The sequence below is a fragment of the Rhodococcus huquni genome (genome assembly GCF_055231055.1).
Genome location: NZ_JBUYWE010000008.1, coordinates 56,021 through 112,317, shown reverse-complemented (window position 1 = coordinate 112,317; position 56,297 = coordinate 56,021). Strand labels below are relative to the sequence as shown.

Genomic DNA, 56,297 nt, shown 5'->3' with positions numbered 1-56,297 from the left:
TGCGTTGCTACCGCTCGTGGAGCGGCTGAGCGAAACGCTCCGCCGTGAGGGCGCACTCGACTTCGGCAGCCAGATGTCGCTCGCGGCGCGACTGGCCGCCGAGCACGCCGAGGTCGGCCGAACCGAGCGCGATCGTTTCCGGGTCGTGCTGCTCGACGAGTATCAGGACACCGGACACTCGCAGCGAGTGTTGTTGTCCTCCCTGTTCGGCGGTGGCCGCGACGGCTCTCTTGCACTCACCGCGGTGGGCGACCCGATGCAGTCCATCTACGGGTGGCGGGGCGCCTCTGCCGCCAACCTTCCGCGGTTCGCCACCGACTTCCGGCTACCGAGCGGCTCGCCGGCGCCGATCCTCGAGTTGCTCACCAGCTGGCGAAACCCACCGGAGGCACTCGCACTCGCGAATGCTGCATCGACATCCCTACGGGGAAGAGGCGTTCCGGTCAGCACACTGCGAGCGCGACCGGATGCTGTGCCCGGTGACGTGCGGATCGCGTTGACGACCGATGTGGTGTCGGAACGTGAATGGGTGGCAGACAAGATCGCCGAGCAGTTCGAGGCGGCGCGAACAGCAGGGGTGGAACCGCCCACGGCCGCAGTGCTCATTCGCCGAAATGCCGACGCCGCACCGATTGCCGAGGTGCTGCGCAGCCGAGGATTGCCGGTGGAGGTGGTGGGCCTGGGCGGTCTGCTTCACACGCCGGAGGTCGCCGACGTCATCGCCATGTTGCGGGTGGTCGCGGACCCGATGGCCGGCAGCGCTGCCGTTCGGGTGTTGACGGGAGCGCGATGGCAGGTCGGTGCCCGCGATCTCACTGCGCTCGCGGCACGGGCCTCGGAGCTCGCTATCCGCAAGGGATACGGCACGACCGGCGCTGTCACGGACGCGAACGCACTCGAGGCTGCGGTCGAGGAATCGCTTCCAGGTGAACTGGCAGAGCAAGCGGGCCTGGTGGATGCACTGGCCGATCCTGGCTCCGCCGAACGCTATTCGGCGGACGGCTTCGCCCGGATCACGACGGTGGCGCGTGAGCTCGCGTCGCTGCGTGAACGGATCGGTCAGCCGCTCACCGAATTGGTGGCCGACGTCGAACGGGTGCTCGGGATCGGTATCGAAGCGCAGGCACGCTTGCGTGAGGGAGTGTCCGGTGAGGCGGGCAGAGAGCATCTGGATGCGTTCGCCGATGTGGTGGCGGGGTACGCCGGACGGACTTCGGCGTCGGTGTCGGGTCTGCTGTCGTTTCTCGCGGCGGCCGAGACCGTCGAGAAGGGGCTTGCGCCGGGGGAAGTCGACGTCGATCCGCACCGAGTGCAGGTTCTGACCGTCCACTCCGCGAAGGGGCTCGAATGGGAAGTGGTCGCGGTGCCGCACCTCACCGGTGGGGTGTTCCCGTCCAGCACGGCGACCGGCTCGTGGCTCGGCGCGTTGGGCGAGTTGCCCCCGTCTCTGCGTGGTGACCGCGCGCTGCCCGATGACGGTATGGACGGGGTGCCGGTTCTCGATCTCGAGAACGTCTACAACCGAAAGGATCTCGAGAACGCCATCGCTGCCCACAAGGCGGCACTGGCCGATCGGAAACTCGACGAGGATCGCCGATTGTTCTACGTGGCGCTGACTCGGACCGAACGAGTCCTCTTCGCCTCGGGTCATCACTGGGCGGAGTCGGGGAGTGAGCCGAAGGGCCCGTCAGTGTTTCTCACCGAACTTCGTGACGAGGCGGAGCGAGCGGAGCAGCACGTCGTCGCGGTCGTCGAGGAGTGGGCCGACGCGCCCGACGACAGTGAAAATCCGCTGACTGCGGAGCCGAAAGTTGCGTCTTGGCCGCGTGATCCCCTGGGGCACAGGCGTGCATGGGTAGAAGAAGGAGCGTCCCTGGTACGAGAGGCTGTCGCGAAGCCCGAGGTGCCGACAGATCCGGAGGACGATCCCGACAACTGGGCCGCCGACGTGGATGCCTTGTTGGCCGAACGTGAGGCCAGGGCCCACACTCGCGCCGAAGTGGTGTTGCCGGCGCAGTTGTCGGTCAGTCAGTTGGTAGAGCTGAAGGCGGACCCGGGTGAACTCGCCGCGCGGCTACGTCGTCCGCTGCCGTATCCCCCCAATCCGCTCGCACGCCGGGGCACGGCCTTTCATGCTTGGGTGGAACGCCGCTTCGGCGCGACCAGGCTCCTCGATCTGGACGAGCTCCCCGGTGCGGCCGACACCGTCGACGGCGCGGAATCCGACCTCGACAAGCTGCAAGCAGCCTTCCTGCGATCCGAGTGGGCCGACCGAAGTCCGGCCGAGGTCGAGGTCCCATTCGAGACTTCCGTTGCGGGCACGGTCGTCCGGGGCCGGATCGACGCGGTCTTCGGTGACGCCGATGGTGGCTGGACGGTGGTCGACTGGAAGACGGGAGCGGAGCCGGCAGCGGACCGAGAGGATGCGGTGGTCATGCAGTTGGCCGCGTACCGCTTGGCGTGGGCAGAACTCGTCGACGTCCCGATCGGCAGAGTGCGGGCCGCGTTCCACTACGTGCGCTCGGGGCGCACCATTGCCCCAGACGACCTGCCCGACGAGGCCGCTTTGGCGGAGTTGATCAGGACTGCTGGGCAGACTTCTTCTATCGGCGAGGAGCCCGACGACGCGCCGCCAGAGACTGCGTGACGAGCGGAATCTGCAGGGGCAGACGAACGAGAGCACCGATTTTCTGCGCCTGAGTGGTCTTGCTGCTGCGCCACCAGTCGACGGCCATCTGGATATTCGCCGGGAACACCGCGACGAACAGGACTGCGGCGAGGCCCGCGCCCAGTCGACGTGTGCGCGGAATCGCGAGGGCGGTGCCGATGGTGGCCTCGGCGACACCGGAGGCATACGTATACGTACGAGCCTCACCCGGGAGTTGCCGTGGAACCGTGCTGTCGAAGAACTTCGGTGACGCGAAATGAATCACCGCAGCACCGAGGAGGAGAGCGGACAACCGGTAGGCGGCAGCTTGGCTGGGTCGGGCGTTGGCGTCGCGTGGCATTGGTTCAGTGTGGCACGAGGTGTCCGGAGCGTTTTCGCCGTCACGGCGAGCGAATGTCGCCCTCCGGAGACGATCGGGGTTAGGCTTGCCAGCCGATGTGAGTCCTGTGGTGATGAAGAACCTGTGACCGACGTGGAGACGATTGTATGGCCGGCAGGCTGCGGGCGAGATTGAACAGGTCGGAGGCGCTCACCGACCAGCCGGACTTCGCGCTGGTGGGCGTTCTCAAGATTCCGGAGCTACGGAAGAGTCCGGCACGCGCAATCTACAAACGAGTCGGTATTGCTCTCGGGGCGCTGATGCTGGCAGTCCTGATCGTCTACGTCGATCGGGACGGCTACCGCGATGTTCAGGACAACCAACTGTCGTTCCTCGATTGCGTCTATTACGCCACCGTCTCACTGTCCACCACCGGATACGGCGACATCACCCCGGTCGAGCCGTCCGCCCGCCTGATCAACGTCCTGTTGATCACGCCGCTGCGGATCTTCTTCCTCATCATCCTGGTCGGTACCACCCTTGCCGCATTGACGGAGAGTTCACGTCAGGCATTCAAAATTCAGCGTTGGAGGCATCAGGTGCGCAATCACACCGTCGTCGTCGGGTATGGAACCAAGGGACGGACCGCGATCGAGGCAATGCTCGGCGACGACGTTCCGGCGTCGGAGATCGTGGTGGTGGACACCGACAGTGTGGCCCTCGACGCGGCAGCTGCCAAAGGTCTCGTGACAGTGCAGGGTTCGGCGACGAAGTCCGATGTGTTGCGCCTGGCCGGAGCGCAGAACGCGGCTTCGATCATCGTTGCGGCGAATCGTGACGACACAGCGGTTCTGGTGACCCTCACCGCTCGTGAGCTGGCACCGAAAGCGAAGATCGCCGCTGCCATCCGCGAGGCGGACAACGCGCACTTGCTACGTCAGTCGGGTGCCGACTCCGTCGTCGTCTCCTCTGAGACGGCAGGGCGTCTGCTCGGCATCGCCACCACCACGCCGACGGTCGTGGAGATGATCGAAGACCTGTTGACTCCGGAAGCCGGCTTCGCGATTGCGGAACGTGCGGTGGAGCGTGACGAGGTCGGCGGATCTCCCCGGCACCTCGCCGACATCGTGCTCGGTGTCGTGCGTGACGGGCGGCTCGTGCGCGTGGGATCGCCGGAAGTCGACGCGGTGGAGGCGGAGGATCGACTCCTCTACATCCGGCGGGTCACCGTCTGATTCCCGTTTCACACACGCAGTAGTGTCGGGGTCGTGCCTGAATTTCAGCTGACCGAAATGCCTTTGTTGTCACGATCTTCGGTAGGTCGTGCAGAAGAGCTGCGTTCGGATACCGCGGCGCTGCACTCGGGTTGGACCGACGCTCGCGTGCTGGAAGTGGATCCACGCGGGCGCGTCCGGGTCGAGGGAACGCGGCTGTTGTTGCGAGACGCAACCGAATTCGGCGCGGAGCCGGTGCGTGATGCCGTTTTTCTGGGCATTCGTGAAGGCCGACACGTCTGGGCGATTCGCGCCCGCGAACTCGACGGTGATCTCGCAGATCTCCGGTTGCTCGGCAGTGAACTGGGCGACGCGGATGCGGGACTGGTCACCGGCGCCGTCGCGATCCTGAACTGGCACGATTCTGCGCGCTTCAGCTCACTCGACGGTGCGCCGAGTGAGCCGACGGTGTCCGGATGGTCTCGAATCTCCACTTCCACCGGCCACCAGGAGTTTCCGCGAACCGATCCCGCAGTGATCTGTCTCGTCCACGACGGTGATGATCGGGTTCTCCTCGCACGTCAGCCGAGTTGGCCGCCCAGGCGCTTCTCCATTCTCGCCGGCTTCGTCGAAGCGGGAGAGAGCCTCGAGACCTGTGTGGTCCGCGAGATCCAGGAGGAGGTCGGTATCGAGGTGCGCGATGTGCGGTACCTCGGCAGTCAACCGTGGCCGTTCCCTCGTTCGGTGATGATCGGGTTCGCCGCTGTCGGCGATCCCGATGCGCCATTGGTGTTTGCGGACGGCGAGATCGCCGAGGCGCACTGGTTCACGAGAGACGAGGTCCGAAAGGCCCTCGAACTCGGCGATTGGACATCCAACGAGGACGCTCCGCTCCTGCTGCCCGGCTCCATTTCGATCGCCCGCGGCATCCTCGAATCGTGGGCGGACGCGAGTTAGACCTCAGGCCTGCTCAGACCCCGAGCGCCTTCTTGACGTCGGCGAGGCTCGGATTGGTGGCGGTGCTGCCGTCGGCGAACTTCACGGTGGGAACCACGTGATTGCCGTTGTTGACACTGCCCACGAAATCGGCAGAAGCCGGGTCCCGTTCGATGTCGATTTCCGTGTAGCCGATGCCGGCCTCGTCGAGCTGGGTCTTCAGACGTCGGCAGTACCCACACCAGGTGGTGGAGTAGATCGTCATGGTCGCGGTATCCGAATTTGCAGTCACGGATGGTAGAACGCGCCACGGTGTCGTCCTGTTCCCGGTCGCCCCTTCCTGTTTTCCGGGTCGGTGCTGTCGGTCTTGTCGGGGCCTACTGCCATGATGGAGCTCATGTCAGGCCTCGACCCGGAACAGACTGCAGCCGTTCTCGCGCCGAGAGGGCCGGTATGTGTGCTGGCCGGAGCGGGTACCGGTAAGACACGCACCATCACTCGGCGCATCGCCCACCTCGTCGAGACCGGGCACGTGGCGGCCGGTCAGGTGTTGGCCGTCACGTTCACTGCCCGCGCGGCCGGTGAAATGCGCGGTCGACTGCGCAGTCTGGGAATCGGAGATGCGGGCCCACAGATACAGGCCCGCACGTTTCACGCTGCAGCCCTGCGCCAACTGCGGTACTTCTGGCCGCAGGTGGTCGGGGACACCCCGTGGCAGTTGTTGGACCGCAAGTTCGCGGTCGTGAGTGCTGCCGCCGGTCGGGTCGGACTGCCGACGGGAACCGACAGCGTCCGAGACCTCGCGAGTGAGATCGAATGGTCCAAGGCGTCGCTGATCGCTCCCGAGGACTATCCGCAGACCGTTGCCCGTCTGCACCGCGAAGCGCCGTTCGACGCAGAGAAGGTGGCCCGTGTCTATGCTGCCTACGAAGAACTGAAGGTGCGCAGCGCAGACGGGATGCTGCTCGATTTCGACGATCTGTTGCTGCACACCGCAGCGGCGCTCGAAGAGCATTCTGCCGTGGCGGAGGAGTTTCGGGATCGCTACCGATGCTTCGTGGTGGACGAGTATCAGGACGTCACTCCACTTCAGCAGCGGGTCCTCGATGCCTGGCTGGGGGAGCGGGACGACTTGACCGTCGTGGGTGATGCGAATCAGACCATCTACTCGTTCACGGGCGCCACACCCGGCTATCTGCTCGACTTTTCGAGGCGGTTTCCCGAGGCCACCGTCGTCCGGCTCGAGCGTGACTATCGATCGACACCGGAGGTCGTGTCGTTGGCCAACCGGGTGATCGGAGCGGCGCGGGGTCGCATCGCGGGCACCCGTCTCCAATTGGTGGGCCAACGGGATCCGGGCCCCGAACCGAGCTTCGCGGAATTCGACGACGAGGCGACGGAAGCGGCCGCAGTGGCGCGGGGAATTCAGCGGCTCATCGCCGCAGGTACTCCGGCCGCGGAGATCGCGATTCTCTACCGCATCAATGCTCAATCCGAGGCGCACGAGCAAGCGTTGACTCGTCTCGACATTCCGTATCAGATTCGGGGAGGTGAAGGCTTCTTCACCAGGCATGAGGTACGCCAGGCCGTTTCCGCACTTCGGCAGACGGCCGGCCGAGACGACATGCCCGCCGACGCCGATCTGCTCACCGTCGTCCGGGCGGTACTCGTGCCGTTGGGTCTGTCCGAAGCAGAACCCGCAGGTGCGCAGGCACGGGAGAGGTGGGCATCGCTCACCGCGCTGGTCGCGCTCACGGAGGAGCAGCTTGCCCAAGACCCGGAGACGACGCTCGACGGTCTGCTGCGAGAGTTGGCCGCCCGGGCGGAGGCCCGCCACCCACCCGTCGTGCAGGGCGTGACGTTGGCCTCCCTGCACGCCGCCAAGGGGCTCGAGTGGGACGCGGTCTTCCTGGTCGGTCTGGTGGACGGCACGCTGCCGATTCAGCATGTGCTCGGTGATTCGAGTTCCGCACCGGACGAGCGGGGCATCGAGGAGGAAAGACGCCTCCTCTATGTCGGTGTCACTCGTGCTCGCGAGCATCTCCAGCTGTCGTGGGCCCTCGCGCGTAACGAGGGCGGACGGAAGTCGCGGCGCCGATCCCGGTTCCTGCACGGCCTGATTCCGGACGATTCGCCGGCTTCCAGGATTGCGACTCCGCCTGCCACCACCAAGAAGCGACCGCGTTGCCGGGTCTGTGGCAAACAGCTGATCGGCACGACAGCCACCATGCTCGCCCGATGTGAAAGCTGTCCGTCCGACGTGGACGTGGAGCTTCTCGAGTCCTTGCGGGCGTGGCGTCTGGACACCTCACGTGCCATGAAAGTGCCTGCGTACGTGGTGTTCAGCGACAACACACTCACTGCGATCGCCGAGCAGCGGCCGAGCGACGACCGTGGACTGGTGGCGATTCCTGGTATCGGTGCGAAAAAGCTCGAACAGTACGGCGCCGACGTCCTCGCCGTCGTCCGCGGAGAAAATCCGAACTGAATCGAAAAAGCCCAGGTAGAAAATAGGTTGTGCGGACTGCGCACAGTGCCTAGTGTTGTTCTCATCGCCGCGGGGAAACTCGTGTGCAGTCACTGTCGGAATCGACCGGAAGGAGGTAGTTCGAAATGACCAAGTTCATCGCGCAGACGATGTCGATCGCTGCTGCCGCCCCTTCGGCCCTCGCCGCTGCAGATCGTGCAGCCGCCGGGGCGTGGCTGGTCGCCCGCCGACGTCCCGCTGCAGCAGACGAGTCCGTGGTCCGGAGACACCGAGGTTGCCCTCGGTAGAACTGTTCTCACCGTCACTTTTGGCCACGGACACCGCACATCGCGGACCGTGGCCATTGTTGTTTTCGAGGTCTTGATTCCTCGCTCTCGACTCCGGCCCTGGTTCGCACCATCGATCGAAACCAGACAGACGAACAGTCGAACGAAGCCGAGGAGGACGACGTGTCTACCGCGACATGCCGAGGGGCCATCGAAAACTCAACCGCTACAAGCGGAGTGGCGACGGTGGCGGTGGTACGGGATGATCTCCCGTGCCGCGGAAACGACCCCGACCTGTGGTTCGCAGAGTCACCCGCACAACTGGAGCAAGCCAAGGCACTGTGTGCGGGTTGCCCGATCCGATCCCGATGTCTCGACGCCGCACTCGACAGGGCAGAGCCCTGGGGTGTGTGGGGCGGAGAGATTCTGGATCAGGGCGCTGTGATCGCACGTAAGCGCCCGCGTGGCCGCCCACGCAAGACCGCCGCCCTGGCCTGCGCTTGAGCGCAGGCTCAGGGGGCGGTGCGGTCGGTGTCGGAATCTGCGAAGCCGGGCAGCCAACGGGTCAGGATGCCCATGTACGGCGCGTACGCGTCCAACTGCGCGCAGATTCCGACCGATCCGAGCAGGACCCGGAAGATCATCAGGTATTCGGCCGGCAGATTCAGAGCCCGTGCGGTTCTGAACTGCTGGCTGTTCATATCTGTTGCTACTCCGGCCGCGCGTTGCAGCCAGGCGCGCGTGAAGTGGAACGACTCCGTATGGATGGGGTCCGTGAAAGGACGCAGGTAGTCGGCGATCTCGCTGTCCGTTACGGTGCGCCCCTGGAGAACGAATCCGTGGTCGTGGAGTAGTTCGGTGAGTTCGTCGAACTCCTCTCGGACCGCCAGCCGCACCATGGTGCCCAGAACGAGTGGTAGGCCGTCCGGGAAGGGTGCGCATGCGCCGAAGTCGATGACGCCGAGACGTCCGTCGTCGAGCAACATGAAGTTGCCCGGATGGGGATCGCAGTGCAGCAACCCGACCCGGGCGGGTGAAGCGAAATGGAACTCCGCCAGCAGCGCGCCGGCGGTGTTTCTCTGCTCCGGCGTACCGGACGCGATGATCGACTTGAGGGGCGTGGCCGTCATCCACTCGCTGACCACCACCTTCGGTGCGCTCGCCACGATCCGAGGAATCGCGAATTGTGGATCGGACTCGAATACCTTGGCGAACTTGCGCTGGTTGTTCGCTTCGATCCGGTAGTCGAGTTCCTCCTCCGTGCGTGCGGTGAACTCGTCGATGACTGGCCGAACGTCCACGCCGGGCATGACGGAGGCGAACAATCCTGCGAAACGACCCAAAGTCTTGAGGTCTGCACGCAACGCCTCGTCGGCACCCGGGTACTGGACCTTCACGGCCACCGGGCGTCCGTCGGCCCAGACGGCGCGATGAACCTGACCGATGCTTGCCGATGCCGCGGGCTCGTCGTCGAAGGAGATGAACCGCTCGCGCCACTTCGTTCCGAGTTGCTGATCGAGCATCCTGTGCACGGCTTTGGCGGGCAGTGGTGGCGCTTCTGCCTGCAATTTGTTGAGCGATTCGCGGTAGGGCTCCGCGAATTCCTCGGGAATGGCGGCCTCCATGACGCTGAGTGCCTGCCCGAGCTTCATGGCTCCGCCCTTGAGCTCGCCGAGGACCGCGAACAGCTGTTCGGCAGCCTTCGCGTTCAGTTGGGCGTCGATCTCTTCTCGGTCGCCGCCCGCAAGTCGTCGACCGAAACCGACGGCGGCCCGGCCGGCCATCCCCAACGGAAGGCTTGCGAGCTTGGCAGTGCGGGCAGAACTCCTGCGTGGGATCTCGGACACCCCACCATCATGAACGAATATCGTCGATGACGCCCGTGCCGGGTGCGAGATATCGGCAACTACACCGCGTTTGACGTGGCCAGTGGCGGACCAGGACGCGGGGAACGCCCAGATCGATCTCGAGTGTCGCGCCCAGGCTGGCGGGTGGTTCCTCGGGATCTCGTGCAGCGATGGCCTCGATCTGAGCCGATGTGAGTGCGGCAGTAGCCAGGATCATGGCCGGACTCGCGTCGCCGACGCTGCCGACGAGTTGTGCGGCCAGATGTGGCCAGTGCTCGTCCTGGTCGGAGCGAGACAAGTCGGCGCAACGTAGGCAACTGGTTCGGCCGGGGACAACCAGTGGTCCGACGACGCCGCGGCCGTCCCGCAGCCGAACGTGAAGGTGTGGAATGCCGATTCGGACGAGGTCGCGCACGAGCCGCGGTTCGATCGCCAGATCGTCTGTGAGTACGACGCACGTATCAGCCCATTTGTGCGGATCGGCGTCCGAGTTGCCGCTCGCCGAACGGGTCACCCGAGCACCGCTTCGAGGGAGGGTCTCGGACACGGCGTCCGACAGCGGACCGCGCCCGTGCACGCGGATCGAGAGACGAGGGGCTGCGCCGTGAGTGCTCAACTGGCCGGCGCGTTCGAGTTCGGCCAGCAGGGCGTTCATGTCGTCGGGGCGGATGCCGTGCGCCAGCGCGGACCAGAGGATCGAGGGGCGGGTGGTCCGACCGTTGATCGTGCGCAGCACGCTGATCAGACCGTCGGTGGCCACCCCTTCGGGCGGTGACAGGACGACGGCGCGGTCGGGATCCCACCCGAGTTGGACGCGCCCGTCCGGACGCCGGAGCAGTTCGGTGTACCGCACCAACTGGGGACCGACCTGCGTCTGCGAACTCATCCGCACAGCATGTCAGTGGGCGTAGTACGTGACACCAACTATTCCGCGGTTGTCCACAGGGCTGTAGCCAGTCTGAGCTGCGCGTTCTCCCGCTACCGGTGATCGGTCAGGATTCGGAGCCCTCGTCGGGCTTCTCCTTCTTGTCCTGCTCGGCCTTCTCGGCTCGTTCGCGCGCCTCAGTCTCCTCGAGAAGCGCCATCGGATCGTCGAAGTTGCCCACTTCGCCGCCGCCGAGGACACGGTCGACGAACCCGGCGGGGTTGTCGAGGTCGGACGAGTCGGGGAGCAGGTCCGGGTGCGCCCAGACACCGTCGCGTTCGTCGACCCCGGCATCGGAGGTGAGCTTCGACCACAGTGCTGCCGCTTCACGTAGCTTCCGCGGACGTAGTTCGAGACCCACCAGCGTGGCGAAGGTCTGTTCGGCCGGTCCACCGACCGCGCGGCGACGGCGAATGGTCTCGCTGAGAGCGTTCACGCCAGGTAGCCGGTCCTGCAGCGCTTCGGCGACCACGACTTCCACCCAGCCCTCGACGAGGGCGAGCAGCGTCTCGAGTCGTTCGAGCGCTGCCTTCTGTTCCGGCGTCGTCTGTGGCTCGAACGCGCCTTGCTGCAAAATGCTCTCGAGCTGCGCGGGATCGCTCAACGACGCGGGGTCGAACCCCTGCGCAAGATCCTCGATCGCGGAGAAATCCATGGTGATCCCGCGCGCGTATTCCTCGACCGTGGAGAGGAGGCGCTGACGCAACCACGGCACGTGGTTGTAGAGACGCTGGTGTGCGGCCTCCCGTGCCGCGAGGAATACCAAGATTTCGCGATCTGCCTGTTCGAGGCCCTTGCTGAACTGCTCGACGGCGGCCGGAAGGAGGGCGCCCGTACCGGTGGGACCGAGTGGCAGTCCGACCTCGGTGGAGGTGAGCACTTCCTTGGAAAGCTGTCCGAGGGCCTGGCCGAGCTGGGAGCCGAAAGCCAGTCCGCCCATCTGGTTCATCATGCCCATCATCGGACCGGCCATCTCGCGGGCTTCCTCGGGCAACCCCTGAACCCACATCCCGGACACCTTCTCGGCCACCGGATCGCACAGGCGCTTCCAGGTGTCCATGGTGTTGTCGAGCCAGTCGTTCGGTGTCCACGCCACGTTGCGGGTCGCGCCGGCGGGCAGGGTGGTTGCTGCGTCGAGCCACAGCTCGGCGAGGTGCGACGCGTCCGCGATCGCCTCGGAGTTGCCCTTGGTGATCGGCGCCACCTCACCCATGCTCTGACGGGCGATCTTCTTGGCGACGTCGTAATTGACCGGGCCTTCCTGCGTGCCCGAGCCCATCGAGCTGCCCATGCCACTGAGCATCTCGCCGAATTGAGACAGCATCTTCCCGAGAGACGCGGGGTCGAACCCGCCCTGGCCGAAGCCTTCCGCCCCGAGATCGCCGAATGGCGAGGTGCCGCCTGCACCGCTGTTCTTGTCGCGATCTTCGTTCTTGTCGCGATCGTCGTCGGAGTTCGAGAAGCCGAACGGGGGATTGCTCATGCCTTCAACGGTACAAGGCATAGCCACCGCGATGTCTCGTCTGCGTCACGCTGACGGCGAACATGCGCGCGGCCCGAACACACGTGGCTCGAGGCGCGCTCTACGCTGGTCCAGGTGAATCGACGGATCGTGACGCTCGTTGCCGCCCTGGCGCCGATCGTGGTGCTCGGCATCGTGGGCACCGTGATCAAGGTGCCGTTCGTGGCACTCGGACCGGGCCCCACCTTCAACACCCTCGGGGTGGTGAACGGTGAAGACGTGGTGAAGATCGAAGGAACGGAAGTCGATCCGACCACGGGCAACCTCAATATGACGACGGTCTCGGTGCGGGACAACCTCAACGTCTTCGAGGCCTTCGGTCTCTGGGCGAGTGGCGAGCAGGGGCTGGTACCTCGGGCGGAGGTGTATCCACCCGACAAGTCGACCGACGAGGTGAAGGAAGAGAACGCAGCCGACTTCCAGATGTCGGAGAACAGCGCCGAACTGGCAGCCCTCCACTTCCTGGACAAGCCGGTCGAACTGAAGGTGGCGACGGTCGGACCGGAAGGTCCGTCCAAGGATGTCTTGCGCGACGGTGATCGGCTGGTCAGCGTGGCCGGACAACCGGTGACGACCACGGGCGACGTACAGAAGATCGTCGCGGACCTCGGACCCGGTGCGGCAGCCGACATCGTGGTTGTTCGGGACGGGGCGGAGACACCCGTGACCGTGACTCTCGCACCCCGACCCGACGATCCGACCAAGGGATATCTGGGCGTCACTCCGGAGGAGACTCCGAACGTTCCGTTCACCGTCGATTTCAACCTGGCCGACATCGGTGGCCCCTCGGCCGGCCTGATGTTCGCACTCGCCCTGATCGACAAGCTGTCACCGGGTGAGCTGAACGACGGCAAGTTCGTGGCCGGCACCGGCACGATCGATTCCGGCGGTGAGGTGGGTCCGATCGGCGGGATCCGCTACAAGCTCATCGCCGCGCGCGACGCCGGTGCGGAGACGTTCCTGGTCCCGGCGAAGAACTGCGACGAAGCGAGCCAGGGTGCCCCTGACGGTCTACGGCTGGTCAAGGTCGACGACGTCGACGGCGCCGTGAACGCGCTCGGGGCGATCGCTCGCGGCGAGGACGCGCCGCACTGCTGACGAGCAATGCCGGATCAGTCGTCCTCGGTGGCGTCGAACGTTGCGTAGAGGGCAGACACGAGGTTCGGCGCCAGGTCCTCGTAGGTGAGTAGTTCGAGATCCGCGTACGGGTCGTCGTCTTCTTCGGGCTGCAGCTGAAGAAGGCACAACGAGGGGCCGTCTCGCAGCACCGCAGCGATAAGCCGACCGTTTCGGCGTTCCGGATGCGAGCGGGCTGCATTTCGGGCTGCCTCGTCTGCCGCGTCGCGGTCTGCGAGCAGCGGCACGAGCGCCTCGTCGAGATCTGCTTCTGCGTCGGGCGGTAGGACCACGATCTCCTGCGTGAGTACGCACCCGGCAACCGATTCGGGCCACGAGGTGGTCGCGAGGAACTCGTCGAGTGCCGGTGAACCGCCGCCGATGTCGTCCGGCAACGACTCCTGCTCGATCGGAGTCAGTTCGGAGCCGTCCTCCAGTTGGTCGAGGAGGCTGGGCTCGGCCGCCGCCAGCGCCGCAGTGGGTACCAGGGCGAACATCTGGGGCGGTTGATCCCAGCCGCGGGCGTCGACGAACTCGACGACCTCACGAACGCAGCGGGCAAGGGTGTCGGTCGGATTGTCGAAATTCTCGGTGCTGTCGAAATTCTCGGGGCTCACCATGCCATCCTCCCACCGCTACCGATCCGCGCAGAACAGACATCGCTGAAGCGCGGCCGAATCGCATAAGTAGAGTAGGACGAAACGGTCACCACAGTAGGTGGTGGACCGATGTACGGTTGCAGTTGAACGCGTCGCCGCGGGCGTCGCCGAACTCTTGGAGCGTGAGACGTGGGCATGCGGCCCCCCGCCGGTTTACCGTCGTTGTCCAAGCGGAGTCGCGTGCTGCTGATTCTTGCACTCGTCGCCGCCGCCTTGCTGTTGGTGGGGCCGAGGCTCATCGGCACCTATACCGACTGGCTGTGGTTCGGCGAGGTCGGATTCCGCAGTGTGTTCACCACGGTCATCGTGACCAGGCTGATCCTGTTCGTGGTGGTCGGCATCGTCGTCGCCGCAATCGTTTGGCTGGCACTGTTTCTCGCGTACCGGTCTCGTCCGGTGTTCGTGCCCGTCGCGGGCCCCAACGATCCGGTGGCGCGGTATCGCACCACGGTGATGAGCCGGCTACGCCTGTTCGGCGTCGCCGTCCCCGCCGTGATCGGCGCCTTCTCCGGCCTCATCGCGCAGTCGAACTGGGTGACGGTTCAGCTCTTCCTCAACGGTGGTGACTTCGGCAGCGTCGACCCCGAATTCGGGTTGGACGTCGGCTTCTACACTTTCGATCTGCCGTTCTACCGGTTCGTCTTGAACTGGTTGTTCGTCGCGGTCGTCCTGGCGTTCTTCGCCTCACTCGTCACCCATTACATTTTCGGCGGGCTCAAGCTGGTCGGCCGCGGGGGAGCGCTCACGAACGCTGCCCGTATCCAATTGGCGATTCTCGCCGGCACCTTCATCCTTCTCAAGGCGGTCGCGTACTGGTTCGATCGCTACTCGCTGCTGTCGAGCAGTCGCAAGGAGCCCACGTTCACCGGTGGTAGCTACACGGACATGAACGCGGTCATGCAGGCAAAGCTCATTCTGCTGGCCATCGCTGTCATCTGCGCGATCGCCTTCTTCGCGGCAATCTTCATGCGCGATCTGCGGATTCCGGCAATGGCGACCGCACTGCTCGTGCTTTCGTCCATCCTCGTCGGCGCTGCCTGGCCCATGGTCGTCGAGCAGTTCTCGGTTCGCCCGAACGCGGCGGACATGGAAGCCCCGTACATCGAGCGGAACATCGCTGCCACGCGGCAGGCGTACGGAATCACCGACGACAAGATCGAGTACAAGGACTACCAGGGGTACAGCACGACGTCTCCTCGTGACGTTCCTGCGGACGCGACCACCATCGAGAACACTCGACTCCTCGATCCGAACATTCTGTCGCGCACGTTCACCCAGCAGCAGCAGCTCAAGAACTTCTACGGCTTCCCGCCCTCGCTCGACATCGATCGGTACACGATCGACGGCGAGATGCGCGACTACATCGTCGCGGCCCGCGAGTTGTCGCCGAAGAGCCTGCAGGGCAACCAGACGGACTGGATCAACAGGCACACCGTCTACACCCACGGCAACGGGCTGGTCTCCGCGCCCGCGAACCGAGTCAACGCCGCTGCCGGCGAGTCCGTCGAAGACGCTGCCAACAGCAACAGCGGTTACCCGGTGTATCAGGTCAGCGACATCGCGTCGCAGGCCGCGGGAGATCAGAAGATTCCCGTCGATCAGCCGCGCATCTACTACGGCGAGGTCATCGCGGACACCAACGACGATTACTCGATCGTCGGAAACACCGAGGGTGGCGCACCCCGCGAATACGACACGGACGAGGCGACGTACACGTACACCGGTTCGGGTGGCGTTCCGATCGGCAACTGGTTCAACAGGTTGGCGTTCGCCGCCAAGTACGCGGAACGGAACATCCTCTTCTCCAGTGCTATCGGCAGCGACTCGAAGATCATCTACGACCGCGACCCGCGAGACCGCGTCTCGAAGGTGGCGCCGTGGCTGACGGCGGACGGGGATTCGTATCCGGCAGTGGTCGACGGCAAGATCGTCTGGATCGTGGACGCCTACACGACATTGCAGGACTACCCGTACGCCCAGCGCAGTTCGCTCGACGGACTGGTGGAAGACAGCATCGACGAGAACACCGGCCGACCGCTGCCGCGCAAGGAGGTCTCGTACATCCGCAACTCGGTGAAGGCGACGGTCGATGCCTACGACGGCACGGTCAAGCTGTTCCAGGTCGACGATCAGGATCCGGTTCTCGACGCCTGGATGGGTGTCTTCCCGGATGCTGTGGAGCCGAAGAGCGAGATTCCGCCGGAACTGAGCGATCACTTCAGGTATCCCGAGGATCTGTTCAAGGTTCAGCGCGAGATGCTCGCGAAGTACCACGTGGACAACCCGAAGGAGTTCTTCACCAACAACGCCTTCTGGTCCGTACCGAGTGATCCGACCATCGATACGACGGCGAGCCAGCCGCCGTACTACGTGCTGGTCGGAGACCCGGAGACGGGTAGACCCTCGTTCAACCTGACGAGTGCGATGGTCGGCTACAGTCGCGAGTTCCTCTCGGCATACCTGTCGGTGAAATCGGACCCGGAGGAGTACGGAAAGTTCACCGTGCTCCAACTCCCGACGGATACGCAGACCCAGGGTCCGCAGCAGACCCAGAACTCGATGATCTCCGATCCGCGAGTGGCGTCCGAGCGAACCTTGCTCGAGAGATCGAACAAGATTCAGTACGGCAATCTGCTCACCTTGCCGATCGCAGACGGCGGCATCCTGTATGTCGAGCCCATGTATACGGAGCGAAGTTCGACGGGACCCAACTCGTCGACCTTCCCGCAGCTCTCCCGAGTTCTCGTGAGCTATCGCGAAGCGCCACCGAGCAACAGTGTCCGGGTCGGATATGCGCCGACGCTTGCACAGGCCCTCGATCAGGTGTTCGGCGCGGGAACGGGCAACGTGGCAACCGCTCCGAGCACGGAGGGTGAAACGGAGCAGCAGGGAGAACCGGCACCCACCGAGGGCGGCGCGACACCACCGACCCCGGCACCCACTGCGCCGCCGGCCGGGGACGTGGCTGCCGCGGTCACCGAGTTGGACAGCTCGCTCGCAGCGTTGCAATCTGCGCAGCAGAGTGGCGACTTCGGCGCCTACGGTGAGGCGCTCGATCGAGTACAGCGGGCAGTCGCTGCGTATCAGGATCTTCCCAAGTAGGGGAGTCGCAGCCAGACAGAGATCGCCCCGGTCGTCCATGAGGACGACCGGGGCGATTCTTGTACGAACCCGAAGGGATCAGCCGATGGCCGAAGCGACCTGCGGGTTGGTGAGCACCTGCTGGTACTGCGCGGCGAAGCCGTTCTGGTCGGCGAACTGCTGCGCAGCAGTCAGTGCCTGATCCACGTACGGCTGGGCCTCGGCCGGAAGCTGCTCTGCCGGTGCCGGGGTTGCCGGCGCCTCGGGCACCTCGGCCTCGGTGGTCGTGAGGTACTGGCCACAGACCGGCCACGCGCCGGGGCCCTGGGTGTTCAGGACATTCTCGGCAACCCGGACCTGCTCGGCCTTGCTGGCGGCGTGTGCAGAGCCGGATCCGCCGTTGGCCTCCCAGGTGCTCTGCGAGAACTGCAGGCCGCCGTAGTAGCCGTTTCCGGTGTTGGTGTTCCAGTTGCCGCCGCTCTCGCACTGTGCGACGCCGTCCCAGTCATGGGTGGCAGCGTTTGCGGTTCCGGTGCTGAGCGCGAACGGCACTGCAGCGACCGCGCCGGTGAGCGCGAGTGCGCCGAAGGCGCGCTTGGTGATGTTACGAGTGGTCATGTGTGGTTTCCTCTCCACGCCAGCTGACGTGGCCGGCCTCTCGGGCGCTGGTTTCACGTCCTGCCCCTTGGATGGTTCTGGGATTCCGATCCGCGGGGCAGAGTGCAGTAGCGGCGGGTCGGCTGTGCCCGGTCGTATCGGGCCGGGGACGACCGTAACCAAATATCACGAAATGGTCACGGTTGAAGATTGTGGTGCGCGCGTCTCGAAATGGAGGCGCCGGTGTGTGGTCTTTCCAGCTCATGCCGGAAACGAGACCGCTCCACAACCTCCGCGCATGTCGGTGTCGTATGACGATCGTCACGGGAAGATTGTGGAGCGGGCCACGCGATCGAAGGCGTAGCTACGCCGGTTCGATTGCTCAGAGGTTCGAGCCGCAGACCGGCCATGCGCCGGGGCCCTGCGTTGCGAGGACGCTCTCGGCAACCGCGATCTGCTGTTCACGGCTCGCGTCGGCGGCCGAGCCGCTTCCGCCGTTGGCCTCCCAGGTGCTCTGCGAGAACTGCAGGCCGCCGTAGTAGCCGTTTCCGGTGTTGGTGCTCCAGTCGCCACCGCTCTCGCACTGTGCGACGGCATCCCAGTTGCCGGATGCTGCGTTTGCAGTTCCGGCGCTCACTCCGAGCGGCACTGCGACGACTGCGCCGGCCAGTGCGAGAGTGCTGAGGGTTCGCTTCGTGATGTTGCGGGTCATGCGGTTAGATCCTTACGTCGGGGGTAAATCCGCCCGTTTGGAACCGGGCCGTCAACGACCGTACGGATGTATTACGGCTAGGTCACGGCGACGCAATTTCTGGACGGGTGACCATCAGGTGGGATTTCGACCCCCTGTTTTCCCAGGTCGGAACGCACAAAAAACCCTCTGTATGTGGTTCTGTTACCGCAAAGTGATGTGGCGCGTCTCACCGTTACGGGCCCTTTTCTGGAATGATTCGCGGTCCAATTTGTCCGAATGTGGGTCGCGTAGGTGCCGTCTGATGTTGTTGCGAGGCTGCGAAAGTGGGGTTCGCGCGCGACTGGGATTCGATAGCCCTTCGGTCGCTGACTCGAAGAGTCCGTCATGCGGGGGTGCGATTTGCGAACCGTTCGCGCGTTCGTGTAGCTTTGTTCATGCAACGCGGGGTGGAGCAGCTCGGTAGCTCGCTGGGCTCATAACCCAGAGGTCGCAGGTTCAAATCCTGTCCCCGCTACCACTGAAAATCGGCCGGTACCTTCGGGTGTCGGCCGATTTTCGTTCGTCACGCCAAATTCAGGCGGCTGATGTACTGCGTGGCGTCGTCGATTCAGTGAGGTGTGTGCCCTTTGGGTTGCCGCACCGCAACTGATCGCCTATTGTCGACCGCAGTAGCTAGAGATGAAATAGTTCTCCGAGCGCTAATTCGAGAACCCCGTGCCCTCCCAGGTGCGGGGTTCTACGCTTTTCGGGCTGAGTAGCTGCGATACTGCTCTTCATGCTGCTTGCCTACATCGACGAGATCGGTGAGACAGGCGCATTTGTCTCTCACGATGATCCGAAATACCGAACGAGCCCAGCGTTCGGGTATGCAGGCTTTGTGATCCCCGCGGTCAGGGCCCGCCACTTCGGTGCAGCGTTCACCGCGAATAAGCGGACGTTGTTCTCAACTGACATCGGTGACGATGATCCGTCCTGTTTTGAACGAAAGGGCGCAGATCTGTTCCGGCCAGCGACCCTGGAACGGTTCCCTCAGCAGGTGCGAGTGTTCAACAGTCTCGTTTCACAGGTCAGAAACCTCGGTGGCGCACTCTTCTACTACGCCGACGAGAAGCCCCTCGGCACGCCGAAACAGACAAAACTCGACACCGAGGCGAGAGAGACCGCGGCCATGCGCGAGTCACTCAACCGCCTCGCACGGCACGCTCAGCGGCAGAATGACACAAATATCCTTGTGATGATCGACCAGATTAACGAGAAGACTCGGATCGAGCGCCTGCAGCAGATGTACGGCCACATCCTCGGTCGAGCCTCCGACTTTCAAGAGATGCGCTTGATCGTCGAACCGCCGATGCACGTCGACAGCAAGCTCAGCGCGAATATTCAGTTCGCAGATTGGGTTGCCGCGTGTGTAACAAGGGCGATCGACTATCAGCTGGTCGAGTCGTCGCGGTATCGGTGGATCACCGATGTCAACGCACTTGGGGCACTTAGAGGTGGATTCACACACGAATCCAAGCTGCACTTTTGGCATCGCTCGCTCGATGACCTCCACCATTCGCAGGTGTTCAATCGCGCAAGGCCAATCCATCCTCGTGCCCAAGGCCACCTCCTTGGGGCTGACCACGTTGTGAGCCTTCGCAGAATCAAAGCTGCTGCTGAGCGGGCCAGTGCGCGGACACGAGATCAACGCGCCTGATTGAATGCGTGCCGTCGTCGATCGGATTGTCGGGCGCATGTAGCCCTCTCCGATTCTGTGGAACCCAGCCTTCTCGAGTGCGCGCCAGGATGCGCGATTGGTGCGACCGCCGGCACGATCACCGCGCGGACTCCGTCACAAGTCAAAGTCGTGGAGCGCCTTCCTCAGTAGCTTCCCTGTCGCGTTTCTCGGCAGCTCGTCGATGAACGTGACTTCGCGCGGCACCTTGTACCGTGCGAGGTTCTCCTTGACGTAGGCCTTGAGGTCCTCGGCGTCGTGATCGAATCCGGGCGCGGATACGACGAACGCGTGCAGGCGGTGACCGAAATCAGCGTCGTCGACGCCGATAACTGCAGCCTCGATCACGTCCTCACGGTCGGCGAGGAGGTTCTCCACCTCCAGGGGATAGACGTTCTCCCCGCCGGAGACGATCATGTCGTCGTCCCGGCCGTCCACGAACAGCAGGCCGTTCTCGTCGAAGTGGCCGACGTCGCCGGTGGCCAGCAGTCCGTCGATACGTTCCTTGTCGCGGCCATCCGTATAACCGGCGAAACTGAGGCCGCTGGCAACGAAGATTCTTCCGACGGTTCCGGGGTCGCTGATGCGGTTTCCGTCGTCGTCGTACAACCGAACATGGCAGGTGACCGGTGCACGGCCTGCGGTGCCGGGTGCGAGTGCCAGGTCGGCCGGTGTCGCCACGGTCGCGACGGCGACTTCGGTCGAGCCGTACAGATTGTGCAGCACCTCGCCGAACGTGTCCGCCGTACGCTTCGACAGGTCGGGTGAGATTGCCGAACCGGCCGCGAATATGATCGTCAGGCTGGACGTGTCGTAACGTGACAGTACTTCCGGGCCGAGGTCGACGATGCGTTGGAGCATCGTGGGAACGACCACCAGAACATCGCACCGGTGTTCGGCTACCAGTCGAATCGTGTTCTCCGGGTCGAACTTCCGGTGCATGACGACGGTGTGACCGAGTGCAAGTGCAAGTGCGAACTGGGACACTCCGGTCCCGTGGAATGCCGGTGCCGCCATCATCATCGTCTGGCTGCGGCGCAGAGGCACACGATCGAGGAACTGCGCGGAAGCCAGGGGAGAGGTGTGTCCGCGGGGAGCGCCCTTGGGAGTACCTGTCGTGCCGCTCGTCAGCAGCACGAATCCGCCTTCTGTCCGGGGCGCTGCGACCGGGCGGTGATCGTACTTCGCGATCAGTTGGTCGAGGCTGCGCTCGTCGGATTCGTTGTCGGACCACGACCGGTACACCACGACGTCGTCCGGTAGGGCGGCTGCGACGTCGGAGAACTCGTCGTCGTAGACGAATGCGCGCACCTTCTCGCGGGCCGCGACGTCGACCAGTTGTGGTCGGGCGAAACCCGTGTTCATCAGTACGAGCTTCGTACCGTTCTTGGCCGATGCCAGCATCGTGAGGACCAGTCCGCGGTGATTGCGGCACATGGCGCCGATGACCGTGCCCTCGCGGATACCGTCCGCTTGCCAGGCTCGAACGAGAGCGTTCGAGTGCTCTTCCAGTTCCCGATACGTGAGCGATCCGTGTTCGTCGACCAGGGCCACGGCATCCAGCCCGGAGACAGCGTGCGCATGAACGGGTCCCGCGAACGGGCCGTACTTGCGGACGGCCAGGATCGAGTTGATCCCGCGGTCGAGGCGGGGAAAGGGGACGAGGCCCGCTCGGCCCATCGTGATGGCGGCGCCGGCCGTGTCGGTGATCTTTGTGAGGAAGTGCTGACCTGGCATGAACGACGCTCCCGGGCTCGAGTGGTCTGAGTCACTGTCAGCCTAGAGGAACGAAGATCGGCCTGGGAGAGTGGTTTACATTCCGACCGAGCCCGAGATGCCCCCAAGGAAATCGGTCACCGCAATGATGGCCACGGCGACGACGACATAAAAGAACTCCATGACGAGTAAGTCGCCCGACCGCAGCAAGTTGTTACGCAGCGCAGGCCGGCCCCGCCACATTAATTGTGGCGGGGCCGGCCTGCGCGTTACCGGGTCACTTCAGTTCGGAAGACGACTTTCCGAGCAGGCGACGCGCGATGATGAGCTGCTGAATCTGCTGGGTGCCCTCGAAGATGTCGAGAATCTTCGAGTCGCGGGCCCACTTCTCCAGAAGCGGGCGCTCCGAGTAACCGAGACTGCCGGACAGTTCGACTGCCTTGAGCGACACGGCAGTACCGGTACGGCCTGCTTTCGCCTTGGACATCGAGGCCTCGAGCGAGTTGGGCTTCTTGTTGTCGGCCATCCAGGCTGCACGGAGCGTGAGCAGGTAGGCGGCTTCCCAGTCGGCCTCGAGCTGCAAGTACTCGGCTGCGGCGGCGTGCTGGTTGTAGGCGGGGGTGTCGTAGGAGATCTCGACGCCTGCCTCGGACAGGATCTGGCGCAGCTCTTCGAGAGCGGCGCGGCCGAGTCCGATCGCCATGCCGGCCACGAGGGGGCGGGTGTTGTCGAACGTCTGCATGACGCCCGCAAAGCCCTTCTCGGCGTTGACCTCGGACGAACCCAAGATGTTGTCCTTGGGGATCCGGCAGTTCTCGAGGAGGAGCACGGCGGTGTCCGAAGCCTTGATTCCGAGCTTGTGCTCGAGACGAGCAACGCTCAGACCCGGAGCCTCACGGGGAACGACGAACGACTTGATCGCCGCGCGACCCTTCGACTTGTCGACGCTCGCCCACACCACGATGTGGGTGGAACGCTCGCCGGAGGTGACGAAGATCTTCTCGCCGTTGAGAACCCACTCGTCGCCGTCGAGGACAGCGGTGGTGGTGACGGCCGCGGAGTCGGAGCCGAAGCTCGGCTCGGTGATGGCCATCGAGGCCCACACCTTGCCGAAGCGATCGAGCTGCTCGTCGGTCGCGACGGAGGCGATGGCCGAGTTGCCGAGGCCCTGGTACGGGATTGCGAGCGTCAGACCGACGTCGCCCCAGCAGGTCTCGACGACGTTGAGGAGCGACGACATGTTGCCGCCGTTCTGGTTGCCGGCCTTTTCCTTGGCGTCCGCGCTGCGACCCAGCGTGGCGCCTGCGGCGCCCTTTCCGGAGTCGTTGAGGCCCTCGACCATGGCAGCCATCGTGTCGAGCTCGACCGGGTAGTCGTGCTCGCCGAGGTCGTAACGGCGGGAGATGGGTCGGAAGATCTCGGCGGCGACCTGGTGAGCCTGGTTCGCCTGGGCCTTGAGCTTCTTGGGGAGTTCGAGATTGATCATTGAAGTGTCCTTTTGTTAGCTCAGGCCGCTCAGATGAGGACGATGCCCTCGGCAACGCCGACTGCACGAAGGTCGCGATACCAGCGTTCGACCGGGTGCTCCTTGGTGTAACCGTGTCCACCGAGGAGCTGAACTCCGTCGAGACCGATCTGCATGCCCTTGTCGGACGCGAGCTTGCGGGCGAGAGCGGACTCGCGTGCGAATGACAGGCCCTGCTCGGCACGCGAAGCGCCGCGGAGGGTGACGAGGCGAATGCTGTCGAGCTCGATCGCGATGTTGGCCACCATGAAGGCAACCGCCTGGCGATGGCTGATGGGCTCGCCGAAGGCTTCGCGCTCGTTGACGTAGGGAATCACGTAGTCGAGAACGGCCTGGCCGGTACCCACTGCGAGCGACGCCCAGCCGAGACGAGCGAGACGAATCGCATCTGCGTATTCGCGAGTGCGCTGGTCGGCGTCACCGTCGCCCAGGATTGCGGACTCGGGAACCGCGACGTCGTTGAGGATGAGACGGCCGAGGCCCGCGGCACGTAGGCCCATGCTCGGATCTGCCTCGACGACGAGTCCCTTGGTGTCGGACTCGACGATGAAGAACGTGGGCTTGCCGTCGAGCTCGGCTGCCACGATGAACAGCTCGGACGAGGCAGCAGCCGGCACGAGGCTCTTCACACCGTTGAGCTTGTATCCGCTGGGGGAGCGCACGGCCTTGGTCTGCAGGGCGAACGGGTCGAACAGGGCCCGCGGCTCGTTGACGACAACGGCAGCGTTCGGAACCTGCTCACCGGTGAAGGCCGGGAGGTAGGTCTTCTGCTGGGCATCGCTACCGAACTGGGTGAGCGCGACTGCCACACCGCTGGGGGCGAGGATCGGAAGCGCGAGACCCATGTCGCCATGCGCGAGGGCCTCGGCGACGAGGGAGTTGGTGACTGCGCCACGCTCGCTGGCCGCGCCTTCGAGTTCCTCGGGCACGTTGATGAGGGTGATGCCGAGCTCGGCTGCACGTGCGACGAGGTTGTCGGGTGCGGCCGCGGCGGCATCCGCATCGTGACCGGCCGGACGCAGGATCTCCTCGGAGAACTCACGCACCGTTTCGACGATCATCTTCTGCTCGTCGTTGGGAGTGAGGTCGAAGTAGTCGGCGTTCTTGGTCTCGGAGTCGGGGAGACGCTTGGGTGCTCCGCCGCCCGATACCTGCTTGAACGTGCGGGTGGCGGCACCGAGGGTCTTGAACCCCGTCTTGGTGCCTTCGTAGGTCACGCGGTCGATCGTCTGGCGAAGGTTGTACTTCTCGGCCAGGTCGGAACCGGTGATCTTGGTCAAGACTCGCATCGCGGCACCCATGGCGTCGCGCTTGACCGGATTCAGGCCGACAGCGGACGTGTCGCGGGGTTCCCGCTTGGCGCCGTCAGTGGGGGCAACAGTGTCTTGCTTGCTCATGATCACCAGCAGTTTCTCGGTGTACGGGCGTGGACTTCCACTACCTTACTCAGGAGTAAGGTCGGTGTCTACTATTGAGTAAGTTCCGAGTCGGGTCGTTCTCACCGAAAAGTGGTGGGTTCTGTGGCAGATTTCATTCATGCCGCTGATATCGCTGGTCCTGGCAACATTCACCGCGGTTCTTCACGTCTGGATCTTCGCGATGGAAAGCGTGCTGTGGACGCGCCCCGACGTATGGCAGCGATTCGGTGTGAAGACCCAGGAGGACGCGGAGACCACCCGACCACTGGCCTTCAACCAGGGCTTCTACAACCTGTTTCTCGCGATGGGGCTGTTCGGGGGACTCATCACGGGTGGTCCGGCAGGTCACGGGATCGTGGTGTTCTGCTGCCTCGCCATCGTGGGCGCGGCGCTGGTCCTGGCGTCGGGCGGGAAGAATTACGTCAAGCCGGCATTCATGCAGGGAATCCTCCCGGCGCTTGCTCTGCTGACCGCCGTCATCTTCTAGCGACGGTCTTCTAGCGGCTGAGGGCAGCCAGCGTCGCAGCGTGCAGTAGGCCGTTGGTTGCGACGGCGCTACCGCCGTGTGGTCCCGGTCGACCCTCGAGGTTGCCGAAGGTGCCGCCGGATTCGCGTACGAGAATGTCGAGCGCCGCGAGATCCCACAGTGATACCTCGGGCTCGGCGGCAATATCGACGCTGCCCTCGGCCAGCAGGCAGTACGAGTAGAAGTCGCCGTACCCGCGGATCCGCCACACGTCGTCCGTCAGATCGAGGAAACGATCACGGATGCCGCGTTCCTTCCATCCGGAGAGGCTGGAGAAGCTCAGGCTCGACGAGGCCAGGTCGCCGACGGCGGATACCGAGAGTTTGCGTGGATCGCCGCCGTCGACAGTGGCCCAGGCCCCCGCGCCTTCGGATGCCCACCAGCGGCGCGACAAGGCCGGGGCGCTGACGACACCGGCCACGGGCACACCGTGCTCGAGCAGCGCGATGAGTGTGGCCCAGACCGGGACGCCGCGAACGAAGTTCTTGGTGCCGTCGATCGGGTCGACGACCCATTGGCGGCCCACGAACGTGGGTTGTCCGCCGAACTCCTCGCCGAGAACCGCGTCACGGGGTCGTTCGCGTTCGAGCGTCTTCCGAACTGCGCGTTCGACCGCCAGATCGGCGTCCGACACGGGGGTGAGGTCGGGTTTCGAGTCGACCTTCAGATCGAGAGCACCGAAACGGGCCGTGGTGAGCGCATCCGCTTCGTCGGCGATTCGGAGGGCGAGGCGGAGGTCGTCCGAAAGATCGGTCACGGTGCGCAACCTTACCGAGTGCGAGGGGTGACGGCGCCCTGACCTCGACCCGGTAGCCTTGAGAACCGTGCAACCTGACGTATCCGCAGACCTGGCTGACCTCGACACCACCCTCCGTACCGTCGAATCGGTGCTGGACGTGGAGGAACTGCGTCGGCGAATCGACGAACTGGAACACCAGGCGGCCGATCCGGACCTGTGGAACGACCAGGAGCACGCGCAGAAGGTGACGAGCACGCTGTCGCACGCGCAGTCCGAACTGCGTCGCGTGGAGGGCTTGCGTCAACGTCTCGACGATCTTCCACTGCTCTACGAACTCGCCGAAGAAGACGAAGGCGCCGAGGCTCTCGCCGAGGCCGACGAGGAGCGGGTCGGCCTGCGTGCCGACATCGCCGCCATGGAAGTGAAGACCATGCTGTCGGGCGAGTACGACGAGCGTGACGCGCTGGTCAACATTCGCTCCGGCGCCGGCGGTGTCGACGCCGCGGACTGGGCCGAGATGCTCATGCGCATGTACATCCGTTGGGCGGAGAAGCACGACTACGGGGTCGAGGTGTACGACACCTCGTACGCAGAAGAAGCAGGCATCAAGAGCGCCACCTTCGCGATCAAGGCCCCCTATACCTACGGAACCCTCTCCGTCGAGATGGGCACTCACCGGCTGGTTCGTATCAGCCCCTTCGACAACCAGGGCAGGCGTCAGACGTCGTTCGCCGAGGTCGAGGTACTCCCTGTGGTGGAGACGACCGACCACATCGACATCGCCGAGAACGATGTCCGGGTGGACGTCTATCGCTCGTCGGGTCCCGGTGGGCAGTCGGTCAACACCACGGACTCCGCGGTTCGCCTGACCCACGTTCCCACGGGCATCGTCGTGACCTGTCAGAACGAGAAGTCGCAGCTCCAGAACAAGGTGTCCGCGATGCGAGTGCTGCAGGCGAAACTGCTCGAGCGCAAGCGTCAGGAAGAGCGCGCCGAGATGGACGCGCTCAAGGGCGACGGCGGCAACTCGTGGGGCAACCAGATGCGGTCCTACGTGCTGCACCCGTACCAGATGGTCAAGGATCTCCGGACGGAGTTCGAGGTCAACAACCCGTCGACGGTTCTCGACGGCGACATCGACGGTTTCCTCGAGTCCGGCATCCGCTGGCGGATGCGCGAGAACCAGGGCTAGGCCGGGATGTCGGCCGCATCGGGCGTCACTGCGGCGAAGTTCGCTCCGACGCAGAACTTCCTGAACTGGTTGTCCACGATCGGCCTCTCCGTTGCCCTCACCGTTCTCGGGGCGGTGTTGCTGGCGCGCTTCGCCAGCTGGGCCGGTGCGAAGATCACCGACCGGATCGACAGCAATTACAAGCAGGGCGACGCGCTGGTGCGTTCGGAGGCCAGCAAGCACAGGCACTCCGTGGCGCAGGTCATCACCTGGGTGGTCATCACGATCATCTACGTGATCGCGACCATGAAGGTGCTGGACCGGATGGGCCTGCCGATCGGGAGCCTCGTCGCGCCGGCGACGGTCATCGGTGCTGCGCTGGGCTTCGGCGCGCAGCGGGTGGTCCAGGACATTCTGGCCGGATTCTTCATCATCACGGAGCGGCAGTACGGATTCGGCGACACCGTGAGCCTCGCGGTCACTGGTTCCTCGGAGGACGCCGAAGGGGTCATCGAAGACGTGACCCTGCGAGTGACGCGCATGCGTAATTCGGACGGTGAAGTGATCACCGTTCCCAACGGCCAGATCGTCAAGGCAACGAACCTGTCGAAGGATTGGGCGCGTGCCGTCATCGACATACCGGTTCCTGCCGCAGCCGACATCAACCGTGTCAACGACCTGCTGCACAGGGTCTGTGTGGCGGCGATGGAAGACGAGTATCTGAAGACCCTCCTGCTGGACGAGCCGTCTGTGATGGGCGTCGAGAATCTCGGTGTGGACGAGGTGGTGGTGCGCATGGTTGCGCGAACACTGCCGGGCAAGCAGTTTCAGGTGCGCCGAGCACTACGCGTGCGCGTCGCCTCCGCGATGCAGCGGCAGGGTATGGCAGTTACTGCCGATCTGACCGCGGTGCCGGATTCGACGGAGCAGAAAGGGAAGGACGGGCAGTGACCAGCGACGACGAGCGAACCGGGATCGACCGACTCCTGGCCCCGCGCTTTCTGCCCAGTCACCTCTTCGGTGGCCGTGCCCGCACCTCGACACTGTTGCTGGTGATCCTGTGGCTGGTCCTCTACTGCTTGAACGTGTACCTCAATCCAGAGGAGCCGGAGCCCAGCGTGATGACCAAACCGCCCGCCGCCACTTCACAGGTGCCCGTGGAAACGCAGCAACAGACCACGACTCCTGCCACCACCGAGACCACCACCGAGTCGGCTACCACGACGCCTTCCGAGTCGACACCCTCAGATTCGGAGACGACGACTCCTGGGTCAGGTGAATCCGAGTCTCCCTCGTCCACCACTGGGATTCCGGGGTTCCCGCGCTTCGAGATTCCCGGCCTGAACAGGGACACGCCCGCCCCCGAAAACGAGCCCACCACCACGGTCCCGGCTGTTCCGGCGCCGTAGCGAATCGGACTCGGGAGTTGTCACAGAGGGGAAGCTCACTTCGTCGGGCTAGACTGGCTCCCCGTGATCAGCGTCCAGAATGTGTCGAAGTCGTACAAGACGTCTACCAGGCCTGCCTTGGACAAGGTGAGCGTCGAGGTGGACAAGGGCGAGTTCGTCTTCCTCATCGGCCCGTCGGGGTCCGGCAAGTCGACATTCATGCGTCTGCTCCTCAAAGAAGAGTCGCCGACCGGCGGCGACATCCACATCTCGAAGTTCCACGTGAACAAGCTTTCCGCCAGGCGGGTGCCGAAGCTTCGGCAGAGCATGGGCTGCGTCTTCCAGGACTTCAGGCTGCTGCAGAAGAAGACGGTCTCGGAGAACGTCGCCTTCGCGCTCGAGGTGATCGGAAAGCCCCGATCCATGATCACGCGTACCGTCCCCGAGGTGCTCGAGATGGTCGGCCTGTCCGGCAAGGCGGATCGACTGCCCAACGAACTGTCGGGCGGCGAGCAGCAGCGAGTCGCGATTGCTCGCGCATTCGTGAACCGGCCGTTGGTGCTGCTGTGCGACGAGCCCACCGGCAACCTCGACCCCGAGACGAGTCAGGACATCATGTTGCTGCTCGAAAGAATCAACCGCACCGGGACCACTGTCGTCATGGCCACCCACGATCACCACATCGTCGACTCGATGCGGCGCCGCGTGGTGGAACTCGACCTCGGCCGAGTGGTGCGTGACGAAGCACGGGGTGTGTACGGCGTCGGCAGATAGCCGATGACAGCACGCACCTCCAGCTAACGCCTACGCCCTCCCACGAAGGACTTCATTTCCGATGCGCGCCAGTTTCATTTTCAGCGAGGTTCTCACCGGCCTGCGCCGCAACGTCACGATGACGATCGCCATGGTCTTGACCACGGCGATCTCGCTCGGTCTGTTCGGCAGCGGTCTGCTCGTCGTGCAGATGGCCGGCAAGACGCAGCAGATCTTCCTCGACCGAGTCGAGGTGCAGATCTTCCTCACGGACGACATCTCCACGTCCGACCCCGGATGTGAGGGCGAGATCTGCAAGGCGATTCGTTCGGACCTGGACAACACGCCCTCGGTCGTATCGGTGCAGTACCTCAACCGCGACGACGCGGTGAAGGACGCGACGGAGCGGGTGTTCAAGGATCAGCCCGAGTTGGCTGCCCTCGTCAGCCCCGACAGTTTCCCCGCGTCGTTCAAGGTGAAGTTGAGTGATCCGGAACGCTTCGGAGTCATCAACGAAGAGTTCGGTGCCAGACCCGGCGTCGAGAGCGTGCTCAACCAACGCGAGTTGGTGGAGCGGCTCTTCAGTGTCCTGAACGGCGTGCGCAATGCCGCGTTCGCGATCGCGATCGTCCAGGCCGTGGCCGCGGTCCTCTTGATCGCGAACATGGTGCAGATCGCCGCGTTCACCCGTCGTACCGAGGTCGGCATCATGCGTCTCGTGGGCGCGACCCGTTGGTACACGCAGCTTCCGTTCCTACTCGAGGCGGTGATGGCGGCCCTTGTCGGCGCGGTGCTTGCCATCGTCGGATTGTTCACAGCGAAGAACTTGTTCGTCGACGACGTTCTCGCGGACGTCTACGAGGCGAACATCGTGGCCCGCATCTCCAACAGTGACGTTCTGTTCGTGTCGCCGTGGCTGATCCTCGTGGGCGTCGGTATGGCTGCTGCCACCGCGTACACCACGCTGCGTCTCTACGTGCGCGAATAATCCGGTTGCCGTTACTCGTATGCTCGTTGGAGCAAGATCAATGATCGAAACGCGGACTGAAAGGCCCGAGCAGTGAAAGAAAAGGGCCGCAAGGTCATCGCGAGCAACAAGAAGGCGCGCCACAACTACGCCATCATCGACGTGTACGAGGCGGGCATCGCACTCGTCGGCACCGAGGTGAAGAGTCTGCGTGAGGGCAAGGCGTCACTGGTCGACGCCTTCGCCACCGTGGACGACGGTGAGGTGTGGCTGCGCGGTCTGCACATCCCGGAGTACACGCAGGGTACGTGGACCAACCATTCGCCGCGCCGCACGCGGAAGTTGTTGTTGCACAAGCGCGAGATCGAGCACCTCGTGGGCAAGACACGTGAGGGCAACCAGACCCTCGTGCCGCTGTCGATGTATTTCTCCGACGGCAAGGTGAAGGTCGAGTTGGCGCTTGCCAGAGGCAAGCAGGACTACGACAAGCGTCAGGACCTGGCCCGCCGAACCGCCGAGCGTGAGGTGACCCGCGAACTCGGCCGCCGAATCAAGGGCATGCGCTGATATCTGTCCTGCTCGCCATGGTGGCCGCGATCGGCTACGGGGTGAGCGACTTCGTCGGCGGGGTTGCTTCGCGACGAGTAGCCGCGCTGCGCGTGGTGGTGGTGTCGTACCCGATCTCGTTCGTGATCGTCCTGGCTATCGCTCCGTTCGTTCCAGGTGAGCTCACGACCGCTTCTCTGATGTGGGGCGCCCTTTCGGGGATTGCGAACGGTCTGGCCGTATGGGGCTTCTACCTGGCACTTGCGTCCGGGCCGATGTCGGTCGTCTCACCACTGACTGCGGTACTGGTCGCCGGAATTCCCGTACTGATCGGACTGGGACTCGGCGAACGTCCCGGAGTGATGGCCTTCGTCGGGGTGCTGGTCGCGCTCCTCGCGGTGGTGCTCGTGAGCCGTGAATCTCCGGATGCGACGGTGGGGGAAGTCTCCGGTGGTCGCACGATGCGGTTCACGAAAACGGTCGCGGTCCTGACTGTCGGCTCGGGTATCGCCTTCGCTCTGGCCTTCGTCTTCTTGCATCGCATCGACGGTGAAGGCGGCCTGTGGCCGCTGGTGCTGTCACGGGCGTCCGCGACCGCTGCGGTGTGGGTGGCGGCGCTGGTGGCGCGGGAGTTCTCGCCGCCGCACGGTGAACCGCTGCGGCTGGCCGTCTACGTCAGCATCCTCGACGTGATTGCCAATGTCGCCATGCTCTACGCGTTTCACGGCGGTATGTTGTCGCTGGTCAGCGTGATCGGAGCGCTGTATCCGGCAGCCACGGTTCTGCTCGCGATGGTGATGCTGGGCGAGCGGGTCAGTCGCGTCCAGCAGGCCGGAATGCTGCTCGCGCTGGCAGCGGTGGGGATGATCGCGGTCGCGAGCTGAGCGGTCTACGTACGCAGGTGCATCCGCTCGCCCTGCCGACCGAACAAGCTCAACAATTCGGCTGGTTCGTCGCCCGCAGCCCCGAACCAGTGTGGGGTTCGGGTGTCGAACTCGACGGCTTCGCCTGCGCTCAACATCACGTCCTGCGACCCGAGTAACAGGCGGACACGGCCGGCCAGAACGTAGAACCATTCGTAGCCCTCGTGGGTGCGCTGTTCGGGAAGCCGTCCGGGATCTGGCTCGATGATCATCTTGTAGGCCTGCAGATTGCCGGGTTGCCGTGTGAGCGGTATGGAAGTCATCCGGCCGTCCGTGGTGCGCACCTGGCGGATCCGAGGATCCCGGGTGGGCTCTCGCACCAGATCGTCGAGAGGAATGCCGTACGTCGAGGCGATCGGGAGTAGGAGTTCGAGGCTGGCACGCCTCCCTCCGGATTCCAGACGCGAGAGCGTGCTCACCGAGATGCCGGTCGACTCGGCCAGCGCCGACAGGGTGAGATCGCGTTCGAGGCGCAGTGCCTTGAGTCGTGGTCCGATTTCTGCGAGTACGTCGTCCATGAACACAGTTTGCCAAAACTGCAAAAGATATTGCCAATATTGCCGGAAGTGCGGAAGGTAGAGACATGACGAACACAACTTTGGACGTGGCAATCGTCGGCGGTGGCGCCGCCGGACTCAATGCAGCACTGGTTCTGGCGCAGGCCAGACGGTCGGTGACGGTGATAGACGCGGGTGCACCCAGGAACGAGTTGGCCACCCACCTCCGTGGCTTCCTGACTCGGGACGGCACCGTGCCCACCGACCTTCTGGCGATGGGGCGAGAAGAGGTCGAGCGCTTCGGTGTCACGTTCACCGAAGGGTCTGTCAGGCAAGCGGCAGCGGGGGATGCGGGATTCGAACTCACACTCGAGAACGGCGAATCCGTGGTGGCTCGTCGACTACTCGTCGCCACTGGAATCACCGACACCTTCCCGGACATCGAGGGCTTCGCCGACAGGTGGGCAAAGGACGTTCTGCACTGCCCTTACTGCCACGGCTACGAAGTGCGTGATCAACCGCTCGGAGTCATCGCCGAGACGGCGTTCTTCGGTGTCCACCAGGCATTGATGGTCCGGCAATGGTCGGACGACGTGGTGCTGTTCACGCACACGGACGACAACATCGATCCCGTCGACCGGGAAAAGCTCGAAGCCCGCGATATTCGGATCGTGTCCGGCAAGGTTACGGGGCTGTCGGTCGAGAACGACGAGCTCAGCGGGGTTCGGCTGGCCGATGGCACGGTGACGCCGCGCCGGGCAGTGTTCGTCGGCGGCGCGATCACACCCGTGCCTCGGGACGGGATTCTGCGGGACCTCGGTGCCGAGACGAACGACACTCCATTCGGGCCGTTCGCTGCAGTGGACGTGACCGGTGCAACGAGCATTCCCGGCGTGTGGGCCGCCGGTAACGTCGTGGACCCGAAAGCCCAGGTCATCATCTCCGCATCGGCCGGATATCAGGCAGCCGTGGCGATCAACATGGACCTGATCGAAGCAGACGTGGAGGCGGCCGTCGCCGCAAAGCGGGCGCGCTGAACGCCGGGTCGTGATACTCGGATGAAACGGCGCGCCCCACGCGTTACACTGGGTGGCCCCGCGAGGTTCGTGGGGACGTACGGGGCTGAACGGTTTCGACTGCGTACGTTGAGTCAGGGGAAGCGTGTCGGTGCAGGCAAGAGACCACCGTTAAGCGTCGCTGCAACCAATTAAGCGCCGATTCCAATCAGCGCGACTACGCACTCGCTGCCTAAGTAGCGACTGCGTGTCTGTCAGTCCGGGTTCGCCCTCGGCCCGGGTACTGGCATCAGCTAGAGGGCTTTACCTACCGGCTCGGTCGCGGAGTCGGATGGGACATCAAACAGCGACTGGGATCGTCATCCTGGCTTGTTTGTGTGACTGGGAGATCCAAGTAGAGACATAGCAAACTGCACACGGAGAAGCCCTGGCTTTGCTGCGGAGGACCCGGGTTCAATTCCCGGCAGCTCCACAAAGAAGTGGCCCTTCACCTGAATTCAGGTGAAGGGCCACTTTTCTCAATCGGTCGTTACTTCTCGCACGCGACTCCGTCGCCGTCTCTGTCGAGGTCCAGGCTGTAGCCGGGTTGGCCTGCATATATCGGAGCGGCTCCTGCATTGCGCACCGCAGCACAGTTCTTGTAGTACGTGCCCGTCGGAGCTTCATCGGGTGTGTCGATCGTCGGCGGTGGGACATAAGCCGGTGTCTCGGGTGGCGGCGGGATGTACTCACGGGTGGGCGGCGGCACGTAGGCGGGCGGCGGCGGAATGTATGGCCGTCTGTGGTCGTCATCCTGAGGGATGAGCGGAACGATCACAACGTCGTCCTCGGTCGTAGTCGGCGGAACCGTTGTGGTCGTAGGAAGAGCCGTAATGGTCGTCGTCGAGGTCGTCCGCTTGGTCGTGCTGGATGCGACGGGCGCCGTCGTCACTGCGGGTCGACTCGAGACCGTTGTCGTGGCTACGACCGGCTCTGTCGGTTGATCCGTCTTCTTGTCGTCGGTCAAGGAGCCGATCGCGATCAGCCCGACGACAACACCTCCCGCAATCCACGGCCACTTACGTCGACTCTTCTGCGAGCCGTCCGGACTTCCTGCCGGGTCGGCTCCAACAAACTGCTGAGTTGCTCCGACCGAGGTGCGGGGGCGGATCCGAGCGGTCCATTGCCGGCCGTCCCACCACCGTTCGATACTCGGATCTCGATAATCGGGGTGCCACCCGGGAGGAGGGTTCACGGCGCTGTCCATTCTTGCTGAATCGGCCACCTGTTGGCCTGCACGCTAGATCGCTATCTCGGTCCCACGTGTTACCGGTAGTCGAGTGAGAAGTTTCCAGGTCACGCGGAATTTCTACGACTTCCTTCGGCGCTCTTGCCGGGTGTGCTGTGCGCGCGGAAGTAGGGTGTTGCGGTGATCGAAGCGAGAGCGCTCGGGGTGGTGGTCGCCGGCGGCGCATTGGGCGCTTGTGCGCGGTACGGGCTCTCCGAGTTGTTCCCGGGGATCTGGACGATCGCCGTCGTGAACGTGGTCGGTTCCCTCCTGCTCGGCGTGGTCGCGGCGCTAGTGGGCCCGGACCGGTTGTGGCGGCTGTTCCTCGGAACGGGAGTACTCGGCGGCTTCACCACGTTTTCCACCTTCGCCGTGGATGCAGTGGGACAGAGCGCACTCGTGGCCGGCGCATATATCGCGGCAACCCTCGTACCGGCACTGCTCGCAGCGTGGGCGGGAATGGAAATCGGCCACCGTCTTCGGATGCAGCGGAGCCCGGCATGAACATCGTGATGGTCGCTCTGGGTGGCGGTGTCGGCGCCGGAATCAGGTATCTCACCGGCCGCTACGTGGCCTCCTACGGCAGCTTCCCGATTCCGACGTTCCTCGTGAACATCGTCGGCTGCTTCATCCTCGGTCTGCTCTCGGGAGCCGCGCTGTCGCCGTCGCTGTTCGCACTGTTGGGAACCGGATTCTGTGGTGGGCTCACCACCTACTCCACGTTCGCCGTGGAGTCCGTTGCGGCCGAGCGACTCCACCGGCCCTACGTTTCGGTGCTGTATGTCGGCGCCAGCCTGATCGTCGGACTCACTCTCGCGTGGGCGGGATATTCACTCACGGCATGAACCCCGACGGCTTGGGGTGCAAGATGGTTGACAGTCGAACCAACAGGGAGGTTTCGTGGCGCACGAACGGGCCGGACAGATTGCTCTGCCGGAGGATCTGGTGGACATCGCCCACCTCGTCACTGCGTATTACAGCCGGGTGCCGGATCCGGAGAATCCGTTGCAGCAGGTGACGTTCGGTACGTCGGGCCATCGCGGGTCGAGCGTCGACGGTGCCTTCAACGAGGCGCACATCCTCGCGACGACCCAGGCGATCGTGGAGTACCGCGCCTCGCAGGGCACCGACGGGCCGCTCTTCCTAGGGCGCGACACGCATGCGCTGTCGGAGCCGGCCTGGGTGTCGGCCCTCGAAGTGCTCGCCGGCAACGGCGTGGACGTGCTGATCGATTCGCGTGATCGGTACACGCCGACACCAGCGATCAGTCACGCCATCCTCAGGTACAACGGCAGCGCGCCGTCTTCCCTGGCAGACGGCATCGTGGTCACGCCCTCCCACAATCCGCCGCGCGACGGCGGATTCAAGTACAACCCACCGCACGGCGGCCCGGCCGACTCGGACGCGACCTCGGTGATCGCGAAGCGCGCCAACGAATTGCTGCGCGCCGGACTGTCCGGTGTGCGGCGCATCCCCATCGAGCGGGCCCACCGGCACGCCGAGCGCTACGACTATCTGCGCTTCTACGTCGACGATCTGCCGAACGTTCTGAATCTCGATGCGATTCGAGGAGAAGGCATCCGCATCGGCGCCGACCCGCTCGGCGGAGCGAGCGTCGACTATTGGGGTGCGATTGCCGAGACCCATCACCTGGATCTCGAGGTGGTGAATCCGACCGTCGACGCGGCATGGCGGTTCATGACGCTCGATACGGACGGCAAGATCCGCATGGACTGTTCGTCGCCGCATGCGATGGCCTCGCTCATCGAGATGCGTGATCGCTTCGACGTCGCCACGGGCAACGACGCCGATGCCGACCGCCACGGGATCGTCACGCCGGACGGCGGTCTGATGAATCCGAATCACTATCTGGCCGTGGCCATCGACTACCTGTTCTCCCATCGTGACGGCTGGGGTTCCCGCCCTGCCGTCGGTAAGACTCTGGTGAGTTCGTCCATGATCGACCGGGTGGTGGCGAGTCTCGGTCGCACCCTCGTCGAGGTTCCGGTCGGCTTCAAATGGTTCGTGCCGGGGCTGCTGGACGGCTCGGTGGGATTCGGCGGCGAAGAGAGCGCAGGCGCGTCGTTCCTCCGACACGACGGGGGAGTGTGGACCACAGACAAGGACGGGATCATCCTGGCGTTGCTCGCCGCGGAGATCACCGCGGTGACGGGAAAGACCCCGTCGGTCCGGTACCGGAAACTGGCCGAACAGTTCGGTGACCCCGCTTACGCCCGCATCGACGATCCGGCGTCGCGGGAGCAGAAAGCAATCCTCGCGAAGCTGTCCGCCGATCAGGTCACGGCAACCGACCTTGCGGGTGAGCCGATCACGGCGATCCTCACGGAGGCCCCCGGAAACGGTGCGCCCCTCGGTGGTCTGAAGGTCACCACCGAGAACGCGTGGTTTGCGGCGAGGCCGTCGGGCACCGAGGACGTCTACAAGATCTACGCCGAGTCGTTCGACGGTGCCGACCACCTCGCCCGAGTTCAGGAGGCCGCCCAGACCTTGGTATCCGGCGTCCTGCAGTAGCGGGCTAGCATCGTTCACGATCATGACTACGCGAGACGACAGGCTGCCCAAGGAGATCTGGATACTGGTCTCGGCCAGCTTCGTCATCGCATTGGGGTTCGGGCTGGTCGCACCCGCCCTTCCGCAGTTCGCCCGCAGTTTCGATGTCAGTGTCACCGCGGCGACCGTGGTCATCTCGTCGTTCGCGTTCATGCGGCTCGCCTTCGCGCCGGTCAGCGGCCGACTCGTCCAGAGGTTGGGGGAGCGACCCGTCTACATCACGGGTCTGCTGATCGTCGCGGCCTCCACCGGAGCCTGCGCGATTGCACAGGACTACTGGCAATTGCTGCTGTTCCGCGGTCTCGGCGGCATCGGGTCGACGATGTTCACGGTGTCCGCGATGGGGCTCGTCATCAGGATGGCGCCGCCGGACCGACGGGGCCGCGTGTCGGGTGTGTACGCGACCAGCTTCCTGATGGGCTCGATCAGTGGGCCACTCGTGGGTGGCCTGCTCGTCGGATTCGGGCTGCGAGTCCCCTTCGTCATCTATGCGATCGCGCTCGTGATTGCGGCGGCAGTGGTGTTCGTGAGTATGCGGGGTTCGCATCTCGCGTCGCCGGAAGTCTCCGAGCACAGCGACACCATGACGTTGCGGCAAGCACTGAAGAACCCCGTGTACCGAGCGGTGTTGGGATCGAACCTCGCGTTCGGCGGCGTGATCTTCGGGGTTCGCGTCGCGATGGTGCCGCTGTTCGTCGTCGAGTCGTTGCACCGAGAACCAGCGGTGGCTGGTGTCGCACTGACCGTGTTCGCTGTCGGAAATGCGTTGGTGCTGATGGTCGCAGGCCGGCTGTCCGACGCCTACGGGCGCAAGATGTTCGTCCTGATCGGCCTGGTCGTGTGTGGCACATCGACCATCGCGATGGGTCTGACCGACGATCTAGTGCTGTTCCTCGTGCTCTCGGCGGTCGCCGGAATGGGTTCGGGAATCATGAATCCCTCCCAACAGGCAGCCGTGGCGGACGTCGTCGGCGCCAAGTCGCGCGGCGGGCCGGTGCTCGCCACGTTCCAGATGGTGGCCGACATCGGTGGGGTCCTCGGGCCTGTCGGCGCCGGATTGCTCGCCCAGTACTTCTCCTACGGTGTGGCGTTCGCGGTCACGGGCGGCGTCATGCTCGCCGCCACGATCGGCTGGCTGCTCGTACCGAACCGTGCGGCACCCGAAGTGACGGTCGAGGCGCGCTGAGCCGCAATCGGTACTCTCGTTCCTGTGTGGATACGGATCGTCACCCTCGTCGCGCGGCTCGGACTGGCCGCGGTGTGGCTCGTCTCGGGTTGGCTCAAGGCCGCGGACCCGGCCCAGACCACAATTGCGGTGGAGGCCTACCGGTTGCTCCCACATGACCTCGTTCGCCCGGTTGCGAACACCCTGCCGTTCGTGGAAATCGCGCTCGGCCTGCTGCTCCTGATCGGACTGGCCGTCAGGGCGACCGCAGTGGTCTCCGCAGGTGTGCTGCTCGTGCTGATCGGCGTGATCATCTCGGTGTGGGCACGTGGACTGGCGATCGACTGCGGGTGCTTCGGCGGGGGAGGCGCCGCCGACGTGGGGGCATGGGACTACGCAGTCGAGATTCTGCGTGATGTCGGCTTCCTGGCGCTGGCCGCGTGGCTCGTCGTGTTTCCGCGATCTCCGTTCTCGCTCGGACCCCGTTCGAAAGCACCATTCTCAGTGCGCCCTCAGCCTCCGGTGGCAGAGTAGGTTGCCGCCTGCCCGTTTCATCCGAAATCGCCTGCCCGTTCATCCGCAATCGAAGGACTGCATAACGTGAGTTCGAAGAACAAGTACAACCCGCAGCCGGAGTCCAGCAAGTCGACGTACATCCTCGGCGGACTCGCGATTCTCGTCATCGGCGTCCTCGTGATCGGTGGTGTGATCTGGCAGAACCAGCGAAGTCAGCCGCTCAACGACGGCTACGGCGGAGTGAAGAACTCCGAGGTGCAGGTCCAGGCTCAGGACGACGGCGTCGTCCTGCTGGGCAAGCCCGACGCCGGGACCACGATCGACATGTTCGAGGATCCGATGTGTCCCGCGTGCCGGCTCTTCGAGGCGCGTTACGGACAGCAGGTCGCTCAGGCGGTCGACGACGGAAAGGTCGCCGTGCGGTACCACCTCATGAACTTCCTCAACGAGGCGTCGCCCAGCAAGGACTACTCCACGCGAGCGATCGCGGCCACCCAATGCGTCGCCGACTCCGGGGACGCGATCGCGTACTCGGCGCTGCACACCGCCCTTTTCGACGAGGCCAACCAGCCGGAGGAGGGCGGTAGCTCCGATCTGTCGAACGACGACCTCGCACAGCTCGCCCGCGACGCAGGCGCTTCGGACGAGGCCGCCGACTGCATCACCTCGGGCAGCGGCGTCGAGCAGGCCGGTGCTCATGCGGCCGCGTCCAGCCAGGCCCTCTCTGCGGCCGGCGGAAACTCCACCCCGTCCGTGGTTCACAACGGCACGGTGATCGACCCGTTCGGCGACACCGACTGGATCGCGAACCTGCAGCCCTGATCGGCTTCCGGGAGGGCGGCCGCCGCCCTCCCGGAACGCACCTGGCGATTTGTAGGCCGGGACGGCGATGGTGTAGCTTTCTTCGAGCACGCAGAAGTGATTTTGGGTGCGACAATATAACTGAACACGGGGCTATGGCGCAGCTGGTAGCGCACCACACTGGCAGTGTGGGGGTCAGGGGTTCGAGTCCCCTTAGCTCCACCAAGACAAGACTCCCTGACGCAGGTCAGGGAGTCTTGTCGTAGTGCGATTGGGTATTCTCTCGGCAGTGAGTGGGTCGCCCGATTGCCTAAGGCCCGCGGAACAGGGGGGCATCTCTCGCTGCGAACCTGGGTGTATCGGACGCGCGGACGTAACCGCAGAGCACATCCGTACGGCGGTGCTGCCACGGCGACCATTCGATGGGTGTTGTCTGTGCCGGGTAGACCTCGGCTACGGGTTGGCGAGCGCAATCGTGCTGGTCCGGTCCGCGCTTACCTTTCGGTGGATTTCTAGAATCCCTTGGCCCCAGGCGACCGCGATCCCCGGATAGTATTCGTGCATGACTCAGACCGACTTCACCGGACTCGAAGACCAACTTGCCATCGAGCGCCGCAAGGTCGATGTAGGAAACGTTAGCTTCTCTGTGCGTGAGATTGTGCGCATGTTCGAGGAGGAAGAGTTGAGCATCGCTCCGTCGTATCAGCGGAAGTATCGCTGGTCCACTGCAGTTGCCTCAACATTCGTCGAGTCGATGTTCCTCGGCCTTCCTGTCCCGCCGATCTTTGTCGCGACGAATGACAACTTTCAATGGGAGGTAGTCGATGGCCTGCAGCGAATCTCCACCCTCATCATGTTTTTGACGGAGGACCCCGACCATCTGGGGAAAATCGGCCGGGATGGTCCCCTTCGGCTGGAGGGTCTCACCAAGCTGAGTCAGCTAAACGGCGTCACATTCGCGGATATGCCTGTAGCTATCCAGCGCTACTTCAGCCGGCAGCCGCTACAGCTGATATCGCTAACCGACAAAAGTGACAAGACGGTTCGGTTCGATCTGTTTGAGAGACTGAACTCGGGTGCGATATCGCTTACAGCGCAGGAAGTTCGGGCGGCCGTGTACCAGGGCCGATTCATGGATTATGTCGAGGAGCTGTCCTCAAATGCGGACTTCCGCTCACTCCTGAAGCTACAGTCTGCGAATCAGCACGATGGGACCGCCAGTGAGCAGGTTCTGAAGTACTTCGCCTACAAGAACGACCGCTCTCGGTTCAGCGGCGCCGTGTCCCGCTTTCTGAACGACTACACAGACGGTGCGTCGGCGACGTTTGACTACGCTAATGAAGAGAAAACGTTCGAATCAACGTTCCGAATCCTCTCTGAGTTTCTTGATGGTGAACCGTTCCTCCGGCGAAACACGAATGTAACCCCGCTCGTCCAATTCGAGGCCTGCAGCGTCGCAATCGGCGAACTGATCCAAGAAGGCGTCGAACCAGCAGCGCCGTCAAACGATTGGCTTAACGATGAGGAGTTAGTCGATTCGAGCACAGGCGGGACGAACACTAAGTCGATGCTGCGCCGCAGGATCGATCGAGCGCGTAGTCTCTTTGGCTGAGATGAGCAACAAGCCCCTCTCGACTGTGGCGATCGATTTGGGAGACGCGGCCACCGTACGTCTTGCGGATTGGCGCAGGACGTTGACTGTGTTATCGACCGGCGGGTTGAACGGCATCAGAGAGACCGATCCCTTAGGGATGGAGCTTCGTGGAGCTGCAGCGGTCGCAGCTATGGCTGAGCTCGAGCGGCTCCTTCGTGAACTGCTGATTGCGACCGCTTACGAGATTAACCGCGCCGCCGTAATGGTGTGCGATCTTCGGCCGCAACTACGCGTGCTCGCCACCCAACAGCATTTTCAGAGGATTGTTCAATCCTCGAAAAGTGATGAGCATTGGGAGCAGCGTGGGCTCGTCACCACCCTAGAAGCAAGCACCGAGATCGCTCGCCTCCCGCTACGGGCCGGGGCCTCGCCGCAGCCCCCGCTTGATGGTCGCACGATACGGTCGTCACACATTCAGCGTCTTTGGCTGACCCTTGGCCTAGACGACGACCCGATCCCCAGTCCGCATCTTGGGGTCTCGCTTAACGCGTTAGCGATGTTGCGCAATGATGTCGCACACGGCAATGCTCCACTGGGAGAAGTATTACATCCGGAAGCTCCAGGTAAGTCGGCAGTCGAGCTGCGAAACCACTTAGAAAACGTCGAAAAATTGATCGATCACATTTGCCTCGCTTTCTCTGAATACGGAGCTTCGAAGTTGTATCGGAAGTAGACACCGAAATAGTTCAAACTCCGACAGATCGCCGATAGAGCTGTCGGCGGGCCGAATCTTGCTCCAGCGGGCTCGTCGCACGCTGCTTCGTTTCGCGACCTCTCGCCCCCGCCTCAGTGGCTGAGTGTGGCCAGGCCGCGGTCGCGTGCAGTGTCGTAGCCCCACAGCCAGTCGGTGTACTTGTAGCTCGAGGTGTCCCGGGTCTTGAACAGCTCGTTGCGGCGATCCGGCCGACGCCGTCGAGGTGCCACAGCTCGCCCCACATCCGGCCGACGGACAGGACCCGGTTGCAGTGAGGCGCGCGCTCTGCGTTGACGTCCCGCAGGATCTGCGGCCAATGGCGTTGTCGCTGCGCAGATCCTCGGACGCGTAGTCGGCGAGGCGCTTGGGGGACAGATCGTTGTCTCCGGACCTCTGGCCTCGGTGGTGCGCTGGCTCCAGCCTCCCGGTCACTGAATTGAAGGAACCGAATCCTTTCGTTCGAAATAGGCTTTGGTTTCGCGGTATACCAGCGGCGACAAGATCAGCAGGCCGATGAGGTTCGGCAGTGCCATCAGGCCGTTGGCGACATCGGAGAATGTCCAGACCGTGGTCAACTCGGTAGTCGCGCCGACGTAGACCACCGCAATGAACACGATCCGATACGGCACCACGAGGGCGTTGCCGAACAGGAACTCGATGCACCGGTCGCCGTAGTAGGACCAACCCAGAACCGTCGAGAAGGCGAAGAAGATGACGCTGACCGTCACGATGACGCTGCCCCAAGTGCCGGGCAGTCCATCGGCGAACGCATCGGCGGTGAACGTCGCCGCGCTGGCATCGGTCTTCCACACCCCGGTCACCACGATCACCAGGCCGGTAAAGGAGACCACGACCAGGGTGTCGATGAAGGTCTGAGTCATCGACACCAGCGCTTGGCGCACCGGGTGAGTGGTGGCAGCCGCGGCGGCGGCGATACCGCCGGTGCCGAGGCCCGACTCGTTGGAGAAGATTCCCCGGGCCACGCCGTATTGGATCGCCGCAGCAACGCCGGCGCCGACGAAACCACCTGTCGCCGCAGTGCCGCTGAAGGCGCCGGCGATGATCGTTTCGAATGCGGCGGGCAGATCGTCGAATCGGAAGATCAGGACTGCAAGGGCACCCAGGATGTAGAGCACGATCATGACTGGCACGAAGATGCTTGTCACCCGGCCGATCCCTTTGATTCCACCCAGGATGACCGCGCCGGCGAGGACAGTGATGATCAGCCCGGTGATCCAGGTGGGCACGCCCCACTCCGACTCCACGTTCAGCGCCACCGTATTCGCCTGGGTCATATTGCCGATACCGAAGGAAGCAATCACACCGGCCACTGCGAAGAAGCCGCCGAGGAACACACCGAATGGTCCTTTGATGCCGCGCCGGAGGTAATGCATGGGTCCGCCGGCTTGTTTACCGGTGGCATCGGTGCGGCGGAAGCGGACACCGAGGAACGCCTCACTGTATTTGGTGGCCATACCGACCAGGCCGGTCAGCCACATCCAGAACACCGCACCCGGCCCACCCAGGGCGATGGCGGTGGCCACGCCCGCGATGTTGCCGACGCCCACCGTGGCCGCCAGCGCGGTCGACAGCGCCTGGTAATGCGAGATGTCGCCTTCGGCATCGGCATCGGTGCGCTCGACGAATCCGATCCGAAAGGCAAGCACGAACCGCCGGAACTGCAGCCCCCGCAGCAGGATCGTCAAATACAATCCGGTCAGCAGTAGCAAGGGGATCAATAGCCAGGGGCCCCAGATGAAGCCACTGATGTTGCTGAGTACATCGCCCATAGGTAGTTACCGCCCTCATCGGTACAGACCGTGGTCGGCACGCGCCACGGTCACGGGCCACCGGCTGTTCCGCTGGCTCGATCATTCTGGGGCATGGCAACCCGCTGCGCCTGGCATTTCGACAGCGTGCCCGGTATCGACCAAACCGATTGGGAGCCTGTAATGCCTTCGTCAACCCTGCGCGGCGGGGGAGGCGACCCACGCCCGAATATGCCGCCCGATGGCGCCCTGGAACCCGTCGACATCGAGGTGCTGTCCGGTGATCGCGTGCAGGAGTGCGCCATCGAGGTGATCGGACAGTGCTCGCGCCGCTGCCGCGGGATTCGTGACGCCACCGATCGAAGTCAAGGATTGGGCGATCACGTCGACGAGGTCGGCGCGGCGCAGTTCGATTGCAGCGATCAGGCTCGCGTCACCGGCGGCCTCGGCGAACACGGCGAACCGGGCCCGTGTGCGGATCGACTCGGGCCCCTGGGCGTGCTGCAGGTATGCGGTGAGGGCGTCGGCCAGTGCGTCGACCGACCGGGGGAGTGCCGTCCCGGTGATGACCCCGATGACCTGCTGGTCGACCTCGAGTAGGCGGTCGAGGACGCCTTCCAACAGTGCCCGGCGCGTCCGAAAGAGATTGGACGTCGAGCCCAGTGCGACCCCAGCCTGCTCGTCGACCCGTCTGTGGGTCAGAGCGCGAATTCCGTCCGTGCCGACGACGTCGATGGCGCTGTCGAGCAGATCGGTGCGACGTGACATATCGCGACACTATTCACGATCTCACCGGAGACTACAAGTGTAGTTTTCTCGACTACATCTGTAGTACGGTCGAGTTATGGCAGCACTGAGGGGTAATGCGAATGAGGTGCGTATCGCCGGCGCCGGCGTGGCCGGGCTGGCGGCGGCGGTCGTTCTGTCGCGCGCCGGCATTCAGGTCGCCGTCGACGAACGCGCAGATGCGCCGCCGGCCACGGGAACAGTGTTCGGACTGGGCGGCCCGGCGCAGGAGGCGCTGCGCCGATGTGGGGTGCTCGAGCGTATTCGCGAAGTAGCGGTGGAGCAGCGCGCTGGGGCACTGCGCCGGGCTGACGGGCGGGTGTTGGTCGCAGCGAAGCTCCCCGACCCCATGCTTCTCGTGACGCGACCGGACCTGCAGAACGTCCTTGCCGACGAACTTCCCGCCGGCACTGTGCGTTACGGGCGAGCGGGGATGTCGCCCAGTGACCTCGCTGCTGACGCCGTGTTGATCGGTGCGGACGGCACCTTCAGTCCGATCAGGAATCGACTGTTCGGTTCCGAGGCCGCGCCGCGCCACGTAGGTACCACTGTCTGGCGTGGAACAGTCGACGCCTTTGCGAGTCCATCCGTCGACGAGGGTTCGCTCTACGGTGAAAGCTGGGGTCGTGGAGCCCTTTTCGGAATCACCCCGCGATTCGACGGCGGGCTCAACTTCTTCGGCGCCGCTCGCGCCGAGCCTGGCAGCACCACGGTCGAGGACTTCTTCACGCGTTTCGCAGACTGGCATCGCGACGTGCGGGCGGTGCTCGACGGAGTCGATCGTGACGACATCCTTCATCACGATCTGTTTCAGTCGCCGCCCCTTGCGCGCTTTACATCCGGTCGGACCGCTCTGGTCGGCGATGCCGCGCACACCATGACCCCGCACCTCGGGCGCGGCGCGGGAGAGGCCTTGGTCGACGCGGTCACTCTGGCAGAACTGCTGGTGAGCCACCCTGTCGACGATGCATTGGCCGGCTACGACCGGACGCGTCGGCGACACGGGGTGCGCATGGTTCGCGCTTCGGCGGCAGTGGGTGCGCTGGCACTTGCCGAGGGCGGGGTGCCCGTGCGCGACGGGATACTCGGGCTCGTGGGTCGTCTTTCGGCGCTGCGGCAGTAGCGTCGACCGCACACTACTTCGCACCCGATCGCAGGAGCCAGATGAAGCTCGGACTGTCCGATCTACTCGTACCGGTCTCCACCGACGACCGCGAGGCGACCACGGCGTTCTACGAGTCGCGCACCGGCGGTGTCGGACCGCGTTCGTTCGAGGAATTACGGGTCGCGCGCGCCGCCCGGGCACTCGATCCGGCGGCTCCCACCCGAGCTGTCGAGCACACGGCAGCGGCTGCGGGTCACACCGTGCCGGTACGCATCGTCACCCCGAGGGAGGGGGACGTCCAGGGTGTCTACCTTCATTTCCACGGCGGCGGCTTCTACATGGACTCCGCGGCGCGGGGCGACGAGCAGAACGCTCGCCTCGCGGACGCCCTCGGAGTCGCCGTGGTGAGCGTCGACTACCGACTTGCACCGGAATCGCCGTGGCCCGCTGCGCCCGACGATTGCGAGGCCGCGGCCCTGTGGTTGATCGACGCAGCGACCGAGCGGTTCGGCACGAGCCGGCTGGTGATCGGCGGGATGTCTGCCGGATCCACCTTGGTCATGGCGACATTGCTTCGCCTACGTGATCGGGGAGTTGCGCGGTCTTTCGCGGGCGCAGTGCTGGAAGCCGGCACCTACGACCTCAGTGCCCGCACACCAGCAGGCCGAATAGTCGCCGACGAGTACTTCGTCGAGGCCTACGTCGGTCATGTCGCCGACCGCACCGTCCCGGACATCTCGCCGACGTACGGGGACCTGCGGGGACTGCCGCCCGCCCTCGTCGTGATCGGGACCGAGGACGTGGTGCTGCCGGAAAATCTCGCGATGGTGGCCCGTCTGACTGCAGCCGGCAACGACGTCGACCTACGCCTCTACCCGGGCGTTCCCCACGGATTCACGATGCACGGCACGCCCATCGGCCGGCAGGCCGTGCGTGACGTCGACACGTGGCTCGGACAGCGATTTCACGAGGCGGCGGTAGAGTCGTGATGTGCTCCTGAACTTCCTGTCGTTGTGCGCGATCATGCTGACGCTGATCGCCGCTTCGCCGATGGAAGGAACGGCACTCACCGCCGTTGGCCTGTTGATCACGGTCATGGCCGTCGCTGCAACGCTGTTGCAGTTCTACAGCCCCACGCTGGCGACAGCACCCCTGCGGTCCTCCCACGGCCCAGAGCCGGACGAGCGGCGACTTCGCGGCTCGTTCCGTCGAAGCTGCCATCCTGACACTCCCGGCCGGCCGCGCCCGAGGGCGCCCGGTCTCTCGGCGGGGACGCTCTGACGCTGGTCCCCGCATCCTCGCTCACATTCACGAGGACAATCGGGAGTAACCCATGTTGCAAATACGCGGCGCTTCGCGCTGCTTCGGTGCGCTGACCGTCTTCAGTGATGTCACATTCGACGTAGAACTCGGAACGGCGTGTGCGATCGTCGGCGCGAACGGCGCCGGAAAATCCACTCTGCTTCGCTGCGTCGTCGGCGCGGACCACCTGGACGAAGGGACGATCTTCTTCGACGGCGAACCGGTGAACGAATCGTCTCCGGCGTTCCGGGCGTCGGTCGCCTCGGTTCTCGACGAACCCGGCTTCTTCCCGCACCTGTCGGTCTCCGAGCACATTCGCTTGATCGCCACGGCGCACGGGGTTGTCGATGCATCGGACGTCGCAGCGGCGACGCTCGACAACTTCGGCATGACCGGTGCTGCCGACCAACTGCCCGTCACCCTGTCGAGCGGGCAACGTCGTCGTCTGGCGTTGGTCTCGGCCTTCGTGCGCCCGCGTACGACGTTGGTGCTCGACGAACCCGAGCAGCACCTCGATGTCGAGGGCCGGGTGCGACTGGCGGAGACGTTGAACGCAGAGAAGGCCGCCGGGGTGGCCGTGTTGCTGGTGTCGCACGATCCTGAACTCGTCGATGCCGTTGCCGACGTCACGATCGACGGTGACTCATGGCGATGACGATGGATCCGAGATCGACCGAACGGACCGTTCCCGCTGCGTCGGCGATCATGGCCTTACGGAAGAGTTGGGAACGCGCACGTCGAACCGAGACCCCACGAGCCAAGGCAGCTGTGTGGACCGTGCCGATCTTCGTGACCGCAGGCATTTTGTGGGGGCTGGCGCGAAAAGAATCCGGCGTCCTGTCCTCGTTGGGTCTGTTGGATACCGATCGCGTCACCCTGCCGTATGCGGCAGGAGTCGTACTGCTGGTGATCGCGGCTTCGGCGTATCCGGTGTTGAAGGCGATAGGCCCGATGGCGGTCGGTAGCGCTGAGATGCACTGGATGTTGGGGAGTCCCGTGGACCGGACTGCTCTCCTGCGGAGGCAGCTGATCGCGTGGGTGGTGGGCACGGCTGTCGCCGGGGTGCTCGTGGCCCGTCTCGTGACGCTGATGCTTCCCACTCCGACGACGTGGTGGCTGTTCGCTGCGCTCGGGGTCGTGAGCGCTTGGGGAGTCTGGGGACTCGCTGTCCGCTCACAGGGCAAGTGGGACAGGTCTGCCCTCACCAAGGGCGCTGACGTGGCTACCGGACTGTCCGCCTCGGTGGTGTCTCTCGACCCGTCGCACGTGTCCTCGGCGTGGGAGCGGCGTTCGTGGCGAAGGGTCGGATCGGTCCGGTCGCGAGGATTCACCGGCGGCCGCACTCGCTCACTCGTCGACGCGGATCTTCGCCGTGTGCTCCGAGGGCGGTCGGCTCAGGTGACGTTCGTCGTCGCCCTGGGAGCTACGTACGTCGCGGCGCTGGTGGGCACGCCTCTCGCAGTCGCACTCGTCCAGACGATCGCGTGTTTCGCGGTCGGATCGGCGTTCAGCAGGGGACTGCTCGACGTGTGTCGGTCCGCCGAGTTACGAAACCTGCTCGGCGGTACCGATCGCCGACTGCAGCTGGCACACCTACCGGTTCCGATCGTCGCGATCACGTTGTTGTGGCTCGCCACGATGCCTGTTGCGATGGCCGGAGGATGGGCGGCTCTCGCCATCACGCCGGTCACGGCAACTCTTGCGGTGTATCGGTCGCGCACTCGTCCGCCGATGCAGTACGGCGGCCTCGTGCTCGAAACCGGCTTCGGGCAGCTCCCGATCGACGTACTGCGACAGATGGTACGAGGCCCGTTGATCTTGGTCGCCGGGCTGTTCCTGCTGGCCCTCGTCCTGTGAGTACGATGAGCGGTCAAGTTCCAATGTCGACGGAGGCGTGCGTGGCGAAGAAGCGGATCCCCGTGGTGCTCGTTGGCGGATTCCTCGGTGCGGGCAAGACGACGATGCTCAATCACCTGCTCCGGAACAACCGCGGGGTGCGTATCGGCGTCATCGTCAACGACTTCGGCGCCGTCAACATCGATTCGATGATGGTTGCGGGACAGGTCGATTCGATGATGTCACTCAGCAACGGCTGCCTGTGTTGTGCCGTCGACGTCAGCGACATGGACGAGATGATCGACAAGCTCGCCGGCTCCGACCTCGACGTGATCGTCGTCGAGGCGAGTGGGCTTGCCGAGCCACGCAACATGATTCGCCTGATCCTGGGTTCGAAGAACCCCAACGTCGTCTACGGCGGGCTCGTGATGCTGGTCGACGGCACGCAGTTCGAGGACACGGTCTCGCGGCACCCCGAAGTCGCCCAGCACATCGGTCTCGCCGACCTGATCGTCCCGAACAAATCGGACAGCCTCGACGAGGAACACCGCGACGGGCTCGAAAAGGTGTTGCGCGAGCACAACGGCCGAGCCCCGATCGTCTTCACCGATCACGGACGAGTCGACCCGGCACTGCTGTTCGACCCGGACGAGAACCGGGGCCCTACCTCGGGTGAGCAATTGACCCTCGATCAGCTCATGGTCGATCAGGACCACGGTGATTCGTGCGAGGACCACGAGCATCTCCACACGTCGTACCTGGCCGTCGATTTCGAGTCGGCGGCGCCCGTGCACCCGAGGCGACTGGTTGCGTTCCTCGAGGATCGACCCGTCGGGCTGTACCGCGTCAAGGGATACGTGCACTTCGACGTCCCGGGGCAGACCCGCAAGTTCGAGGTTCAGACCGTGGGGCCGCACATTCGGTTCGTCTCGACCAGATGGGAACCGGGCCAGGGGCGGTCCACCCAGCTGGTGCTCATCGGCGCCGACATCGACGAGCCGGCGATCGTGGAGCGCCTGCGCGAGTGCGTGGTCGTGGACGGTGAGGAGTCGAGCTCGGACACCATGCTCGGCGTCCACCGATACACGGTCACTGCCTGATCGGGTGTGAGAGTCTGGGCGGGTGAGCGAACTCGAACCCAGCATGTCGGTGTACGACGCCATCCGCCTTCGCCGTGACGTCCGCGCCGAGTTCACCGGCGAGCCGCTGTCCGACGACATGCTCGACCGCATACTCGGTGCGGCGCACAGCGCGCCGAGCGTCGGCAACACGCAGCCTTGGGATTTCGTCGTCGTTCGCGACACCGAGACTCTGGGCGCGTTCGCCGATCATGTGGCGGGAGCGCGGAAGCGTTTCGCGGACTCGCTACCCGAGGATCGTCGCCGTACCTTCGACCCGATCAAGGTCGAAGGCATTCGGGAATCCGGAATGGGTGTCGTCGTCACGTACGACCGTTCGCGGGGCGGCGAACACATCCTCGGTCGGCACACGATCGACGACACGGGCCTGTTCTCGGCCGTTCTCGCGATCCAGAATCTGTGGCTTGCCGCTGCGGCCGAGAACGTCGGCGTCGGCTGGGTGTCGTTCTACGACGAGGCCTACCTCACCGACCTGCTCGAAATTCCGGACCCGATCAGGCCCATCGCCTGGTTGTGCGTGGGCCGGGTCAGTGAATTTCAGCAGGTGCCGGACCTCGAGAGGTTCGGATGGCGGGGGCGTCGGTCGCTGACCGACGCCGTCCACCATGAGAAGTTTCGGTAACGCTGTAGAAGTTTCGGTAACGCTGTAGAAGTTTCGGTAACGCTGTAGAAGTTTCGGTAACGCTGTAGAAGTTTCGGTAACGCTGTAGAAGTTCTAGCGAGAACCGCGCCGGGTTCCGGATGCGGACGTGGGTGCGGCGCTACGGCTGCGTCCACCACCGGTGCGGGTTCCGCCGGTGCGGCTGCCACCGGAGCGACCGCGTGCGGCCTGTCCACCCTGACCGCGGCCACCCGATCCACCGCGAGCGCCCTGGCCGGCGGGGCGGGGACGACGTCCGCCGCCTCCGTTGTTGTTCTGTGCCGGCGCCTTGGGGGCGGGCTTCACGTGCGGCGCGATGTCGCCGACGAGGTCGACGACGTGGGTCGAGTCGGCCGTCGACTTGACGGGCGACACCTTGATCGCGGCCTTGCGCATGAGCACCGACAGGTCCTTGCGCTGTTCGGGTAGCACGACGGTCACGACATCGCCTGCGCTTCCGGCGCGTGCGGTACGTCCCGAGCGGTGCAGGTACGCCTTGTGCTCGGCCGGCGGATCCACGTGAACGACCAGTTCCACGTCGTCGACGTGCACGCCGCGGGCGGCGACGTCGGTGGCCACCAGCACGCGGGCATCCCCGGCAGAGAAGGCTGCGAGGTTGCGGTCACGGGCGGCCTGCGACAGGTTGCCGTGCAGGTCGACGGACGGAATGCCGGCTTCGGTGAGCTGGCGGGCCAGCTTGCGTGCCTGATGCTTGGTGCGCATGAACAGGATGCGTCGGCCGGTGCCGGACGCGAGCTTCTGGACGAGCTGACGCTTGGCCTCGACACCGTCGACGTCGAACACGTGGTGCGTCATCGCGGCGACGGGTGAGTTGGCCTCGTCGACCGAGTGCAGAACTTCGTTCTTCAGGAACCGCTTGACCAGTTTGTCCACCCCGTTGTCGAGGGTGGCGGAGAACAGTAGACGCTGACCGTTGGCTGGGGTGGCGTTCAGGATGCGGGTGACGACCGGCAGGAATCCGAGGTCGGCCATGTGATCGGCCTCGTCGAGGACGGTGATCTCCACGGCATCGAGCGATACGAGCTTCTGCTTCATGAGGTCTTCGAGGCGCCCGGGGCAGGCGACGACGATGTCGACACCGGCCTTCAGTGCCTGGACCTGACGGTGCTGCGAGACGCCGCCGAAGATGGTGGTGACCTTCAGGTCGTATGCGTCGGCGAGCGGCTCGAGAGCCGCCGTGATCTGGGTGGCGAGCTCACGGGTGGGCGAGAGGATCAGACCGAGCGGGCGATTCGGGCGGCGCTTGCCTCCGGACAGTTCGCCAGCGAGACGCGACACCATGGGAATGGAGAACGCGAGTGTCTTTCCGCTGCCGGTCTTTCCGCGGCCGAGGACGTCACGGCCGGACAGTGTGTCGGGCAGGGTGTCGACCTGGATGGGGAAGGGGGCAGTGATGCCCTTGTTGTCGAGCGCTTTCACGAGCGGCGCACGGACACCCAGATCGGCAAAGGTGGGGACAGGTGTTTCGGACAAGAGTGAGGAGCCTTTCGGGCACGTTGTCGTGCCGGAGGGCGAAGGGGACACGGATGTCCCATCGTGCTCGAGCACAGGATGGCGGCGTTACCGGTTGGCACGCAGTTCGCCGTAAGAAAGAGTCGGTGATCGTTCACCGGACTGGATGCGTTCCACGACGCTGGACAACCGTTGCAGCTGTCTAGTGGTCTCGACTGTACCTGCTCGGCTGGGCTCGGTCGATTCTGATGCGGGCTGCGGACGGTCAGAGACCGACCCATTCGGACTCGCCGCCGGTGAACTTCTGGCGCTTCCAGATGGGCACTTCGTGCTTGATTCGTTCGACGAGTTCCGCACACGTTGCGAAGGCCTCGGCGCGGTGTGGTGACGCGACGGCAGCTACGAGAGCCAGATCGCCCACCGCCAGTGTGCCGATGCGATGAACCGCCGCAACGGCGAGACCGCTCGACGCGGAGACGTCGGCACAGCACCGTTGCAGAAACCGCTCGGCGTCGGGGTGTGCTTGATACTCCAGTGACGAAACACCCTGACCGCCATCGTGATTGCGGACCACGCCTGTGAAGGTGACGACGGCGCCATTCTCCGGGCCGCCGACGAAGGCCTCCACTTCTGCCGTGTCGAGGGGTGTGGCGGAGATGCGGGCCAGCGGGTCACTCATCGTGTGCACCGCCGCCGGCAACCTGAGCCAGTAGATGATCCAGGATCGGTTCGAGGACGGACAATCCGTCCTTCACTCCGCCCGGAGATCCGGGCAGGTTGACGATGACGGTTCGTCCGGACACGCCTGCCAGTCCACGACTCAATGCGGCGTACGGAGTGATCTTCGTCCCACGTTCGCGAACGGCCTCGGCCACACCCGGCAATTCGCGGTCGAGGACGGCTCGGGTGGCCTCCGGGGTGGCATCGGTCGGGGACACTCCGGTGCCGCCCGTCGTCACGATCAGGGCCGGCGTCGTGCTCAGGGCATCTGTCAGACCGGCAGCGATGTCGGCGTCGGCGTACACCAACGGGCCGCGGGTGCCGAAACCGTGTCGATCGAGCCAGTCTCGGATGAACGGGCCGGTGGTGTCCTCGCGGTCACCGGACGCTCCGCCGGTGGAGGCAACGAGCACCACTGCCGAATCGGGTTCGGGTGCAACTGCACTTTCCCGTGCCCACCGCCCACGCTTGCCACCTTTCTTCGTCAGCAATCGCACACCGTTCATGGTCGCCGCTGGATCGACGGCCTTGACCATGTCGTGCAGGGTGAGACCTGCCACCGCCACCGCTGTGAGGGCCTCCATCTCCACTCCCGTGGGGCCCTTCGTCTTTGCCGTCGCCTCGACGGTGATCGCCGTGTCGGTGAACCCGAACTCGATCGTGACCGACGACAGCGCAAGCTGATGGCACAACGGGATCAATTCGGACGTCTTCTTCGCGCCGGAGATGCCCGCGATTCGGGCGGTGGCCAGTACATCCGCCTTGGGAAGGCCGTCGGAACGCACCAAGCGGACCACCTCGGCCGTTGTCGCCAGTTCTCCTGCCGCTACTGCGATTCGGGTTGTGTCGGCTTTCGCGCTCACGTCGACCATCCGTGCGCGGCCCTCGTCGTCGAGGTGTGACAGCTCGTTCATAGTGGCCACACTTCCACGAACGCGCCGGCATCGAGGGACAGGACGTCCTCTGGCACGTCGATCAGGACATCGGACCAGGCCAGGGCCGCCACGAGATGCGAACCGGGCCCCGAGATCGTCTCGACTGTGCCTCGGTCGGTGGTGCGGGCACGAAGTAGTTGACGTTTGCCCGGCCTGGACGTCAGGTCTCGTTCGAGTGCACGACGCGGCCGAGTGATCGCGGGGAGCCCCACGGACCGCCGAAGGATCGGCCTCGCGAAGACTTCGAACGACACGAGCGTGCTGACGGGATTGCCGGGGAAGCACAGCACCGGAACATCGTCGACGACCGCGGTCCCTTGCGGGCCGCCCGGCTGCATCGCGACGTGAACGAACTCACCTCCCATCGGGGCGAGTGTTTCCTTGACCACCTCGAAGTCCCCCATCGAGACGCCGCCGGACGTGAATACCAGGTCGGCGATCGCCGTCGCACGGCCGAGCACTGCACCGAACGTGTCGCGGTCGTCCTCGCTGTGGATCACCGACACCACGTCGGCACCGTTCGCCGCGGCGCCCGCCGACAGTGCGGTGCCGTTGGAGTCGTAGATTTCTCCGGGTCCGAGTGATCGGCCTGCCGGGACCAGTTCGGTGCCGGTGGTGATCACGGCGACGCGAGGGCGGGCCCGCACGGACACGGACTCCGCGCCCACCGCAGCGAGTAGCGCGATGTGACGGGGCTCGAGAACGGTGCCGGCGGCGAGGAGCAGAGTTCCCTCGGTGACGTCGCTCCCGCGGTCGCGAACGTAGTCGCCGCTCTTTCTCCCACGCGAGATGGTGACGACGTCACCGTCGACGACTGTGTCCTCGACAGGGACGATCGCGTCGGCGCCTTCGGGGATCACGGCCCCGGTCATGATGCGCACCGCAGTACCCGGTTCGTGGGGAGGCGGGGTGCCGGGGCCGGCCGGAACGACACCGCGAGTGGGCAGTGTCACCGGAACAGTGGCTACGGACGCGGCGTCGACCGCGTACCCGTCCATCTGCGAGTTGCGGAACGGCGGCAGGTCCAGAGGAGCGAAGATGTCGACAGCCGTCGCCCGGCCCAGTGCCTCCGAAGGAGGGATGTCGACTGCGGGTAGAGACGACAAGGGCTCGAGCAGGCGCTCGACGTGCGCGGCGTGCTCACCGACCGACCTGGCGCTCACAGCGACACCTGCAGGTTCCGAGCCCTCACTTGTTCCGATCCCATAGCTCCCGATCCTAGGGGCAGGCGAGCTGGGTAGCGTGGGATGCAGCGGCCGGGAATGCGCATACTGGACGCAGGGACAGGAGGTGGACGCTATGACCGTCGTATCGATGGGCATACCGTCGGTGCGTTCCGCCTCGACTTCGATGGACGGGCGTCCGGACGTGCCCGAACTCGTCGACACCTTCGGCAGGGTGGCGCGCGATCTCCGCGTGTCGATCACCGAGAAGTGCTCTCTGCGCTGCACGTATTGCATGCCGGAGGAGGGGCTGCCCGCGATCCCGCCCGAGAGTCTGTTGTCCGCGGACGAGATCGTGCGCCTCGTCGGAATCGCCGTCGACCGCCTGGGCGTCCGGGAGGTGCGCTTCACGGGCGGCGAACCACTCATGAGAGCCGACCTCGAGAAGATCGTGTCCGGCTGCGCTCAGCGGGTGCCCGGGATTCCATTGGCCATGACGACCAACGCCGTGGGCCTGGAACATCGCGCCGGCGCACTTGCGCGTGCTGGACTGGGGCGGGTGAACGTGTCTTTGGATTCGGTGAACCGTGAGCACTTCGCCCAGCTCACTCGTCGTGACCGACTCCCTTCCGTGCTCGCCGGTATCCGGGCTGCGGCACGGTCCGGCTTGGCGCCGGTCAAGATCAATGCGGTACTCATGCCGGAGACACTCGGCGGCGCCGCCGATCTGCTCGAGTGGTGCCTGGGTGAAGGCGTTGCGCTGCGATTCATCGAAGAGATGCCTCTCGACGCGGATCACGCCTGGACCCGCGACGCGATGGTGTCCGCGTCACGACTGCTCGACGTCCTCGGTCGGCGATTCGACTTGCAGGAGATCGGCCGCGCAGACCCGTCTGCGCCGGCAGAGGAATGGGCTGTGGACGGAGGACCCGCCACCGTCGGAATCATCGGGTCGGTGACCCGATCGTTCTGCAGTGACTGCGACAGAACGCGTCTCACCGCCGAGGGCACTGTGCGTTCGTGCCTGTTCAGCGATCAGGAAACTGACCTCCGCGCCGGTCTGCGGGGTGGCGCCGACGACGAAGAACTCGCGCAGTTGTGGCGCGGAGCGATGTGGAACAAGTGGGCGGGGCACGGCATCGATGCAGCCGGTTTCACGCCGCCCGAACGAAGCATGGGAGCAATCGGTGGCTGACGGAATTGCGGTGCGGTACTTCGCGGCTGCCGCGGACGCAGCGGGCCGCACTCACGAGACCTTGCAGTTGGACCCCGAAGTCGACCTCGGCCAGGTGAAGACGGCGCTCGTCGTCAAGTACGGCGCCGACATGGAACGGGTGCTCTCGGTCGCCGCCTACCTCGTGGATTCCGAGCTGACCCGCGACCTCGCCCGGGTGGCGGGAGAACAGGTCGACATCCTGCCGCCGTTCGCAGGCGGCTGACCCGATCTAACCGCGCACCGTGTCGTCCAACCATTGATCGAACGTGATGGTGCCGAACATGTTGTCCGGAGCGAGGTTCGACCCTTCGCGG

General features: G+C 64.6%; 56 protein-coding genes, 2 tRNA genes, 1 other RNA gene and 1 pseudogene (2 of these 60 running past the window's edge). 38 read left to right on the top strand and 22 right to left on the bottom strand.

The features are described 5' to 3' along the window. Positions 1–2,647, top strand: partial view of an ATP-dependent helicase gene (locus ACZI8R_RS15645; RefSeq protein WP_463380559.1) — the 3' portion only. 707 nt of this gene lie to the left of the window's left edge; the window shows 2,647 of its 3,354 coding nt (coding positions 708–3,354); the start codon falls outside the window, past its left edge; its stop codon occupies positions 2,645–2,647. Here ACZI8R_RS15645 and ACZI8R_RS15640 read toward each other — a convergent pair. Next, positions 2,604–3,008 (bottom strand): DoxX family protein, encoded by a 405-nt coding sequence (locus tag ACZI8R_RS15640; RefSeq protein WP_463380558.1) that lies wholly within the window; start codon positions 3,006–3,008, stop codon positions 2,604–2,606. The two genes, ACZI8R_RS15645 and ACZI8R_RS15640, sit on opposite strands and share 44 nt — an antisense overlap. Before the next feature lie 146 nt (positions 3,009–3,154). On the opposite strand from ACZI8R_RS15640, the gene ACZI8R_RS15635 reads away from it, so the two are divergent. Continuing rightward, on the top strand, positions 3,155–4,222 hold the full coding sequence (locus ACZI8R_RS15635) for a potassium channel family protein (protein ID WP_463380557.1): 1,068 nt from the start codon (positions 3,155–3,157) through the stop codon (positions 4,220–4,222). 33 nt (positions 4,223–4,255) lie between these two features. After that, a complete protein-coding gene (nudC, locus tag ACZI8R_RS15630) occupies positions 4,256–5,158 on the top strand; it encodes an NAD(+) diphosphatase (RefSeq protein WP_463380556.1) in 903 nt (300 codons plus the stop codon). Between the two features lie 13 nt (positions 5,159–5,171). Here nudC and ACZI8R_RS15625 read toward each other — a convergent pair whose 3' ends face one another. After that, positions 5,172–5,402, bottom strand: a complete 231-nt coding sequence (locus tag ACZI8R_RS15625) for a mycoredoxin (protein WP_463380647.1) — start codon at positions 5,400–5,402, stop codon at positions 5,172–5,174. A gap of 132 nt (positions 5,403–5,534) precedes the next feature. Between ACZI8R_RS15625 and ACZI8R_RS15620 the strand changes: the two genes are divergently transcribed. From ACZI8R_RS15620 to ACZI8R_RS15610, 3 genes are all read left to right on the top strand, one after another. Next, a complete protein-coding gene (locus ACZI8R_RS15620) occupies positions 5,535–7,625 on the top strand; it encodes an ATP-dependent DNA helicase UvrD2 (RefSeq protein WP_463380555.1) in 2,091 nt (696 codons plus the stop codon). Between the two features lie 125 nt (positions 7,626–7,750). After that, entirely contained in the window at positions 7,751–7,912 is a 162-nt protein-coding gene (locus ACZI8R_RS15615; protein ID WP_463380554.1) for a hypothetical protein, read from the top strand. Positions 7,913–8,101: 189 nt separating this feature from the next. Then, on the top strand, positions 8,102–8,395 hold the full coding sequence (locus tag ACZI8R_RS15610; protein ID WP_463380646.1) for a WhiB family transcriptional regulator: 294 nt from the start codon (positions 8,102–8,104) through the stop codon (positions 8,393–8,395). Positions 8,396–8,403: 8 nt separating this feature from the next. On the opposite strand, the gene ACZI8R_RS15605 is transcribed toward ACZI8R_RS15610, so the two are convergent. The 3 genes from ACZI8R_RS15605 to ACZI8R_RS15595 form a co-directional block, all read right to left on the bottom strand. Further along, positions 8,404–9,738: an ABC1 kinase family protein gene (locus tag ACZI8R_RS15605; RefSeq protein WP_463380553.1), complete on the bottom strand. Its 1,335-nt coding sequence runs from the start codon at positions 9,736–9,738 to the stop codon at positions 8,404–8,406. Between the two features lie 7 nt (positions 9,739–9,745). Next, positions 9,746–10,624, bottom strand: coding sequence for a hypothetical protein (locus ACZI8R_RS15600; RefSeq protein ID WP_463380552.1), 879 nt, complete (start codon positions 10,622–10,624; stop codon positions 9,746–9,748). Between the two features lie 106 nt (positions 10,625–10,730). Then, on the bottom strand, positions 10,731–12,146 hold the full coding sequence (locus ACZI8R_RS15595; RefSeq protein WP_463380551.1) for a zinc-dependent metalloprotease: 1,416 nt from the start codon (positions 12,144–12,146) through the stop codon (positions 10,731–10,733). A gap of 114 nt (positions 12,147–12,260) precedes the next feature. Between ACZI8R_RS15595 and ACZI8R_RS15590 the strand changes: the two genes are divergently transcribed. Continuing rightward, entirely contained in the window at positions 12,261–13,283 is a 1,023-nt protein-coding gene (locus ACZI8R_RS15590) for a YlbL family protein (protein ID WP_463380550.1), read from the top strand. Positions 13,284–13,297: 14 nt separating this feature from the next. Here the strand turns inward: ACZI8R_RS15590 and ACZI8R_RS15585 are convergent, their stop codons facing one another. Then, the gene (locus tag ACZI8R_RS15585) at positions 13,298–13,921 is read right to left on the bottom strand and encodes a PPA1309 family protein (RefSeq protein WP_463380549.1); all 624 of its coding nucleotides are present in this window, start codon (positions 13,919–13,921) and stop codon (positions 13,298–13,300) included. 168 nt (positions 13,922–14,089) lie between these two features. On the opposite strand from ACZI8R_RS15585, the gene ACZI8R_RS15580 reads away from it, so the two are divergent. Next, the gene (locus tag ACZI8R_RS15580) at positions 14,090–17,062 is read left to right on the top strand and encodes a UPF0182 family protein (protein ID WP_463380548.1); all 2,973 of its coding nucleotides are present in this window, start codon (positions 14,090–14,092) and stop codon (positions 17,060–17,062) included. Between the two features lie 78 nt (positions 17,063–17,140). On the opposite strand, the gene ACZI8R_RS15575 is transcribed toward ACZI8R_RS15580, so the two are convergent. Further along, positions 17,141–17,659 carry a transglycosylase family protein gene (locus ACZI8R_RS15575; RefSeq protein ID WP_463380547.1) on the bottom strand — a complete coding sequence of 173 codons (519 nt, stop codon included), beginning with the start codon at positions 17,657–17,659 and terminating at the stop codon, positions 17,141–17,143. Positions 17,660–18,020: 361 nt separating this feature from the next. Next, the gene (locus ACZI8R_RS15570; RefSeq protein WP_463380546.1) at positions 18,021–18,350 is read right to left on the bottom strand and encodes a transglycosylase family protein; all 330 of its coding nucleotides are present in this window, start codon (positions 18,348–18,350) and stop codon (positions 18,021–18,023) included. 422 nt (positions 18,351–18,772) lie between these two features. Between ACZI8R_RS15570 and ACZI8R_RS15565 the strand changes: the two genes are divergently transcribed. Both ACZI8R_RS15565 and ACZI8R_RS15560 read left to right on the top strand, forming a co-directional pair. Further along, positions 18,773–18,849, top strand: a tRNA-Met gene (locus ACZI8R_RS15565). Positions 18,850–19,107: 258 nt separating this feature from the next. Further along, on the top strand, positions 19,108–20,028 hold the full coding sequence (locus ACZI8R_RS15560) for a DUF3800 domain-containing protein (protein WP_463380545.1): 921 nt from the start codon (positions 19,108–19,110) through the stop codon (positions 20,026–20,028). Between the two features lie 135 nt (positions 20,029–20,163). On the opposite strand, the gene ACZI8R_RS15555 is transcribed toward ACZI8R_RS15560, so the two are convergent. From ACZI8R_RS15555 to ACZI8R_RS15545, 3 genes are all read right to left on the bottom strand, one after another. Then, a complete protein-coding gene (locus ACZI8R_RS15555; RefSeq protein WP_463380544.1) occupies positions 20,164–21,783 on the bottom strand; it encodes an acyl-CoA synthetase in 1,620 nt (539 codons plus the stop codon). 256 nt (positions 21,784–22,039) lie between these two features. Next, complete coding sequence (locus ACZI8R_RS15550) at positions 22,040–23,248, bottom strand: acyl-CoA dehydrogenase family protein (RefSeq protein WP_463380543.1); 1,209 nt, start codon at positions 23,246–23,248, stop codon at positions 22,040–22,042. Between the two features lie 29 nt (positions 23,249–23,277). Then, on the bottom strand, positions 23,278–24,690 hold the full coding sequence (locus ACZI8R_RS15545) for an acyl-CoA dehydrogenase family protein (RefSeq protein ID WP_463380542.1): 1,413 nt from the start codon (positions 24,688–24,690) through the stop codon (positions 23,278–23,280). A 133-nt stretch (positions 24,691–24,823) separates the two neighbouring features. Between ACZI8R_RS15545 and ACZI8R_RS15540 the strand changes: the two genes are divergently transcribed. After that, entirely contained in the window at positions 24,824–25,192 is a 369-nt protein-coding gene (locus ACZI8R_RS15540) for a DUF1304 domain-containing protein (RefSeq protein ID WP_463380541.1), read from the top strand. Positions 25,193–25,202: 10 nt separating this feature from the next. Here the strand turns inward: ACZI8R_RS15540 and hisN are convergent, their stop codons facing one another. Then, on the bottom strand, positions 25,203–25,988 hold the full coding sequence (gene hisN, locus ACZI8R_RS15535; RefSeq protein ID WP_463380540.1) for a histidinol-phosphatase: 786 nt from the start codon (positions 25,986–25,988) through the stop codon (positions 25,203–25,205). 67 nt (positions 25,989–26,055) lie between these two features. Here hisN and prfB point away from each other — a divergent pair, with 67 nt between their 5' ends. The 7 genes from prfB to ACZI8R_RS15500 all read left to right on the top strand — a co-directional run bounded on the left by prfB (position 26,056) and on the right by ACZI8R_RS15500 (position 31,679). Next, entirely contained in the window at positions 26,056–27,162 is a 1,107-nt protein-coding gene (prfB, locus tag ACZI8R_RS15530) for a peptide chain release factor 2 (RefSeq protein WP_463380539.1), read from the top strand. A gap of 6 nt (positions 27,163–27,168) precedes the next feature. Beyond that, on the top strand, positions 27,169–28,092 hold the full coding sequence (locus tag ACZI8R_RS15525) for a mechanosensitive ion channel family protein (protein ID WP_463380538.1): 924 nt from the start codon (positions 27,169–27,171) through the stop codon (positions 28,090–28,092). Further along, entirely contained in the window at positions 28,089–28,550 is a 462-nt protein-coding gene (locus ACZI8R_RS15520; RefSeq protein WP_463380537.1) for an Rv3103c transmembrane domain-containing protein, read from the top strand. Before ACZI8R_RS15525 ends, ACZI8R_RS15520 begins: the two co-directional genes overlap by 4 nt. A gap of 63 nt (positions 28,551–28,613) precedes the next feature. Beyond that, positions 28,614–29,303 (top strand): cell division ATP-binding protein FtsE, encoded by a 690-nt coding sequence (gene ftsE, locus ACZI8R_RS15515; protein WP_463380536.1) that lies wholly within the window; start codon positions 28,614–28,616, stop codon positions 29,301–29,303. Between the two features lie 61 nt (positions 29,304–29,364). Next, complete coding sequence (ftsX, locus tag ACZI8R_RS15510) at positions 29,365–30,270, top strand: permease-like cell division protein FtsX (protein WP_463380535.1); 906 nt, start codon at positions 29,365–29,367, stop codon at positions 30,268–30,270. Positions 30,271–30,342: 72 nt separating this feature from the next. Continuing rightward, the gene (smpB, locus tag ACZI8R_RS15505; protein WP_463380534.1) at positions 30,343–30,816 is read left to right on the top strand and encodes an SsrA-binding protein SmpB; all 474 of its coding nucleotides are present in this window, start codon (positions 30,343–30,345) and stop codon (positions 30,814–30,816) included. Between the two features lie 8 nt (positions 30,817–30,824). Then, entirely contained in the window at positions 30,825–31,679 is an 855-nt protein-coding gene (locus ACZI8R_RS15500) for an EamA family transporter (RefSeq protein WP_463380645.1), read from the top strand. Between the two features lie 5 nt (positions 31,680–31,684). Here the strand turns inward: ACZI8R_RS15500 and ACZI8R_RS15495 are convergent, their stop codons facing one another. Next, on the bottom strand, positions 31,685–32,236 hold the full coding sequence (locus ACZI8R_RS15495; protein WP_463380533.1) for an XRE family transcriptional regulator: 552 nt from the start codon (positions 32,234–32,236) through the stop codon (positions 31,685–31,687). A gap of 65 nt (positions 32,237–32,301) precedes the next feature. Here ACZI8R_RS15495 and ACZI8R_RS15490 point away from each other — a divergent pair, with 65 nt between their 5' ends. Then, a complete protein-coding gene (locus ACZI8R_RS15490) occupies positions 32,302–33,252 on the top strand; it encodes an NAD(P)/FAD-dependent oxidoreductase (protein ID WP_463380532.1) in 951 nt (316 codons plus the stop codon). A gap of 81 nt (positions 33,253–33,333) precedes the next feature. Beyond that, positions 33,334–33,706, top strand: a transfer-messenger RNA (tmRNA) gene (gene ssrA, locus ACZI8R_RS15485). A 54-nt stretch (positions 33,707–33,760) separates the two neighbouring features. On the opposite strand, the gene ACZI8R_RS15480 is transcribed toward ssrA, so the two are convergent. Next, positions 33,761–34,465, bottom strand: a complete 705-nt coding sequence (locus ACZI8R_RS15480) for an excalibur calcium-binding domain-containing protein (protein ID WP_463380531.1) — start codon at positions 34,463–34,465, stop codon at positions 33,761–33,763. Positions 34,466–34,642: 177 nt separating this feature from the next. On the opposite strand from ACZI8R_RS15480, the gene ACZI8R_RS15475 reads away from it, so the two are divergent. The 9 genes from ACZI8R_RS15475 to ACZI8R_RS15435 all read left to right on the top strand — a co-directional run bounded on the left by ACZI8R_RS15475 (position 34,643) and on the right by ACZI8R_RS15435 (position 41,878). Beyond that, entirely contained in the window at positions 34,643–35,002 is a 360-nt protein-coding gene (locus tag ACZI8R_RS15475) for a fluoride efflux transporter FluC (protein WP_463380644.1), read from the top strand. Continuing rightward, positions 34,999–35,343, top strand: a complete 345-nt coding sequence (crcB, locus tag ACZI8R_RS15470; protein ID WP_463380530.1) for a fluoride efflux transporter CrcB — start codon at positions 34,999–35,001, stop codon at positions 35,341–35,343. The genes ACZI8R_RS15475 and crcB overlap by 4 nt, the downstream gene beginning before the upstream one ends. A gap of 55 nt (positions 35,344–35,398) precedes the next feature. Further along, on the top strand, positions 35,399–37,030 hold the full coding sequence (gene pgm / locus ACZI8R_RS15465; protein WP_463380529.1) for a phosphoglucomutase (alpha-D-glucose-1,6-bisphosphate-dependent): 1,632 nt from the start codon (positions 35,399–35,401) through the stop codon (positions 37,028–37,030). A gap of 22 nt (positions 37,031–37,052) precedes the next feature. Then, entirely contained in the window at positions 37,053–38,255 is a 1,203-nt protein-coding gene (locus tag ACZI8R_RS15460) for an MFS transporter (RefSeq protein WP_463380528.1), read from the top strand. Positions 38,256–38,279: 24 nt separating this feature from the next. Beyond that, positions 38,280–38,768 carry a MauE/DoxX family redox-associated membrane protein gene (locus ACZI8R_RS15455; protein ID WP_463380527.1) on the top strand — a complete coding sequence of 163 codons (489 nt, stop codon included), beginning with the start codon at positions 38,280–38,282 and terminating at the stop codon, positions 38,766–38,768. 66 nt (positions 38,769–38,834) lie between these two features. Then, a complete protein-coding gene (locus ACZI8R_RS15450) occupies positions 38,835–39,572 on the top strand; it encodes a DsbA family protein (protein WP_463380526.1) in 738 nt (245 codons plus the stop codon). Between the two features lie 128 nt (positions 39,573–39,700). Then, positions 39,701–39,776: transfer RNA gene (locus ACZI8R_RS15445), tRNA-Ala, on the top strand. A 337-nt stretch (positions 39,777–40,113) separates the two neighbouring features. Continuing rightward, positions 40,114–41,163, top strand: coding sequence for a GmrSD restriction endonuclease domain-containing protein (locus ACZI8R_RS15440; protein ID WP_463380525.1), 1,050 nt, complete (start codon positions 40,114–40,116; stop codon positions 41,161–41,163). A gap of 1 nt (position 41,164) precedes the next feature. Continuing rightward, a complete protein-coding gene (locus ACZI8R_RS15435; protein ID WP_463380524.1) occupies positions 41,165–41,878 on the top strand; it encodes an MAE_28990/MAE_18760 family HEPN-like nuclease in 714 nt (237 codons plus the stop codon). A gap of 113 nt (positions 41,879–41,991) precedes the next feature. Here ACZI8R_RS15435 and ACZI8R_RS15430 read toward each other — a convergent pair. The 3 genes and pseudogenes from ACZI8R_RS15430 to ACZI8R_RS15420 all read right to left on the bottom strand — a co-directional run. Next, positions 41,992–42,265, bottom strand: a pseudogene (locus ACZI8R_RS15430) (3-hydroxybenzoate 6-hydroxylase); the annotation flags it as partial. Positions 42,266–42,327: 62 nt separating this feature from the next. Next, a complete protein-coding gene (locus ACZI8R_RS15425; protein ID WP_463380523.1) occupies positions 42,328–43,689 on the bottom strand; it encodes an alanine/glycine:cation symporter family protein in 1,362 nt (453 codons plus the stop codon). A 171-nt stretch (positions 43,690–43,860) separates the two neighbouring features. Then, on the bottom strand, positions 43,861–44,436 hold the full coding sequence (locus tag ACZI8R_RS15420; protein WP_463380522.1) for a TetR/AcrR family transcriptional regulator: 576 nt from the start codon (positions 44,434–44,436) through the stop codon (positions 43,861–43,863). Between the two features lie 76 nt (positions 44,437–44,512). Between ACZI8R_RS15420 and ACZI8R_RS15415 the strand changes: the two genes are divergently transcribed. Genes ACZI8R_RS15415 through bluB form a run of 7 tightly spaced genes read left to right on the top strand, consistent with a single transcriptional unit; the run spans position 44,513 to position 50,458 of the window. Continuing rightward, positions 44,513–45,577 (top strand): FAD-dependent monooxygenase, encoded by a 1,065-nt coding sequence (locus ACZI8R_RS15415; protein WP_463380521.1) that lies wholly within the window; start codon positions 44,513–44,515, stop codon positions 45,575–45,577. Positions 45,578–45,618: 41 nt separating this feature from the next. After that, complete coding sequence (locus tag ACZI8R_RS15410; RefSeq protein WP_463380520.1) at positions 45,619–46,548, top strand: alpha/beta hydrolase; 930 nt, start codon at positions 45,619–45,621, stop codon at positions 46,546–46,548. 1 nt (position 46,549) lies between these two features. Beyond that, positions 46,550–46,840 carry a DUF6412 domain-containing protein gene (locus ACZI8R_RS15405; protein ID WP_463380519.1) on the top strand — a complete coding sequence of 97 codons (291 nt, stop codon included), beginning with the start codon at positions 46,550–46,552 and terminating at the stop codon, positions 46,838–46,840. Between the two features lie 52 nt (positions 46,841–46,892). Beyond that, complete coding sequence (locus ACZI8R_RS15400) at positions 46,893–47,516, top strand: ABC transporter ATP-binding protein (RefSeq protein WP_463380518.1); 624 nt, start codon at positions 46,893–46,895, stop codon at positions 47,514–47,516. Beyond that, positions 47,507–48,718: a DUF6297 family protein gene (locus tag ACZI8R_RS15395; protein ID WP_463380517.1), complete on the top strand. Its 1,212-nt coding sequence runs from the start codon at positions 47,507–47,509 to the stop codon at positions 48,716–48,718. Before ACZI8R_RS15400 ends, ACZI8R_RS15395 begins: the two co-directional genes overlap by 10 nt. 41 nt (positions 48,719–48,759) lie before the next feature. After that, entirely contained in the window at positions 48,760–49,797 is a 1,038-nt protein-coding gene (locus tag ACZI8R_RS15390; protein ID WP_463380516.1) for a CobW family GTP-binding protein, read from the top strand. A gap of 43 nt (positions 49,798–49,840) precedes the next feature. Further along, positions 49,841–50,458, top strand: a complete 618-nt coding sequence (gene bluB / locus ACZI8R_RS15385; RefSeq protein WP_463380643.1) for a 5,6-dimethylbenzimidazole synthase — start codon at positions 49,841–49,843, stop codon at positions 50,456–50,458. Between the two features lie 93 nt (positions 50,459–50,551). On the opposite strand, the gene ACZI8R_RS15380 is transcribed toward bluB, so the two are convergent. From ACZI8R_RS15380 to ACZI8R_RS15365, 4 genes are all read right to left on the bottom strand, one after another. Then, positions 50,552–51,970: a DEAD/DEAH box helicase gene (locus ACZI8R_RS15380; RefSeq protein ID WP_463380515.1), complete on the bottom strand. Its 1,419-nt coding sequence runs from the start codon at positions 51,968–51,970 to the stop codon at positions 50,552–50,554. A gap of 244 nt (positions 51,971–52,214) precedes the next feature. Next, positions 52,215–52,628, bottom strand: a complete 414-nt coding sequence (locus ACZI8R_RS15375; RefSeq protein ID WP_463380514.1) for a molybdenum cofactor biosynthesis protein MoaE — start codon at positions 52,626–52,628, stop codon at positions 52,215–52,217. Then, the gene (moaCB, locus tag ACZI8R_RS15370; protein ID WP_463380513.1) at positions 52,621–53,583 is read right to left on the bottom strand and encodes a bifunctional molybdenum cofactor biosynthesis protein MoaC/MoaB; all 963 of its coding nucleotides are present in this window, start codon (positions 53,581–53,583) and stop codon (positions 52,621–52,623) included. Before moaCB ends, ACZI8R_RS15375 begins: the two co-directional genes overlap by 8 nt. After that, positions 53,580–54,767 (bottom strand): molybdopterin molybdotransferase MoeA, encoded by a 1,188-nt coding sequence (locus ACZI8R_RS15365; RefSeq protein ID WP_463380512.1) that lies wholly within the window; start codon positions 54,765–54,767, stop codon positions 53,580–53,582. Before ACZI8R_RS15365 ends, moaCB begins: the two co-directional genes overlap by 4 nt. A gap of 136 nt (positions 54,768–54,903) precedes the next feature. Between ACZI8R_RS15365 and moaA the strand changes: the two genes are divergently transcribed. Both moaA and ACZI8R_RS15355 read left to right on the top strand, forming a co-directional pair. Continuing rightward, complete coding sequence (gene moaA / locus ACZI8R_RS15360) at positions 54,904–55,962, top strand: GTP 3',8-cyclase MoaA (RefSeq protein WP_463380511.1); 1,059 nt, start codon at positions 54,904–54,906, stop codon at positions 55,960–55,962. Next, positions 55,955–56,206 carry a MoaD/ThiS family protein gene (locus tag ACZI8R_RS15355; protein WP_463380510.1) on the top strand — a complete coding sequence of 84 codons (252 nt, stop codon included), beginning with the start codon at positions 55,955–55,957 and terminating at the stop codon, positions 56,204–56,206. Before moaA ends, ACZI8R_RS15355 begins: the two co-directional genes overlap by 8 nt. A 6-nt stretch (positions 56,207–56,212) precedes the next feature. Here ACZI8R_RS15355 and ACZI8R_RS15350 read toward each other — a convergent pair whose 3' ends face one another. After that, positions 56,213–56,297 carry the end of an SDR family oxidoreductase gene (locus ACZI8R_RS15350; protein ID WP_463380509.1) on the bottom strand. Its footprint extends 695 nt past the window's final position, so the window shows 85 of its 780 coding nt (coding positions 696–780); the start codon falls outside the window, past its right edge — the gene reads right to left on this strand; it ends in the stop codon at positions 56,213–56,215.

What these genes read in the sequence shown, in the direction of transcription:
- ACZI8R_RS15640 (WP_463380558.1), bottom strand. Translation starts at nt 3,008, where the DNA reads ATGCCACGCGACGCCAACGCCCGACCCAGCCAAGCTGCCGCCTACCGG.
- ACZI8R_RS15635 (WP_463380557.1), top strand. Translation starts at nt 3,155, where the DNA reads ATGGCCGGCAGGCTGCGGGCGAGATTGAACAGGTCGGAGGCGCTCACC.
- ACZI8R_RS15625 (WP_463380647.1), bottom strand. Translation starts at nt 5,402, where the DNA reads ATGACGATCTACTCCACCACCTGGTGTGGGTACTGCCGACGTCTGAAG.
- ACZI8R_RS15620 (WP_463380555.1), top strand. Translation starts at nt 5,535, where the DNA reads ATGTCAGGCCTCGACCCGGAACAGACTGCAGCCGTTCTCGCGCCGAGA.
- ACZI8R_RS15615 (WP_463380554.1), top strand. Translation starts at nt 7,751, where the DNA reads ATGACCAAGTTCATCGCGCAGACGATGTCGATCGCTGCTGCCGCCCCT.
- ACZI8R_RS15600 (WP_463380552.1), bottom strand. Translation starts at nt 10,624, where the DNA reads ATGAGTTCGCAGACGCAGGTCGGTCCCCAGTTGGTGCGGTACACCGAA.
- ACZI8R_RS15595 (WP_463380551.1), bottom strand. Translation starts at nt 12,146, where the DNA reads ATGAGCAATCCCCCGTTCGGCTTCTCGAACTCCGACGACGATCGCGAC.
- ACZI8R_RS15585 (WP_463380549.1), bottom strand. Translation starts at nt 13,921, where the DNA reads ATGGTGAGCCCCGAGAATTTCGACAGCACCGAGAATTTCGACAATCCG.
- ACZI8R_RS15575 (WP_463380547.1), bottom strand. Translation starts at nt 17,659, where the DNA reads ATGACCACTCGTAACATCACCAAGCGCGCCTTCGGCGCACTCGCGCTC.
- ACZI8R_RS15570 (WP_463380546.1), bottom strand. Translation starts at nt 18,350, where the DNA reads ATGACCCGCAACATCACGAAGCGAACCCTCAGCACTCTCGCACTGGCC.
- ACZI8R_RS15560 (WP_463380545.1), top strand. Translation starts at nt 19,108, where the DNA reads ATGCTGCTTGCCTACATCGACGAGATCGGTGAGACAGGCGCATTTGTC.
- ACZI8R_RS15555 (WP_463380544.1), bottom strand. Translation starts at nt 21,783, where the DNA reads ATGCCAGGTCAGCACTTCCTCACAAAGATCACCGACACGGCCGGCGCC.
- ACZI8R_RS15550 (WP_463380543.1), bottom strand. Translation starts at nt 23,248, where the DNA reads ATGATCAATCTCGAACTCCCCAAGAAGCTCAAGGCCCAGGCGAACCAG.
- ACZI8R_RS15540 (WP_463380541.1), top strand. Translation starts at nt 24,824, where the DNA reads ATGCCGCTGATATCGCTGGTCCTGGCAACATTCACCGCGGTTCTTCAC.
- ACZI8R_RS15525 (WP_463380538.1), top strand. Translation starts at nt 27,169, where the DNA reads ATGTCGGCCGCATCGGGCGTCACTGCGGCGAAGTTCGCTCCGACGCAG.
- ftsX (WP_463380535.1), top strand. Translation starts at nt 29,365, where the DNA reads ATGCGCGCCAGTTTCATTTTCAGCGAGGTTCTCACCGGCCTGCGCCGC.
- ACZI8R_RS15495 (WP_463380533.1), bottom strand. Translation starts at nt 32,236, where the DNA reads ATGGACGACGTACTCGCAGAAATCGGACCACGACTCAAGGCACTGCGC.
- ACZI8R_RS15490 (WP_463380532.1), top strand. Translation starts at nt 32,302, where the DNA reads ATGACGAACACAACTTTGGACGTGGCAATCGTCGGCGGTGGCGCCGCC.
- crcB (WP_463380530.1), top strand. Translation starts at nt 34,999, where the DNA reads ATGAACATCGTGATGGTCGCTCTGGGTGGCGGTGTCGGCGCCGGAATC.
- ACZI8R_RS15460 (WP_463380528.1), top strand. Translation starts at nt 37,053, where the DNA reads ATGACTACGCGAGACGACAGGCTGCCCAAGGAGATCTGGATACTGGTC.
- ACZI8R_RS15440 (WP_463380525.1), top strand. Translation starts at nt 40,114, where the DNA reads ATGACTCAGACCGACTTCACCGGACTCGAAGACCAACTTGCCATCGAG.
- ACZI8R_RS15435 (WP_463380524.1), top strand. Translation starts at nt 41,165, where the DNA reads ATGAGCAACAAGCCCCTCTCGACTGTGGCGATCGATTTGGGAGACGCG.
- ACZI8R_RS15425 (WP_463380523.1), bottom strand. Translation starts at nt 43,689, where the DNA reads ATGGGCGATGTACTCAGCAACATCAGTGGCTTCATCTGGGGCCCCTGG.
- ACZI8R_RS15420 (WP_463380522.1), bottom strand. Translation starts at nt 44,436, where the DNA reads ATGTCACGTCGCACCGATCTGCTCGACAGCGCCATCGACGTCGTCGGC.
- ACZI8R_RS15415 (WP_463380521.1), top strand. Translation starts at nt 44,513, where the DNA reads ATGGCAGCACTGAGGGGTAATGCGAATGAGGTGCGTATCGCCGGCGCC.
- ACZI8R_RS15410 (WP_463380520.1), top strand. Translation starts at nt 45,619, where the DNA reads ATGAAGCTCGGACTGTCCGATCTACTCGTACCGGTCTCCACCGACGAC.
- ACZI8R_RS15400 (WP_463380518.1), top strand. Translation starts at nt 46,893, where the DNA reads ATGTTGCAAATACGCGGCGCTTCGCGCTGCTTCGGTGCGCTGACCGTC.
- ACZI8R_RS15395 (WP_463380517.1), top strand. Translation starts at nt 47,507, where the DNA reads ATGGCGATGACGATGGATCCGAGATCGACCGAACGGACCGTTCCCGCT.
- bluB (WP_463380643.1), top strand. Translation starts at nt 49,841, where the DNA reads ATGTCGGTGTACGACGCCATCCGCCTTCGCCGTGACGTCCGCGCCGAG.
- ACZI8R_RS15375 (WP_463380514.1), bottom strand. Translation starts at nt 52,628, where the DNA reads ATGAGTGACCCGCTGGCCCGCATCTCCGCCACACCCCTCGACACGGCA.
- moaCB (WP_463380513.1), bottom strand. Translation starts at nt 53,583, where the DNA reads ATGAACGAGCTGTCACACCTCGACGACGAGGGCCGCGCACGGATGGTC.
- moaA (WP_463380511.1), top strand. Translation starts at nt 54,904, where the DNA reads ATGACCGTCGTATCGATGGGCATACCGTCGGTGCGTTCCGCCTCGACT.